Source organism: Collinsella aerofaciens (assembly GCF_964243765.1).
Taxonomy (GTDB): Bacteria; Actinomycetota; Coriobacteriia; order Coriobacteriales; family Coriobacteriaceae; genus Collinsella; species Collinsella aerofaciens_BU.
The window spans coordinates 1-57,671 of the sequence record NZ_CAXTGI010000005.1 but is presented as its reverse complement, the minus strand read 5'-3'; the positions used below and the strand labels follow the sequence as shown (position 1 = coordinate 57,671).

Here is a 57,671-nt window from a genome sequence, read left to right as displayed (position 1 = left end):
TACATCAACGATCAGATGGCGGTAGCGCTCGTGCTCGACCGCCGCCGGCAGCAGGTCAAAGCCCACGACCTCGTGGCCCTCGTCCAAAAAGCGCTGCACGCACGCGGCTCCGATACCGCCCGAAGCGCCCGTGATCAAAACCCGCATACTTGCTCCTTAGGCGGTTGCGTGGCGCTCGAGGTACTCGGAGCCCACATTCTCGCGCTCCCAGCCGCGCACGACCTTATAGCCCACGGGGCTCAGAAAGACCTCGCACAGCAGCTCGGCAACAGCGCCGGTCAGCGAGCACATAAGGACCTGCACCCAGGTCCAACCAAAGAACGTGTGGCTCACCACAATGGCAAAGACCAGGTTATCGACAAACTGACCGATGCCCGTAGACACATAGGAGCGGAAGGCAAAGCTCGCAAAGTTATTCTTTTTGAGCATGCGGCCGAGCGACTGGTTGAGCGTGGAGTTAACCACGGCAGAAACGAGCATTGCCAGCGAAGAGCCCAGCACCACGTACCAGGTGCCGCCGATGGTGGCGTTAAGGGCGGTGTTGACCTCGATCATACCCGTGTCGTAGTAGGCGCCCCACATGCCGGGCGTGAGCGAGCATGCCCAAAAGCACAGGCTCACGGTCAGGTTGACCAGCAGCGCGAGAATAGAGATTTTGATGGATGCCTTGGCGCCAAAGCGCTTACAGATCATGTCCTGGCACAAAAACGAAACCCAGCTCACCACAAAGCCGCAATCGAGTGCCAGATACGGCAGGCTGATGAGCTCTTTGTTGGCCAGCAGGTTCATCATGATGACGCTCACGAAAAACAGCGAAACCGTTGCCGCGGGAATGCTCCGCAACAGGACCTTGTAGTCCTCCATGACCTTCTTGATCATTATGTACTCCTTTGGTTTTAGGTTTAACGAGCAGGATATCGGACCCGAACTGCTCGGACGTCACGGTCTTGAGACGACGGTGGGTATAATAGCCGCTCACGCGGCATCAGGCAAGCAAACGACGCGGCAGCCCCACAGGGCCACCGCGCCGGTGCGCTAAAACGTTACGTTGCCAAACTCCGACAGGATAAGATCGGGGTTGTGATCGGTTGCCCAGTCCACGTTCCACGGGCTCGTGAACAGCAGCAGCTTGCCGCCGCGCATGTCCTCGACGCGCAGCGTGTCGCGCGTGAGCGAGAGGCCCGGGATGTCGATGGTATCGGGGTCGTTCTGGATCCAGCGGATGTCCGTATAGGGCAGCGGCTGGCGACGAACCTCAACACGGTACTCGGCCTTAAGGCGGCGCTCGAGCACCTCAAACTGCAGCACACCGACCACGCCCACGATGACGCTCTCCATGCCGGCACCCAGCTCGCGGAAGATCTGGATGGCACCCTCCTGGGCAAGCTCCTCCATGCCCTTCACGAACTGCTTGCGCTTGAGCGTGTCGACCTGCGTGATACGGGCGAACATCTCGGGCGCGAACGTCGGGATCTGCGGATACTGCACGTGGCGCTTGCCGGAGCACACGGTGTCGCCGATGCTAAAGATACCCGGGTCGAACAGGCCCACGATATCGCCCGCGTATGCCTCGTCCACGATGGCGCGGTCATCGGCCATCATCGACGTGCCCGTGGCAAGCTTAAGCTTGCGGTTGCCCTGCACGTGGAAGGCGTCCATGCCGCGCTCGAACTTGCCCGAGCAAATTCGCACAAAGGCGATGCGGTCACGGTGGTTCTTGTCCATATTGGCCTGGATCTTAAACACAAAGCCGCTAAAGTCGTCGCGGCAGGGATCGACCGGCTCGCTGGTGAGCGTATCGGTGTAGGCGCGCGGCGTCGGGGCCAGGCGCAGGAACTCCTTGAGGAAGGGCTCCACGCCAAAGTTGGTGAGCGCCGAGCCAAAGAACGCCGGGCTCAGCTTGCCGCAGGCCACGGCATCCAGGTCGAGCTCGTCGCCGGCGCCATCGAGCAGCTCGATGTCATCCATCAGGTTCTTATGGTTCTCCTCGCCGATAAGCTCATCCATGGCGGGGTCGCCCAACTCTGCCTCGACCTCGGCGACCTTCTTGGTGGCGTTGGCGTGACCGTCGCCCTCAAAGGCAATGACGCGACGGGTCTGACGGTCGAACACGCCGCGGAAGTTGCGGCCGCTGCCGATCGGCCAGTTCATGGGATACGTATTGATACCCAGGACGTTCTCGATCTCTTCCATGAGCTCAAACGGGTCGCGAGCCTCGTGGTCGAGCTTGTTCACAAAGGTGAAGATGGGAATGTGGCGCAGCGTACAGACCTTAAAGAGCTTTTTGGTCTGGGCCTCGACGCCCTTGGCGCCATCGATGACCATGACCGCAGCGTCGGCGGCCATAAGGGTACGGTAGGTATCCTCCGAGAAGTCCTGGTGGCCGGGGGTATCGAGGATATTGACGCAGGCGCCGTTGTAGGTGAACTGCAGCACCGAGGAGGTAACGGAGATACCGCGCTCCTTCTCGATGTCCATCCAGTCCGAGACGGCATGCTTGGCCGAGCTCTTGCCCTTGACCGAGCCGGCAGTCTGGATGCTGCCGGTATAGAGCAGCAGCTTCTCGGTAAGCGTGGTCTTACCGGCGTCCGGGTGGCTGATGATCGCGAATGTGCGGCGCGACGAGATTTCATCCGACAGGCTTGCCATGCGGATCCTTTCTTGCATTGAGTGCATTACGTCGTTGTAACCGCACTATTGTAGCCGCGAAATCCCGCTCTAGGGCGCCTATCAGGACAAATTCATCAGTTGGGGCCTGGGTAGCCGGCCCAATCCGAATTTGCCTCTTGCGTAACTGTACATAGTGTATATATACTGTGCTTACCGGTTATATACACGTGTAGCCCAACAGCTAAGGAGCCGCTGTGGACATCATCCTATCCAATTCGAGCGACAAGCCCATCTACGAGCAAATAGCCTCGCAAGTCAAAGCTCAGATCCTTTCGGGCGCGCTCGCTGCGGGAGCCAAACTCCCCAGCATCCGTGCACTCGCGAGCGATCTTGGCGTGAGTGTCATCACCACCAAGCGCGCCTACGCCGACCTGGAGCAACTCGGCTTTATCTGCACCGTGCAGGGCAAGGGCTGTTTTGTCGCCGAGGGCAACCAAGAACTCTTGCGCGAAAATCAGCTCTGCCATATCGAAGAGCTGCTTGCGAAAGCGGCGAGCCAAGCCGAAGCCTTGGGCGTCACGCGCGACAAGCTGCACGAGATGCTCGACCTCGTAGCCCCCGAAACCATGCAGTAGCCATCTGCAAGAAAGGCTATACCATGCAAAAGTTGCTAGAACTCAAAGGTGTATCGCGCCGCGTGAGCGACCGCTTTTCACTGCGCGACGTCACGCTTGCCGTGGAGCCCGGCCAGATCGTTGGCTTTGTGGGCGCAAATGGCGCCGGCAAGACGACGACCATTCGCGCCGCGCTTGGGCTTATAAAGCCCGATGCCGGCGAGGTGCATCTGCTTGGACAGCGCTGCGACGCCAACGTGCCCGACGAGACGCAGCGCCACCTGCGCTCCCGCATCGGGCTTGTCCTGGACACGTGTCCCTTCCCCTCCACGCTCAAGGTGGGCCAGGTCGAGAAGCTCGTAGGCCCGGCATACCCCACGTGGAGCTGCGAAACGTTCGCCGGATTCATCGACCGATTTGGCCTCGATCCCAAGACGAAGGTCAAGGACCTCTCCCGCGGCATGGGCATGAAGCTGCAGCTCGCCTGTGCGCTCAGCCACAATGCCAAGCTGCTCGTTTTGGACGAAGCCACCGCGGGCCTCGATCCCATGGCGCGCGAGGAACTGCTCGACGAGTTGCTTGCCTTTGTCGCCGACGGCCAGCACAGCGTGCTGCTCTCGAGCCACATTACATCCGACCTCGATCGCACTGCCGACCGCGTCATCTGCATCGATAACGGCTCGATTGTGTTTGACCTGCCGCGCGAGGACATTACCGACCGAGCCGGCATCGCCCACTGCACCCAAGCACAGGCCGCAGAGCTTATGGCTTGCGTCGAAGGTGCCCGTGCCGCCCACCACGCCTATAGCGTGGACGTGCTCGTACCCAACCGTCGCGAGGCGCTCGAGGCCTTCCCCGAGATTCCCTGCGACCGGGCAACCATTGATGACTATCTTCGCCTCATACTGAAAGGGGCTTCGAAATGAAACGCGCCTTTATGTCCGAGACCGCCATCATGCGCTCGTTTCTCCCGAGCATCGCGGGCGTCGGCCTGTTCATATTCGTCGTATTGACCCTTGCCAACGCGGCAGACGGCGATTCCGGCATGAGCGCCGGCGCCTGTGCGGTCAGCGCAATGTCGCCCATCATAATCATGAACTCGCTAGCTGGCTACGATAACCAAAACGGCTGGGAGCGTTATCGAGCAACGTTGCCCTTCTCGCGCAAAGACATTATTTGCGCACGCTACCTGTGCATCGTTATCTTCTCGGTCGTCATGGCATGCGCGGCTACGCTTCTGAACATCCTCGCCCTTCCGCTCTTCGACCCCATGGGCATCCCTTCGACATGGCAGACGATCTTTGAAATCGCAACCGCCTCGGCGGCATCGATGCTCATCTCCCTCATGATGGTATTCTTGACACAGCCGCTGTTCTTCCGATTTGGACACATGGAGGCGCTGCGCCTATCCCTTGGCCTGTTTGCCCCGTTTGGCTGCGGCACCATGGCAATGCTGAGTTCCTCCAACCCCATCAGCAACTGGCTCATGTCGATTGCCGGAGCGAATCCCGATCCCGCCGTTCTTGGCTGTCTGTGTGCAGGAATTGCCGTACTGGCGCTCGCGCTATGTGCAATCAGCTGCACCGTCAGCACCAAGGTTTATCGAGTACGCGATTTGTAGCCACACGAAACTTGACCCACGTAGGCCACAATCGGTCGCAATCGCCCATCCGCAAATCCATGGCAAACGGCATGTCCCCGGCGTGCGCCACCGTACTACTTGCGCAGCGGCTTGGGCAGCGGAATGCCGGCGGCGATGGCTGCAGCGATAATCATGCAAACGATACCCTTGAGTGGGAAGCACATGAGCAGCAGGCCCACAACCATAACAGGCTGGCGCATAACGGCGCCCATCGTCGATGCCGTGCAGACGGCGACGCAAAAGACCGGATCTGCGCCGGTGAGGATGGCAAGGCCGTAGCCCAGGCTCACGCCCGAGAAGATAACCGGGAAGAAGTGGCCGCCGCGCCAACCAAGGTTGATGAGGGCGGGGGTCAGCATGGCCTTAACAAGACCGGTCGCGATGAGCACACCGGCGGGGATGGTGAGGTAGGTCTCCATAAGTACGTCGGCCTGGGTCTCACCGGCAAACATGGTATAAGGCAGAACTGTGCCGCAGATGGCGAGCGCCAGGCCAGCCAGCATGGCCTTGACGACGGGGCGCTCCCCTATTGCATGGGACAGCGCCTCACTTGCATGCTCGGAGACAAAGTACAGCCAACCGCATACGGTGCCGACCAACGCCAGCGGAATGAGCCAGACAAGTTCCAGGTTGCCCACCTCGGCAGCCTCGAACCTCGGCATGCCCATGCCGCCACCCATAAGCTGGCCAAGCAGCAGGTAGGTGCCCAGACCGCCGGCAATCGCAATGCCGTAGACCACAGTCTTTTGCGCCTTGGGAAGCTTGATGGTGATCTCATCGGACGCGGACTCATCGTCATTAGCGCCCTGGCCGTCGGCGCTACCGGCGAGCGGCGCCACAAAGCCAAAGACGGGCGCGGTAAAGAGCGCCGTCAGCGCGGCCTGGGTGCCCAACAGCGTGAGCTCCCTAAACTCGGCGCCAAAGCGGCGCATGCGGTCGCCGACCCAGCTGCACAGACCCGCGATAACGCCGGTCAGGCCGGCCTCCGGTCCAATACTTCCGCCAAACAGCAGCGGCAGCAATGCCGCGAGCGAAAGCTTGCCCAGGTTGTCGTACGGGTAGCGCCCGTCTTGTTTGACCTTGGCCATCACCTGGTTGAGGTCGTCGGTCTTGGTGCCCGTAATCTTTTCGTACAGACCGATTAACAGGCCGCCCAGTAAGCAGACGAAAAACGGGTACGGCAGAAAGCCAAACGGGCCGCTGGCAAGCTCGGGCGAGGCGACGCCCAGCATATGCGGGACCTCGGTCCACAAATAATCAATGCCGTGCTCCATCACAAAAAAGAACAGCCAGACCGCGGCGCCTGCGAACGCACCGGTCACGGCAACGCTAACTAAAAACAGTGCTCGGTTTTTGGGCTTTGCAAGGCTATCCATCGGGTCCTCCCGTGGTCAAAGTCGGCATAGATACGTTTTATTGTAGAGCGAGCGTTGCCCGAACGAGCCAACCGTCTGCGCTGCAAAAGGCACCATTGGGAGTCATAGTGGGGCAGGCTCAAGACTTATCCATTAATAATCGAGGCAATCTCACGCAAATCGTCGGCAAAGTAGATGCCGTGCTGGCGCTGCGGGCTCGAAAGTCCTTTATCAATCATGTGTCCGAGCAGCGCCTTGAGATCGTTGTAGTAGCCCCCGAGGTTGTACAGGATGCACGGCGCACTCAAGTGCCCCAACGACACGGCGGACATGACCTCGGCAATCTCCTCGAGCGTGCCCGTACCGCCCGGGAAAGCGATGAACGCGTCGCCGAGCTCGATCATCTTGGCCTTACGCTCGGCCATGTCACTCGTCACGATGAGGTCGTCAATACCGTCGTGTTGAAACTCTGCCTCGATAAAAAAGCTCGGCTCAATACCCGTCACGTGTCCACCCGCCTCGAGCACGCTATCGGCAAGCGCGCCCATCAGGCCCGACTTGGAGCCGCCGTATACCAGCGCGTGGCCGTTGGAGCCAATCCACGTGCCGAGCTCTCGCACTGCAGGCAGAAACGCCGGGTCGTTGCCGACGCTCGCGCCCAGGTACACCGTGATGTTCATATGCAATCCCCCTCGTCGTGACGCGCGGCACCCGTTCTATCGTTGCCGGCGACGGTACTCGCGCACGCGGCGCGACAGGTCAGCGAGCTCGTCACGATCGAGCTCTTCCAAATGCTCAAGATCGTCCATAAAGCGCGCCATGGTGTCCTTTTGGCGCAGTTTAATGAGCGTATTGCAGTAGTTCACCGCCACACCCGTGAGCATGGCGATGTAGAAGATGCTGATGACGCTCAGGACGACGGTAATAGCGCGGGCGACCGGCGTTTCGGCCGGGATATCGCCAAAGCCGATGGTCGAGACCGTCTCAAAGCTAAACCAGAGACCATCGCCAAACGTAAGGGTCGTGGGCTCGGACAGCCAAACGGCCGTCGAGCACAGCAGATAGAAGATGAGAAACAGGCCCGTGATGCGCGCAAAGCCAGCCTGGCGCAAAACATCGGCAAGCGTCCTCAACTTGTTCATCGCGACCCCTTTTCCCAGACGCCCAATCACATTCGCTCGGTATTGTCCCACAACCGGCAGTTGGGGACGTTCCTTTTGTGCCGGACAGATTGGGACTGTCCCCAAGTGCCGGGCGGGACCGTTTAGCGGCTCAGCTGCCGACTAAGCATGCTGAGCTGGTATCCTTATGTGATACTGTCTCGACTCGATAGGATTTCATGTGAAACCTTCCACCGTCCTTCGTTTGACTCTATATCGCACCCTGGCCGTCGCGCTTGCCGCACTCGCCGTACTGAGCGCCGCCATGCCCGCCCCTGCCTTTGCCGCCAACTCCGACCAGCAGGTCAAGACGGTCCGCGTTGGCTGGCTCGTCAACAACAAAGGCTTCCAGGAAGGCACGCCGGGCGAGCGCCTCTCGGGATGGGGCTACGAGTACCTCCAGACCCTCTCGTATTACACAAAGGGCTGGCAATACGAATACGTTAGCGGCACCTTCTCCGAGCTTATGGACATGCTCGAGGCGGGCGAAATCGACCTCATGCCCAACATCTCGTATTCGGCAGAGCGCGAGCAGAAGCTGCTCTTTTCCTCGAACCCCGAGGGCACCGAGCGCTACTACATCTACGCCAGGCCCGATCGCGACGACCTTGCCAAAGGCGACCCCCAGGCGCTCCAAGGCCTTACCATCGGCTGCAACGCCGGCGTTATGCAAACTATCGTCGGCCAGCAGTGGCTCGCCGACGAAGGCGTTACCTGCACCTATAAAGAAATCGACACCGGCAGTGCCCTCTTTGAGGCGCTTGCAGACGGCGAGGTCGACGCCGTCATCATGAACGACACCATTTCGTCGCCCGATGCGTCACCCATGTTCTACGTAGGCTCGAGCGACTACTATTTTGCCGTTCCCAAAAGCCGCCCTGATCTGATGAACGACATCAACGCCGCCATGACGGCAATCGCCCGCGTCAACCCGCGCTATAACGACGAAGTCAAATCGAGCTACTCGGCCCAAAACAGCGGCTCGTCATCGCTCGCCGGCACCGAGACCTCCTGGCTCAAAGCAAACGGCAACACCATCACGATTGGCTATCTTAAAAACCAACTTCCCTATTGCACGCAAAATGACGACGGCGAGATGGAAGGGTCGCTCGCCTCGCTTGCAACGACGCTGCACGACAGGTTTGGCATTACGGTTAAAACGGTCGCGATCTCAAATAACCAGCAAATGCTCAAAGCCCTTTCCAACGGAACCATCGATGTCGCCCTGCCTCTGTTTCGCGACTACTGGCTTGCCGAACAGAAAGGGGTCATTCAGTCAAACCCGATGGGAACGGTTTCCCTAACCGCCATTCACAGCAGCAACAACCTGAACAGCGACCTTAAGAAAATCGCTTGTACACAGGACGCGATCGTCAACCATTCTGCGCTCGAGAGCCTCTTCCCCGACGCAACGATCACCGATTATCCGAATGGCAACGAGGCGCTCGAAGCCCTCAATAAGGGGGAGGCAAGTTGCATCATTGTCCCCAGCACGCGCCTGAAAACCATCCGCGACACCTACAACATCGAGGATTTCCAAACACAGGAGCTCACCGGCACGGCACAGCTATCGTGTTTGATTTCGCGCGGCAAGCCCGAGCTGTTGGGAATCATCAATAAGGGCATCGTCAATGCCGGCGAATCGCTCTCTGCAAGCAGTTATTCCCCCACATCGTACTCGGCGCAAGAATCGGATGCGTTCCGACTTCTCTACCGCAACCGCATCGTCATTGCGGCAGTCGTCATCTGCATTTTGCTCGCCGGCATCGTCATCCTTGTCTGGTCGCTTTACCGCGCACAGGAGGAACGGCAGAAAGCCGATGCCGCCAACGCCGCCAAAACCGCTTTCCTCACGCGCATGAGCCACGACATCCGCACGCCGCTCAACGGCATCCTGGGCCTTATCGAAATTGAGGAATTGAGAGAAGGCGACATGCAGGTCGCCCGCGAAAGCCGCGCCAAGGCGCGCGTTGCCGCCAATCACCTGCTGTCACTGATTAACGACATCCTCGAGATGGGCAGGATCGAAGAGCGCAAAGTGACGCTCGAGCACGAATCATTCAACCTTAAAGAGCTGTGCGACAATGCGCTCGTACTGTGCAAGCTCCGCGCATCGGACCGCGGCATAACCATGCTCGACACCAGCGAGCCCTACGCTGTCGACCAATATATGATCGGCAGCCCCACCCATATTCGGCAGATCCTTGTCAACCTGCTCGACAACAGCATCAAGTACAACAAGCACGGAGGCACCGTCACGTTCTCATCGACCATCAAACCGGTCGACGACGAGCACGCCGTGTTTTGCTTTAGCGTCTCGGATACCGGCATTGGTATGACATCCGAGTTTTTGGCACACATTTACGAGCCGTTTGCCCAGGAAGGCGACGATGCGCGCAGCAAGTTCCAAGGAACCGGCATTGGCATGTCAATCGTCAAATCGCTCCTCGACATGATGGGCGGCACGATTGAGATTTCGAGTGAAGTTGGCGCGGGAAGCACGTTCAACGTCCAGATTCCGCTCGACATCGACAAGAACCCTCAGGCAAGGGAATGTACGGAAGAGCAAACATACAGCCGCTCGCTTACCGGCATGAGCGTCCTTTTGGCAGAAGATAACGAGCTCAATGCCGAGATTGCCCAGGCCCTGCTCGAAAGCGAAGGCATCGTCGTAACGCGGGCCGCCGACGGCAACGAAGCAGTCAAGCTCTACGTTGGTCATCCCGCCGGCAGCTTCGATGCGATCCTGATGGATATCATGATGCCGGGCATGAACGGCTACGAGGCAACCCGCGCGATTCGCCTGAGCGAGAAGGCCGATGCAGCCGACATCCCCATCATCGCGCTCACCGCCAACGCCTTTGCCGAGGACGCTAAGGCGGCACACGATGCCGGCATGAACGCCCATCTGCCCAAACCGCTCGACTTTAACAAGCTCAAAAACATGCTCGCCTGCATCAAGGAAAACGGTGTTGTTTCGTTATAGTTTGTGCTCAACCACCCTGCACCGTTAGAAAGGAAGCCAACGATGTTTAGGCCTTTACGCCGAAAGAAACGTGCCATCACCGACGAGGAGGCGCGCGAGCTGCTGGCAACCTGCAAGCGCGGCGTCTTTGCCGTTAACGGCGATGATGGCTACCCATACGCCATTCCCGTCAACTACTTCTTTGACGCCGAGCACGACAAGATTTATTTCCATGGCGCCAAGGCTGGCCACAAGGTCGATTCGCTCAAGCGTGACGATAAAGTCTGCTTTACCGTGTACGGCAACGAGTGGTACAAGGACGATGACTGGGCTCCCTATGTTATGAGCACCGTGGTCTTTGGCCGTTGCCGCCTGGTAGATGAAACACCTTCGTTTATCGAGGACAAAGTCCGCCAGCTCGCGCTTAAGTACTACCCCTCTGCCGAAGAAGTCGAGGAGGAGATCGCCAAAGACATCAAGGGCGTCCAACTCTACGAGATTTCAATTGAGCATCTTTGCGGCAAGCAGATACATGAAAAGTAAGCCCCGCCTGCAGCACTCACTTACCGTGCATTAAAAGCGTAGCGGTCCAGGCGGTCGCACGCTTCCCTCACGCGCGAAAGCGGCAGCGCCAGATTCACGCGAATGTGGCAGGGCCCGTGGAACGGACGGCCATCCTGATACCCCACGCCCACGCGCGCCCCCTCGTCGAGCAGCCACTGAATACCGCGGCCATGCTCGCGGCACCACTCGGTGCAATCCAGGAACACCATATACGTGCCCTGCGGGCGCGAATAGGACACGCCCTTAAAATGCTCGTCCACGTAATTGCAGAAGTACTCGATATTGCCGGCAAGCACCTGGTTGAGCTCATCCACCCACTCGTAGCCTTGCGGCTGGTAGGCACCGATAAGCGCATGCATGGAGAGGACGTTCATCTCGTTGTAGTGAGTCTTGTTGGACACGGCGCACACGCGGTCGCGCAGCGTCTCGTTGTAGATGATGTGGTAGCTGCCGACCAGGCCCGCCAGGTTAAACGTCTTGCTGGGCGCGTAGAGGGCGACCGTGCGCATACGGGCATCCTCGCTCACCGACTGCGTCGGGATATGCTTGTGGCCGGGCAGAATGATATCGGACCAGATCTCATCCGAGATCACCACGCAATCGTGCTGGCGATAGATATCCATGGCGCGCTCGATCTCGTCGCGCTCCCATACGCGTCCGCAAGGGTTGTGCGGCGAGCAGAACACCGCAGCATGGATATGGTCTTGGGCGAGCTTGCGCTCCATGTCCTCAAAGTCCATGCGCCACACGCCCTGGTCGTCGAGCTTAAGCGCGCTGTGGACAATGCGATAGCCCGCAGCCTCGATGGACTTGGTAAAGCCGATGTAGGTGGGGCTGTGGACCAGCACCGCATCGCCCGGCTGGACATACGCGCGCAGGGTCGACACGACGCCGCCCAGCACGCCGTTCTCGTAGCCGATGTGCTCAGGCGCCAGGCCCTCGACGCCATTACGGCGACTCTGCCATTCGATGATGCGGTCGAAGTACTCGGGGCGCGGATCGAAATAGCCAAACATGGGGTGCTGGGCGCGCTGAATGATGTACTCCTGGACCGTGGGCACCGTGGCAAAGTTCATGTCCGCTACCCACATGGGGATGCGGTCGAAGCCCTCGTCGGGTGCGTTCGGAGCCATACCGGGAATCTCACCCCAGGAGTCAACGGCGATGGAGTCCATGCCGTGGCGGTCGATTAGCGAGCTAAAGTCGTATTTCATGCTGAGCTCCCGTGCAAAGTGATTGTTTTGGTAGGCGTTATTGTCCACCAGCACGGGCGATTTTGGCATGGGGTTTGGCGCTTAATTTGACGGGTGCGGGCGAATGGCTGGTTAGTCTTGCGCGTCGTTGACGGCGGTTATCTTCAACCTGGTTCCGTCGACCGTAAACGATATGTCGAGCCCAGCGTAAGCCAAATGGTAAATGCGGTTTGGCTCGTGTTTGCTGCCCGCGCGGCGCGGATCCTGGTGAAGAACCTCGACCAAACCGGGGAGCTTTTCAGGCGGGACCATATCCTGCAGCACTTGCGGAAACTCAACGTCGAGCTCTTGCCACGGCGCGTCTTCAATCCAGCCGCCCGTTGCATCCGGGTGGCAGTCCGCAAACGGAATGTAGGGCTTAATGTCGTAGATGGGCGTGCCGTCGCGCAGGTCGGCCCCCAGCACATGAATGATGGGACCATCGTCGGTAAGCTCAACACGATCGAGCTTGACACAGGTGAGCCCGATGGGATTAGGGCGAAACGGGCTGCGCGTGGCAAACACGCCCACGCGCTCGGCTCCACCCAGACGCGGCGGGCGCACGGTCTTCGACCACTTGGCATTAGTGCCGGACCTGTCCTGCGTCTTGGCATCGGCAGCTATGTCCTTAGCCGTGCCGCCGGGCGTGCCGTTTTCGAAGCGCCAGAGCAGCCATAGGTGAGAGAAGGAATCCAGACCCTCAACTGCTGCGTTGGAGGCAAATTCCGGCTCAAAGACGATGCGTCCCTGCAGATGGGGCGCCAAAAAGCTGTTGCGTGGGATGCCGAACTTCTGCGGCAGGTCGGTATGTATGTGAGCAATAGGTTCCATGCCGGTCATTGTACGGCATGGAGGTGTAGGGCGTTGCGCGCAATTCTTCGCCGCGGTCCCCCGTCGTGCAACCAACGGTTGCTTGGAAGGGTGCCGGCCGCCGCGTATGCTTAAGCCATCAACCAGCAGAAAGGAGCCGTTATGGCCTTTGCAGAAAAGCTCATCGCTGTCCGTCGCGCCCATCACCTTACCCAAGAGCAGCTCGCCGCCAAGCTCTTCGTCACACGCCAAGCCGTCAGCCGTTGGGAACGCAGCGAGGTCACACCGGGCATCGATATGATGAAGCTCATCGCCGCCGTGACCGGCGAGCCCCTGTCTCACCTGCTCGAAATGCCCGAGCACTATTGCCAGAGCTGCGGCATGATACTCACACCCGACGACTGCGGCACCGACGCCACGGGCGCCACGACCGACCATTACTGCAAGTGGTGCTACGACCACGGCAAGTACACCTACGACACCACAATGGAGGCGATGATCGAGGATTGTGCCCCGCGGCTGGCACAAAACACCGGTATGTCGCTCGACGAAGCCGTCTCGCTCATGGGCGCCGTGCTGCCGCAACTGGAGCGCTGGCGCACCGTGCAGGAAAACGAGGAGCGCTACGGTGCCGAGGCGCGGGCGCGCTATGGCGACGAGGCTATCGATGCAGCAAACGAAACGTTACTGGACATGGATCCTCAGACATGGAACGACATGAAAGAACTTGAACGCGCTATTCTGGGCCAGCTCTCGATTGCCATGGACGACGGCGAACCGGAAGGCAACGATGCCCGCAAACTTGTCGCAATGCACCGTCGATGGATTGGCCTTAACTGGGGGCACGAGCCCCAAGACGAAGCATACCTGGGCCTCGCCCACGGCTATCTTGCCGATCAGCGCTTTATTGACTACTACGACAAGCCCTGCGGCACCGGAGCCACGGCGTTTCTGGTCCAAGCCATCGACTCGTCGTCGGCTCACGCATAGACCGCGGCGGCTTTGGGTATTTCAATCGAAACCTCAACCGATTGGAGACCCATGGCTACTGATCACGAGCTCGTGCTCTACGTTATGACCGGCTGCCCGTATTGCATAAAGGTCAAGCGCTTTTTGGCCGATAACGGCGTGACCATTCCCGAACGCAATATCTCGACCGACCCCGATGCCGAGCAGACGCTCATCGCCGTCGGCGGCAAGCGCCAGGTTCCCTGCCTGTTCATTGACGGCACGCCACTCTACGAATCGAGCGACATCATCACGTGGGCGCAGGAGCACCTGCTCTAGCACGCACATTGCGGTCCACTCATTGGGGACGCACTTAAATGAGTGGTCGTTAAAGAACATCCCCAATAACTGTTCCCCCGCCGAACCCAAACATGTACGCCAGCATCCAAAGTCGACTTTTTTCGGCATCTTTGGATGCTGGCGTACAGCTTTTTGCGCGGGTCCCTCACAACCACTCATTGAGGACGTACTTAAATGAGTAGGTAGGAATTCAGTTTCTCACTTTTATAGAACATATGTTTGCATTTTATGCTATACTCGCTTTAAGGCATGAGGCTGGTCGAGAGCTCCCGCGGAGGTCCCCAATGACACGCTGGAGCGAGCTCGGTAAGTAAGATCGGTGGTTACCGCACTCGCCCATCTCAGACAGGCTGCGCTCCTGTTCGTCGTCGCCATTAAAGAACGGCACTCACAACCAAACGTTTCCGTTATCCGTGAGTCACACAGGAGTGCATCGTTATGGCAAAACATTTTTCAGCCCAAAATCTCATCGAGCCCGTGCAAGCAGACGAAGAATATATCTGCGCGTCTGTCGGAAATACCCTCGAGCATGCTCGTCCCCACGCTGAACGTGCCATCAACTCGACGATGGTCGAGGCGTATGAAGGCAATACACCCCTTCTATCAGGCGTTTCAAATTCGCAACACACTGTGTCATGAATTGAGTTGGTCTCACCATCGAAGACTGATGAAGACGAGCTCACCGACGCCCTAGAGCCACACGCAGGGTGGCAATGGAAAAGGCAGTTAGTCCCTTTATTTAGAGCAATACGAGAGGAATTAGACATGGGATACCAGGAATCACTGATTCGAGTAAACAGCTTGGCAGAAATCGCCGGTATAGAGAAGGCCATTGCCGAATCCGAAGAACTCCAAACCTTAGAATATCTCGTGTGTGTTTGCGGAGCCAAAGCCAAGGGCGACCTTTACTGCGACAACACCTTCATGGGATCTCGACCCCTTAGCGACATCAAACCCAACGAGGAACCGATCATAAGGGCTGGGGATCTATTTGCCGTCGTGGCAGGCGCAAGGCTGTACCAACCTTTTCTCTGGATCGACTGCATCGCAGGAATCTCCGATCCAGGATACGAAGAGCTCATGGAAGATTTCCCGCTCGATACCCCGCGGCAAGAGGCGATTCTCCATCCAGACGAAGCGAAAAAAGCAGAGATATTCATGAGAAGGAGCCTAAACCAAAGCTATAACCGTGTCATGCGGGGCGAACGTCCCATCCAGCTTCCGGAAGAATTCATCAACCCACCTGACCCCAATCTGAAATCCCCATTGGCTAGCTAGCCAAAACAGTCTGCTTAGCCCTATTAACTGCTTGCATTTTTGTCTACAAAACTGTATTCAAAAAGAATGCCCGTGAACCATCGCTCGATATTATGCCAATCGATAGGAGGCGCTATGGACGCTCAGCAGCTCGAAAAGATGATGGGGTTTGCTCCCGGAGAACTAGAAAAGGCCGCGGAGGCATACGAAAAAGATGAGTGGCCGAAGGGTCGCACCATCAGATTGGGACGGCCGCCGATTTCCGATGAGCCTAGCGTTGTTCTATCGGCACGTGTGGGTGAATCGGTTCTTGAAGCGTTTGACGCAAAGGCAAAACGCCATGGGCAAACACGCACGGAGCGACTCAGGGAGCTCATCACGCTCGATGCAATGATTGCCTAGTCCCCCGCCGAACCCAAACATGTACGTCAGCATCCAAAGTCGACATTTCTCGACATGTTTGGAGGGTGGCGTACAGCTTTTTGCATGGACACGGCACAGGTAGTCATTGGGCTTCAACGCACTCCATCGCTCTATTCCCGGCATCAGCCAAAAGGTGCTCTCGTCAAACCTAAAGGAAATGGATGCCGTGGGGCATACCGCTCCACGGTTACCTTTTTGTGCCTTCTTTTTTAAAAACGATTCAGGTTGCACACTACTGTCGAACACATCTGACTCAGTTGGACAGGAGGTCAGCCATGAATCAAGCCGAACGTCGCGTTTGGCTTATCAACGCATTACTCGATGAGCGACCGGACGGGCGTAACTTTGCTGTTCCAGCCGGAGCCAGCGAGCAACGTGATTTGCTCAGAGCCCTGATGAACGTGCGGTCGCCCGAAGCGCTCGCGGCAGAAACGCTCGACGTCCAGGATGCCTACCTGCAGCAGCGGCTTGTTGAGCGCGGCGGAGCAACCGATGCCAGTGCGCTCCCCTACCGCAATCGCATTGCCATCTGGCATGGCGACATCACGCTGCTTAAGGTCGACGCCATCGTCAACGCCGCCAATAGCCAAATGCTCGGCTGCTTTGTGCCGGGACACCACTGCATCGACAACGCCATCCACACCTACGCTGGCATGCAGCTCCGTCTGACGTGCGCCAGCCTCATGGGCAAACAGGGACATGAGGAACCTACTGCACGCGTTAAGGTCACGCCGGCGTTTAACCTGCCGAGCAGCCATGTCTTCCACACCGTCGGCCCCATCGTGCCCAGCCATAAGCCCGGCCCGCGCGAGGAATTGTTGCTGCGCCGTTGCTATACCAGATGTCTGGAAGAAGCAACGCGCCAAAAGCTCGACACGCTTGCATTCTGTTGCATCTCGACGGGCGTCTTTGGCTATCCCCAGCAAGCTGCCGCGCGCGTTGCCATCGATGCCGTTCGCCATCATCTAGACCATAACGACCCCAACCTTAAGGTGATCTTCAATGTTTTTCTCGCGTCTGACGAATCAATCTACCGCGACCTTCTCCAAACAGATCGCTAAGCTCCGAACCGCACTCGATACGTCCGACGCCGTGATAATCGGTGCTGGCTCGGGTCTTTCCACCGCGGCCGGCTACACCTATTCGGGCGAGCGCTTCGAGAGGCTCTTTGGCGACTTCGCCGCACGCTACGGCTTTACCGACATGTACTCCGGAGGCTTCTATCCTTATGACTCGCTCGAGGAATATTGGGCGTTTTGGAGCCGCTATATCGAGTGCAACCGATATGACCCCATACCCAAGCCGATCTATGAACAGCTCTTGGACCTGCTGCGCGACCGCGATTACTTTGTGCTGACCACAAACGTAGACCACTGCTTCCAACGCGCCGGCTTTGATAAACATCGGCTCTTCTACACGCAGGGCGACTATGGTCTATTCCAGTGCAGCAAGCCCTGCTGTCAGGAAACTTGGGACAACGAAGAACTTGTACACTACATGGTCAGCACCCAACAGGACCTGCGCATTCCATCTGCACTTGTGCCCCATTGCCCCCACTGCGGCTCGCCGCTCACGATGAACCTGCGCGCCGACGATACGTTTGTTCAGGATAAGGGATGGCATGTTGCAGCCGATCGCTACCAGGATTTCCTGCGCCGCCACAGCAACATGCGCGTTTTGCTCCTTGAGCTTGGCGTAGGCGGCAACACGCCCGTCATCATCAAGTACCCGTTTTGGCAGATGACCGCCAAAAATAAGCGCGCTACGTACGCGTGCGTCAATTATGGCGAGGCAGTCGCTCCGGCAGAAATCGCCGATCGAAGTATTCTGATCGACGCCGACGCAGGGCGTGTATTGGACGCACTTGCCGTCTAAACCGTCAGATGACCAAAGCGATGCCGCCTCAAAACATGTACGTCAGCATCCAAAATCGACATTTTTTGACATCTATGGATGCTGCCGTACAGCTTTTTGCACGGGCCAGGCCAGACACAGCCGCCTAGTCATTGGGGACGTTCTTAAATGACTAGTCGTTAAAGAACGTCCCCAACGACTAACTAGCCGTGAAAGCGGGCTATGGGCGCGAGCGGCTGCTCGCGAAAGACGCGCTCGACAGCGGCGCGGTATTCATCGACCTTTTTGGTCTTGCGAACGAGCTTGTGAACGGTCGCGGGATCGGCGAAGGCGCATTTGGCGTAGAACCACCACTCCTTCATGCGAAAGACCGCGTTGCCCCCAATCTCGTCTGCATAGGCAGCAAACAGCATGTCGTGGAAGCGCTGCAGCTCAGCAGCTGTGGCAGCAGGGCCGCCCTTAGCCATGCGAGCCAGCGCGGGGTTCGCAAGCAAGCCGCGCCCCAACATTACGTGACGCGTTCCGGGATAGGCCTCCACCAGCGCATCCATGTCCTCAAGATCAAAGATGTCGCCGTTATAGGCAACGGGGAACGGCGCCCGCTCCAGCGTCTCGCCGTAAAACTCTTTGCGCGGCGAGCCCGCATAACGGTCCTTTTGCACGCGCGGATGCACGATCAGCTCTGCCAGCGGCATGCGGCAATAGAGGTCGAGTACGCGCTCGTATTCGTCGTCGCTTTCCAACCCCAGCCTGGTCTTGACCGACACCGGCAGCGGCGAGTGCTCGCACACGTCGCTCAAGAACACCTCGAGCTCGTCGAGATTGCGCAAGAAACCCGAACCCTTGCCCTTGGCGACAACCGTTCCCGAAGGACAACCCAAGTTGAGATTGACCTCGCGATAACCCATGTCGGCGAGCACCTGTGCCGCCCACACAAACTCGTCCGCGTTCTTGGACATCAGCTGAGGCACTACGTTGAGCCCCTGGTTATTGACAGGGTCGACCTCCTTAAACGCCTTGCCGCCAAAGCGGTTTCCCACCCGTGGCGGCGGCAAGAACGGCGTGTAATAGCAATCGAGCGCACCGAAGCACTCCGCGTGCACGCGACGGAACACATGCCCGGTAATCCCCTCCATAGGGGCCAACGACAGAATCATCAACATCTACTCTCAGATCAATGCGGCAAAGGGACTGCCCCCTTGTCACATCCTATTCAAACGGTTCAGAAACTCTTCGCAGGCGCGGGAACGCAGGCGATATTTTTTCCATACCAGATACGACGCAATGGTAAGCGGCGGCTCAAATGGGACAAAACGCAGATCGCTGTCTTCATCTATCTGCAGCAAGCTTCCAATGCTAACCGCACACGCAGCGCCCGAACGCACCAGGTGCGACGCGAATGCCGTCCATATTTCGAGGTCTAATACTTTTCCCGAGAAGTGAACGGCTGTATTTGGACCCCCGAAGCATTGACATTTTTAGGCGTCAAAACCGCAGGATTTGACTAGCAAAACCGCGGGAAATTGCACGCCAAAAGTGTCGATGCTTCGGGGGTCCGTTTTCACTCGTTCACTTCTCGGGAAAAGTATTAGACCTCGATTTCCGCAGTCCCCAATGTGACAAAGGGACTGTCCCTTTGTCACATTCCAACGAGCGCCCAGGCGGAAAGCGATGAGAATTCAAACTCCCTGCAGCAGCTCATCGATGGCGGGATTCTCTATACTGGGTAACATATGACGGTATCGCGCCAAAGGAGAACGCCATGGCCACGTCACAGATATCCCTGCTTGCGCTCATCTTGGTTGGGGGCATCGGCATCCTGTTTATAGGAGCGAGCATGCTCATGAAGGCCGCCGCCCGCAAGAAAGCCAAGGCCTGTACCGCCGTGACCATGGGGACGGTCATCGACCATCGCTTGATGGGTGAAGGCAGAATGCATCCCGTTTTGGAATACACCGTCGACGGCACGCAATACCTCGCGACAAAACAATTCCGCGGCATAAAGACCAAAAGCTTGTCGGGACTCCCCATCCGCACACAAGCCGCCGCCTACGAAGACCCCAAGGGCTGGCTGCACGTACAGACGGGGCCCATCGCCCGCCTAGACACCCTTGCAGAGCAGCTTTGGCCCCTCGGCAGTCAAATGACCGTACACTACAACCCCAGCAACCCAGGCAAAAGCTATGTCGAACGCCCCATCGTGGGCAACTTTGCCACGCTGATGTTTAACATCGCAGGCTTCTTGCTCATCGCGATGAGCATCTTGCTCTATGTTCTTATCCAGCACTAGCTCAAACTGATGCGCCCCGCGCCCCATGCGCCGCAACGACCGTTACGACACCAAGGACCAGCTATGGCAACACTCTCCGAACAAGAACGTAAGCGCATCCAGCGATACTGCATTTGCCCAAAGGTTGCCGGCGCGGCGCTTGCCATGGCATTCGTGCTGCCCTTATCGATCATTCCTTTCGAAATGGTCGACGACATCGTCTTCCATCACGAAGGCTTCCAAGAGACAGGCATGATGACCGCCTTGGTGCTCACCGCCATCGAGCTCGTTATATTCTGCTACTGCGCTCTCGCCCCGCGCTTTGGCATGCGTGGCAAGCAGTGGAGGGAAATGCAGCGCCGGCTCGCCGTCGAGCAGAGCGAAAAAGACCGCTCGGCACAGATCGCAGGCGTTGTTGGCACGCAGGCCGCCGCGCGTCTGCTCAAGAACAGTGACGGCGAGACCGCGCGCAACCTGGGCGGCGCGGCACAAGTCGCCGCTGCCGTAGGCGCTGTCGCCACAGCGGCAGACGTTCTTGCCGAAAGCCTTGCCAACGCAAAGGCCATGGCAGAGGCCTGTGGCGTGCCTATCCCCCGTGCAAAAAAGTGGATCGTCGCGCTTGTGGCACTGCCCCTCGCAATCGTGTGCGGCGCCTATATCCCGCAGCTGGCGCAGGGAAACATCGAGATGCAGGAGAACGCCGCGGCCGCGGCCGAACAGATCGCCATCGCCCGCAAGGCATTAGAGCCCGCATGCGAGTACGTGTCCGCCGATGACCCCTACGAGCGATATCAAGATTACGGCTATCATGTCCGCGGCTATCTGCACGAAGGCGACTCCGACGCCCAGAAGACCTATACGTATCTGGACTTTGACAACAAGGGGACACTCAAGGAAGTGAGCTACGTGGCAGAGGTCGACCCCAGCGCGAGCCTTGAGGATAACCTTGCTCGCATCGAACGCGAGCTTGACGAGCTTTCCTCTGCCGTTCAAACCGTTGACGTCAAGACGGTGAGCCCCGAGCTCCTGGCACCGCAGAAACTCCCCGAAGAGTTTAGGCAGGCATTTTTGAACGGCTCACTCTACGAGAGAATCTCTATCAGGACGAGTGACGACCCCGTCAAAACGTATTATTCGTTTGACACGGAACCCGAGGACGAGTTTGACGAGTACACCCATCCAAGTATCCGCATCACGCTGATGGGCAAAACAAACTAAAAGGCGCGGGAAGGGCCACCCCCTTCCCGCGCCTTTTCTCGCATGTGACAAAGAGACTGTCCCTTTGTCGCATCATTCGGAGCGTAGGGCTTCCACGGGATCTTTCTTGGATGCGCTGCGGGCCGGCAGCAGGCCGGCAACGACCGTCAGCAACACCGAAATTGCAATGAGCATCAGCGCATCCCGCAGGGGCAGACTCATCAGATCGGGTACCTGCTTGGCGGCAAGTGCCCAGGCATTAACCGGAAAGCTCACGGTCACTACGACGACAATGGCAAAGACGCCGGCAATGAGGCCTTCGATAAAGGTCTCGGCGTTGAACACGTTGGCCACGTTGCGCTTGGACGCGCCGATCGCGCGCAGGATGCCAATCTCCTTTTTGCGCTCCAACACACTGATGTAGGTGATGATGCCGATCATGATGGAGCTCACCACCAGACTGATACTCACGAATGCGATGAGCACCAAGCTGATGGTGTTCACGATGTCGGTCACCGAGCCCATGATGATGCCCATGTAGTCGGTATACGAGATTGCCTGCTCATCGTGACCAGCGGCTTTGACCTGTTTGTTGTACGCATCGATGCGATCGAGAACGCGCTCCTTGGCCTCAAAGTCACGCGGGAAAATCTTGACCGAGATGGGGTCCGCCTCGTCCGCATAGCCCAACGTGGTCAGATTGTTGTCGTAGGTGAGCTTCGATGCCTTGGCATAGCTCATCATGAGCGAACTCAGGTCCTCGGCGTCCATGTTGAAGTGGATGGCACGAGCAAAGGCGCCCGCATCCACACGCATAGCGCTCGCCAGGTTGGCAAAACTCGAAGACATCTGCGTCGCCATCTGGCCCATGAGCCCCGCCGCGCCCGCCTTGAGCTGGGCCGATACCGTTGTCGCAATCTGCTCGCTGATTGCCTTTGTCACCTGGTCCATAGACTGCTGCAAATACGGAGCCAGCCGCTTTTGCACATAGTCGCCCATCGCCTGCTGCAGACGCTCGGCCAGGGCATCGCCGCCGAGCGCTTTGAGCTGGGCCAGGATTTGCTGGGCTGCCGTATCACTCTCAAGATACGTCGAGAACGCGACGGCAAGCTTTGATGCGTCCTTAAGATCATCGGGCGACAGCGCCTTAAACTGATCAGACCGCAAAAAGCCCTCAAACAGCTGGTTGGCAAGCGTTCCCACCTGCTGCATTTGCTCGGGCGTGAGCTCCAGACCGTCAAAGATGCCCGAGAAATCTGGGGTTGGCGCTTTGGCCATGATGTCGCTGAAGTCGATGTCCTTACCAACGCCCGAAAGGTCAATGTTCAGCCCGGACAAATCAATACCAGAAAGGTCGATACCGCCGGTCGCACCCGAGAGCGCAGATGTATCGAACGAGAACGCGCTCTTGAGCGCCGCCTCGTCCACGCTGAACATGCTGCCCAGATCCACACCTTGCTTGGCCTCGCCCTGCAGTTCATCGAAAGACTTGCCGGTAAACACGTCTGTCTCGGGGTGGGCAAGCTGCTCTTGCACAATCTGCGAATTGGCAGCGCGTTCCATAAGCTGGCGAGTCAGCGCATGCGTATAGGCAATGCCCGGGGACAACGCGCTCGCGTTGGCCGTCTCGTTGGGTCGCACCACGCCCACAATGCGCACGTCAATGCCGTCGGCAACCTTGGTCGCCATAAAGTCGGCATCGCTAGACATGTCAGTCCACATGCCGGTCTCTTCGTTTTTGCGATAGGCATCGGACGGCGACAGCACCTTAAACGTCGTGGACAGCGCATCGTCGTAGGTAAAGTCGGTGCCGGCCTTGGGCGTCTCGACCTTGCCGTCGGCCGTCATGGCACTGTTAACCAGGTCGTTGAGCTCATCGATATCCAGCGCACCGATGCTATAGAGCGTGTAGTCACCCACCGTGCCGCGGCTCGAAAGCACCATCACGGCCTCGTTGGCAGACGTAGGCCAATGGCCGGCAACGACATCGTACTGGCTGTCGAGCAGGCTCTGGTCGTCAATCATCTCGTTAAAGACCGAGGTCCCCATGGAATCCATGCTCACCGTTGCCGCCGAACTTGCGCCGCCGCTCATGGCCTCGGTCATAGCGTTGGGGACAAGCCGGACAGGCTTCTCGTCGCCCTTGCTCGAACGATAGACAACCGGCGTCACGCCGTAGCCGTACTGGATAGCGTTGACCTCTTTGTCGATACCGTCGCCGCCGTCGTCAAGCCATGCCTTAAAGCTCGTCATATCGTTAGATTTAACGCTTGCGAACATGTCCTTTACGGCCGTGACCACGGGGATCTTATCGGTTCCCTTAGCCTTGCCACCGGTAGCGTCCTCAGACAAGTCCTCGCCCTTGGACGCCTCCCCATCCGTAGTCCCATCTCCGCCCATCATGGACGACAGGTCATAATCTTGTTTGGAAATCGTGAGCGGGTAGCTCGAAAGCGTGTCCTCCTCGACCTTTTTGATGTAGCCGTTTACGCCGTTGGACAGCGCCAGGATCGCCGCGATGCCGATAATGCCAATCGAACCTGCAAAGGCCGTCATGGCCGTGCGGCCCTTCTTGGTCATGAGGTTTCGGGCAGAAAGCCCCAGCGCCGTCACAAAGCTCATCGAGGTTTTACGTGTGGGCTTTGCCTCGCGACGCGCAGCCGTGGCAGCATCAAAGGGATCAGAATCATCGATGATCTTACCGTCGGCTAGGCTGACGATGCGCGTGGCGTACTTGTACGCCAGCTCGGGATTGTGCGTGACCATAATGACCAGGCGCTCCCGCGCAACGTCCTTGAGCAAATCCATGACCTGCACGGAAGTCGTTGAGTCCAAGGCGCCGGTCGGCTCGTCAGCCAGCACAATCTCAGGGTCGTTAATCAGGGCGCGGGCGATGGCAACGCGCTGCATCTGTCCACCCGAAAGCTGGCTCGGGCGCTTGTCAACGTGCTCGCCCAGGCCAACTGCCTCGAGCGCCTTGCGCGCACGCTGGCGGCGCTCGGCACGCCCCGCGCCCGTGAGCGTAAGCGCCAGCTCCACGTTTTCCAAAATGGTCTGATGCGGAATGAGGTTATAGCTCTGGAACACAAAGCCGATGCGGTTGTTGCGATAGGCATCCCAATCGCGATCGTGAAAGTCCTTGGTCGAAATACCGTCGATCAGCAGATCGCCCGAGTCAAAGTGGTCGAGTCCGCCGATAACGTTGAGCATCGTAGTTTTACCCGAGCCCGAGGGGCCCAAAATGGCCACGAACTCGTTATCGCGAAAAGACAGGTTTACGTTGTCGAGCGCCACTTGCGTAAACGACTGCGTAACGTACCTTTTGCAAATATCTTTGAGATCCAGCATGGACGGCAACCTCTCCCCCGCGGGTGCACTCACCCGCTCTCCCCCGCCGTTCACATTCGACGCGTTTGCCCTACTCTATCCCCATTTTTGGCCTGCTCCAGTGAGAAATGTAACGTACTGCCCCAAAAACGAACGGGACGGCACGCCACGTGGCGCACCGTCCCGCACTTATCATCGATGATGTGACAAAGGGACTGTCCCTTTGTCACATTCGCACCTACTGCTCGCTCTTCGCGAGTGCCTGATCGATCAGTTTGTTGAGCGCCTCGCGCTGCTCAGCGGAGTTGATGCCGCCCATGATCGGCTCTCCCACAATGTTGCCGTTCTGGTCGATCACGTAGGTGGTCGGGAACGAGTACAGGTTGGAGGTGAACTTTCCGGCCTCGCTGTCCGACTTAAACCAGATGTTCTTATACGTCACGCCCTTCTTGGAAAGCACGTCCTTAGCATCGGCCACCTCGTCTTTGTTGCCATCGAGCGTAAAGGAATTAACGCCCACGACCTGGCCGCCCTTCTCGGCAAGCTCCTTGTTGAGCTTCTCCAGATCGCCCAGCTCTCCCACGCACGGCTTGCAGGTGGTAAACCAGAAGTTCATGACGGTGACCGTGTTCTTGGAGAACAGCTCGTCGCTGTTTACATCGTTGCCGTCCAAGTCCTTGCCCTTAAAGCTGGGGAACTTCGTCTCCCCGCTCTCGCCGTTGGTCATGCCTGCGGTCGAGGCATCGACGCTCTCACCCTCGCCGGGCGTGCTGCCGCATCCGGGAAACTCCTTCTCCAGCGCCATGAGCTTATCCTCGATCTCCTTGACCTGCTGCGCGCCGGCCTTAAGCGTCTTGAGCTCGTCAGCCGTAAACTGATCCTTGGCGCCGTCGATAGTCTTGAGCAGGAAATCGCCGTAATTGCTACCGTCCTCAATCATTGCCGAGTCTTTATTTGCCGCATTGAATACCTTTTCCCATAGGGCGTTATCGCTCGCAAAGATCTCGTTTTCCTTTTGCAGCAGCTGCTGGTACAGGTCGGCCGCCTCCTCGGCGCTCGACGGCTTTTGCGCTATAAGCTCGGCAATCTGCGCATCGCCGCTCGTGGCATCCTTCGCGTCGCCCTTGGGGGCAGAGCACGCCGCGAGAGTCAGCGCCAGCACGGGCAGCATCAACAAGGCCGCAATTTTTGATAGTTTCATGGTTCCTCCGTTTATATCGAAACTTATATAGGTACCTATTTGTTTTCGCAGGCTTGCGCGGGCTGCGCGGGTTTGTCGCCCGTCACACCCAGCCCATAGCGAAAGCTAATAGCATCGACGGGGCACGCGCCCACGCATTTGCCGCAACGAATGCACTCGGCATGGTTGGGCGTACGCGTAACGTCCACGTCCATTTGACACACCTTGGCGCACTTGCCGCACGAAACGCATTTGCACTGGTCAACCTGGATCCCCAGCAAAGACACCTTGTTCATGAGTGCATAAAACGCACCGAGGGGGCAAACCCATTTGCAGAAGGGGCGGTAGAACAGCACGCTCAGCACCGCAACCACAATGAGGATCGCGAGCTTCCAGGTAAAGAGCTTTCCCAGCGCGGAGCGGATTCCCGTATTCATGATGGACAGCGGAATCGCGCCCTCGAGCACACCCTGCGGGCAGATGTACTTGCAAAAGAACGGGTCGCCCATACCCACATCGTTAACCACCAAGACGGGCAGCAGCACCACGGCAAACAGCAGCACGGCATACTTGATGTACGTGAGCGGCTTGAGCTTTTTCGTGGAGAGCTTTTTGCTGGGAATCTTATGCAGAAGCTCTTGCAGCCATCCAAACGGGCACAAAAAGCCGCATACAAAACGCCCCAGTAGCACGCCGATTAGAATGAGCGTTCCGGTCACGTAATACGAGAAGCTAAACTTAGACGATCCCACCACCGACTGAAACGACCCGATGGGGCACGCACCCGAGGCCGCCGGACACGAGTAGCAGTTGAGCCCCGGCACGCAGACGGCTTTGCCCGCCCCCTGGTAGATGCCCCCCTTGGCAAAGTTAGGCAGGTGAATATTGGTCGCAAGCGTCGCCGCCGCCTGAATCAATCCGCGGAATCTCGCCAAAAGATGCGATGCAGTGTTTTTTCTTTTATCCAATTCCGATACACTCCAAGCACAGCCTGATTGCCTTGGCCAGCACGGCATCTGCCTCGCCGCGCATAACGCCAAAGCACACCATGGCAATTCCGACGATCAACAAAGCGACCTGTACCACGGGTTTTACCGCTTTGAACAATCCGACCACTCCTTTCGTTACGCGACCATTGGACCATATCGACTATAAAATCCGTGTTAAGCGCGATTTGGAATGTGCAAGGAGACTGTTATGCGTATTTTGATCGTCGAAGACGAGCGAGCACTGTGCGACACGATCGCACGCAGTTTGCGAAACTTGGCGTACAGCGTCGACTGCTGTCACGACGGACAGGAGGCGCTCGACCTACTGAACGTTGAGGCCTTCGACCTCGTGGTACTCGACCTCAACCTTCCCCGTATCGACGGCACGGCCGTACTCAGGGAACTTAGGAAAACTGACTGCGAAACTAAGGTACTGATTCTGTCCGCACGTGGCGAAGTATCCGACAAAGTCGCCGGACTTGATGCCGGCGCCAACGATTACCTCACCAAGCCGTTTCATCTGGACGAGCTTGCGGCAAGGATTCGCAGCCTTACCCTCAGACGCTTTACACAAAGCGACATAGTTTTAACCTGCGGAAAGCTCAGCTTTGACACCAAGGCGCGCATCGCTTCCGTGGACAGCGAGGCTCTATCTCTTACGCGCAAGGAAACGGGAATCTTGGAATACCTGATGCTTAATCAGGGGCGGCCGGTAAGTCAAGAGGAGCTTATCGAGCACGTTTGGGATAGCAGCGTGAACAGCTTTAGCAACGCAACCCGCGTTCACATCTCGTCACTCCGCAAAAAGCTACGCATCGTTTTGGGATACGACCCGATTCGCAATCGGATTGGAGAGGGCTATGTTATGGAGGATAGCGAATGAAAAGGCTTTCGCTGCAATGGCGCATAACGATTATGACGGCGCTGCTCACGTGCGCAGCGTGCGTGCTGACGAACTGCCTGGTCGGCTATACGGGTATGCGCTACATGGATGCCATCGGCAGCGACATCTCGGCCTTTAACGCAACCGGCGAAGATTCGCTCCAGGCGTTCGACCCAACGAAAGCAGCCCTCGATGACAAGGTCACGATCGTCGTAAACGACGCACAGGAGTCTTTTGGCACGACAGCCTGGTGCATCACGGCTGGAGTCACACTCCTTGGCGGCGCGCTGGCATACTTTGTGAGCGGCCGTGCACTCAAACCGCTACGGGCTTTTGCAGCTCAGGTTGAGCGTGTGCAACCTGACAACCTAAGCGAAATCAAACTCAATGAAGATGTGCCCACCGAGCTACAACGATGCAGCGCCTCTTTCAACGACATGATCGCTCGTCTTGGCGAAGGGTTCTCTGCACAGCGTCAGTTTACCGGCAACGCCGCACACGAGCTGCGCACCCCGCTCGCCCTTATGCAAGCACAGATTGAACTATTCATCTCCGAACACTCCGGTTTACAACCCGAAACAGCCGAGCTGCTCGACCTGTTACAAGAACAAACCGAGCGAATGTCGCAGATGACCAAGGTATTGCTCGAGATGAGTGAGCTCCGCAGCATTCCTTGCGAGGACGATGTTGAACTTGGTCCCTTGTCCGAAGAGGTCCTCACCGACCTTGCGCCACTTGCCGAAAATAAGGGCATAGCCCTCAATTGTGCTGGAGACGCTTTAGTAATCGGGAGCGACACGCTCCTCTATCGGCTGGTGTTTAACCTGGTCGAAAATGCCATCCGTTACAGCCGCCCCGGCTCGACTGTCAACGTGTCCATCTGCGGCAGCGACAGCCACGTGTTCCTGCGAGTCGAGGACCAGGGCCCGGGAATACCCAAGCAGTACCGTGAGAGCATCTTCCAGCCGTTCTTTCGTCTCGACAAATCCCGCAGCAGGGCATACGGCGGCGCAGGACTCGGACTAGCGCTTGTTTGGGAGATTGCAGCGCTTCACGGTGGCGCCGTAGAGGTCGAAGCAAGTTCCGAGAACGGGACCACCATGCTCGTAAGCCTTCCAAAACGATCTGCAGCGTCAACCGAACAGTAAAACAAAAGGGGGCCCGCACACGTTTGCGCGGGCCCCCTCTCCGTCAATGCAGTTCACCCAAAAGAGTAGAAGCTTACTCCCACTCGACCGTGCCGACGGGCTTCGGCGTGAGGTCGTAGCACACGCGGCAGATACCGGGGGCCTCCCTTTATACGTTCGGCACAATCGTAGGCGATACCCACAAATTCCAGTCCCGAGCAACAGGAGTACAATTGCTGCTATTGTTGCCACCTGATGGGAGATGGAAGATGGACTGCGATGGCTACCCATGCGTTCCCATGCCGTTGATGTGCACTGCCTTTGTGCCGGGGCAGATCGACGCTGCGGTTGCAGGCATTTCCGACCCCGATTCGCGCGCCATCGCCACGGCAGAAGCGCTGTACTTTCGCGGTCAGGCCACCCTCGCCGCCAAGACGGCGCGCCCCTATCTTGACGCCAGCGATCCCGCGCTGCGCTATTCCGCATGCTTTATCTGCGGATACGCCAGTCTGTCGCTCAACCGTATCGCCGACGCCCGCCGGTGCCTTGCTGGCATCCTCGATACGCCGGCCGACGAGGAATCGCCCGCCGTCCACGCCACGCATATCCTGTTCGCCTCGGCCGCGAGCGTCCTGCTGCACTTGCCTTCCCCGTATTCCGCCGAAGAGTTTTATCCGCTTGCAGCGCATCTGCCCGAAGGCCTGCGCCTGTTCGCCAGCTACGTGATGGCGCATGCCCTGTACCTGCGCGGCGAATATGGCCGCAGTCTGGGCATGGCGGAAAACGCCCTGATCATGAAACAGGGAAACTTTCCGATCTCGGAACTGTTCCTGCACCTGGCAGCTTCCATGGCCTGCATGAGTCTCAAGAACATCGACGCCGCAAAAACGCACTTCGGAGCTGCTTGGAACATTGCGCGCCCCGACGGCCTCATCGAGCTCATCGGTGAGCACCACGGCCTTTTGCAGGGGCTTATCGAGGCATGCCTAAAATCGCAATACCCTGACGATTTCGCACGCATCATCGAGATCACGTATCGATTCAGCTACGGCTGGCGGCGCATCCACAACCCTGATTCGGGCGAGGACGTTGCCGACGATTTAACGACCACAGAGTTCACCATGGCCATGCTCGCCTGCCGCGGATGGACCAACGCCGAAATCGCACGCCATATGGGAGTATCGCCGGGCACCGTCAAAAACCGCCTATCCGGCGTATACGCAAAGCTTGGCATCGGCACACGCGCCGAGCTGGTCGCGCACATGTTGCGTTAGCGACCGGGCTGCCAAGCGCATCGAACGCGTTCCGGAACCCGGCGCTTCGCTCGATCAATTTGGACATTTTGACCCTTGAACGGCACTACCGCCACGAAGCGGCTTCTCACAAAATTGGATTATTTCCACCGATACCTGCGGGATGGGAGCCCAAGATGCTTGATCGCCGTTCGTTGCTTGTTGCTGGAGCGTCCTCGCTAGCGAGCATTATGTTGCCGCGCGTGCCGGGAAGCGCAAACGCCTTCATATTGCCGTTTGCGCCCACCGAAGCCTATGCCGACGAAAAAGACCCCTTCAGGGTGCTCGTTCTCTCGCGCACCATGTTTGGTGTGGTCGTGGTCGACGTCGCCAACAAGAATACGCCCATCGCAGGTGCCCAGGTCACGCTCACATCGCGCTATGCCGCAGGCAAGCAGCTCACCGCCACGACCGATGACGAAGGCACGGCCATCTTTGAGGTCGCCCCTCTTTCGGAAGACTACGTGGACGAGGCAACGCTTCTCGACGCGTACGACTTTAACGGCGGCATCTCCATTAGCATGGCGGGCTACCGCGATGTCGAGATTCCCCTTGCGCGTATCCAGGGCGGCACCGCCATAACCGCGCCCACGCGTCCGCTGTCCGACGGCGAGCCGTACTTCCGCCAGCTCACATTCGACGAATGGGACATCCAGTACGCTGATGCCACGTTCATGGCATTGCCGAAGGACGACGCGGCAAACGACCAACCCGACACGCATGCCTTTATTGTACAGGCACATCTGCCACAGGGTGGACAGGCAACGCTGCACATCAACAAGGTAATGCCCGCCACGGGTAGCTCGCCCGAAACCGTCACGCAGATCGGCCAGATCAAGGCCAGCGCATCGGGCGCGGATAATCTGGCGACATTCACGCTGGAAGACAAGTTCCTCGATGCGGCATCGGGCCTTCTGGAGGAGGGGTGCAAGCTGTGCTTTGTCCTCGACTATCAGGGCAAAACCTACACGCTTTCATCCCCTATGGCCGTTGTCACCGCGCCGGCCGCAAAGGCAGAATCGGGCTCGACCACCATCATTCCCACCACCATGGACCAAGAGATCACTCCGTTTGATTTCCCAGCGGCGTTTCCCGGCATCGGCGGCAATAAGTTCACGTGCTGGATACCCACATTTCCGATCCTCTTCGATTTCTCGTTTGCCGGGTACGTACTGTTTGGCGGAGGATACAAACCAGCCAGCTATATGAACGATTCGGGCAATCCGGATCCGAAGTACTGGAAGAAGTCACCGCGTGAGTCGGGCGCCAAGCAGGCAAACCGCTACCTCGACGAGATGGAGGGGAAGTGGAATCAGTACAAGAGCATGAGTGCCGGTTCGGGCACCGATCCAAGGAACACCAAGCTCCTTCGCCACCATTGCACGCTGCTGTTCACGATGGATATCGCCACACAGCTGTACGGCTCGCTTGCCTACGATTGGGTGGGCAAAACCTGGGGTGACAACAACGACCCCGCATACGGCAATATTAAGGCCCTCTTCCAGGTAAGAACCGACCTCAACTGGACCGAACAGTTTACCTTGGGACCGGTGCCGTTTTTCCTAAACGTCAACCCCTGGGTGCTAGCGAAGCTGGCGTTCGCCGTAGGTGCCCATACGCACGGCAGCGGCGCAGCGTTTTTCAAAAACATATCGCTCGACTATTCCAACACGTCGGGCTCGTTCACTATCCAGATCGGGCTTGCCGTCACCTTTGGAGCCGGCGTTGCGGGCGTCGCCTCGTCTGCCGTGCGCGGCGCCGCATCCCTCACGCTGTTCATTGGGTACGAGAAGGCAGATGGACACCAGCTTCCGCGACTGCGCGTAGGTGCAGACGTCGATGTCGATGTGATACTCCAGTTCATAATGTTCAAGTGGACCACCAAGGCTTGGTCGGGGTCGTGGCCCACACTCATCGATTCGTGGAATATGTCGGTGAACAATTGCGACCAGTATGTGCTCCAGCGCTCTGAGCTCGCATTGGGTGGAGATACGCCTTACACGCTGGATGCCCACTTCGGCACGCCCGGCAACGCCGAGGCAGGTGGTATGCCGCAGTTTATCGCGTCGGCCACCATCGTCACCAATTCCGAGCTGCTCGCACGCGCCGAGGTTGCAGCCGCCGCGATAAACATCGCGCCTGTCGTGCGCGATTGGAATCAAGCGGTCACGCGCATTGAGCTCGAGGCGGATGCAGAAAGCGACGACACGGGACAGATCGAGCATTTCGTCCATGCACTGATAGAGGACGACGAAAACGCCGCGCCGATGTATGAGTACACCCACATCGGCCAGGCAACGAACGCCGTTGCGGACCCCAACGCCAATTCTGCCGGCGTATCGGAGGACGAGCGTGGCGGCATCAAGCCCTCGAGCGACAACGTGCTGTTTGCTGGCGTGCTCAGCGAAGCTCACATGAAGCTGGCAATGATTGCCGGCGTAGAATGCCTGTTCCGTATCGCCTCGGTGCGCTACGGCGACAATGGCCGCTCGCGCCTGGTGGTGCACACAAAGGCAAACGGCACGTGGTCCGCTCCCACGCCCGTGGACTATCCCCTTGGGTTTGGCGAGGGCGACGTGGAGCGCGACGGCATATTCGATTACGACTTCGACGTGGTGGAATATACAGACGGGAGGGGAAACCAGAACGCCTACGTGCTGCTGGTCTCGGGCGAGCGCCCCGCCGGCGACAACACCCTTTTCGATACGGCGAGCACATCCGGCATACTGTCCGTTGTGCGCCTGCGCATAAGCAACGACGGAGTTCGCGTGATATCGCACACGTCGTGGCGCAGCATCTCGCGCGGCCGTCTGCAAGAGGATGGCTACCATTGCCTGCAGTGCCCGCGTATCACGGTGGGTAAGACGCTGGTCGACGGACGCCTGTCGGGTGCCTACCTCCACCGCCGCGGAGCCACCGCAGAAAAGGCGCTCGGCAGCGAGGCTGAGGTTGCGCTTGAATGCTTTACCCTGTGGTCGGATGATTTGGGCGACAGCCTGACGTTCCGCCAAGTTCTTCGCTTTCCGCAGGCACCGTCGAGTATCGAGCTGGGCGAGCCCGAGAATATCAACGGCAAAATGGTGGTGCCCGTTGCGTACGAAACCGCAGACGGTTGCGGCTGCGCATCGTACGCCGTGATTGGCCAGTCCATTGCGGGCTGGGGCGTTATGCCACCAGACGCCACGGTACCCCATGCGGTGCCGTGGCCACAACATTCGGGCTTTTTGGCCACCGTCAACGAGCAGCTGCAGCATATTACTTGGACGCGAGGCGCATCGGCATTTGCAACGCAGCCCGTGGGTGCCGCAGGCTGTGGCCCGGCATCGTTTAGCGTAAGCAACAACGGCAGGTGCGTGCTCTATGTAGAGAACACCGATGGCAAGGTGGGACAAACCTACGACGAAGAAGGCAACCCGGTAGCAGTGATGGGCAAGCACTTCCGCATCTTCGCCAGCACCTTGACAGGCGATCTGTTCACGGAACCGTTCGTGATGTGCGAGCTGGACCATCCCGTCGATCAGATAACGACATTTTTGACGTCGGGAGGCATGCTCTCCGCGCTCGCCACGCACATTGTGAGCGCGGAGCAGAGCGAGGCAGAGCTGCACGGCATCGAAGTGCCCTTGGTGGCGTGTGCCACTCCGACGGGCGCGGTCGCCACCTCGGGCGCGGTGGTGCCCGGAGCAGCAGGCGAGTCCTTCATGGTCACGGTGCGAAACGACGGCAACACTTTGCTGACCGCCGGCACGATCGATCTGTACCGAGAGGGCTCCAGCCAGCCGTTCTCCAGCGTATCCATCGGATTCGGAGCGAACGCACGCATGGCTTCGATCCACGATCCGGAGCTTGCCGAAGACGCTTCGGCCAACGACATGGCACACGTGAAGTACGCGCTCGAGACGCTGGGCGCATGTTTTGCAACGCACCCGCTGGTAGCCGACAACGGCAACGCCGTGCTGGCACCGGGTTGCACGGCACAGTTCCGCATGAGCTTCGCTATCCCCGAGAGTTGGAGCGACGAAGTGGGCAAACGCGTGACGCTGTATGCGAAGGCGCGTGACCTGGTGGCGCTCGATCCCGTAACGCTCGAGGAAATTCGACCGGGTGCAAACTCGGCGCTGGGTGCCGTATTGCACGAGCTTCATGTGCCCGACGCGGCATGCGAGCGCTCAGAAGTGGAGGTCGGCGTATGCGACAGCGCGGATACGACAGGACTTCACGACGCCCCGATGACAGCAGACGGCGACGGTGGCTCGAGTGGCGGCGGTGCTGACGAGGGCGGCGGCTCCGGCGGAAGCAGCTCCGGCAGCGGCAAGGACCACGGCAATAACAAGTGCTCCGGAAAAGCGGGCGCACTTGCGGGCACGGGCGATGTCAACGCTCCCCTTACGGCAGCCGCTGCAGCACTCGCCGCGGCAGGCGCCGGCCTCGTCGCCTACAGCGCCCGCCGCACGGCGCTCGAAAAAGACACCGCCAATGAGGTCAATTCGGATAGGCCTCGCTAGCTCCTACTTACTTTTGTGAGAGGCGCCGACTCGGCTAATCGAACATCAAAATGGGCTGGTTCTGGATACCCAGAGCCGGCCCATTGCGCATTAGATGTCGTCTGAGGAGTCGAGTTCTGCCTCGAGCTTGGCACGGCGTCTTTTCGCCGTGAAAAACGTTGCACACAGGACAGCAAACGTGGCTGCGAAAATCGTCGCACCGCAGAACACGCCCGTGGCCAGGTTCGCCAACCAAAAGACGCTTTCGAGCGGTACGATCTGCGCCTCAGCGACACAGCGCATTGCGGCAATAACAAGCGCGAACGCGGCGCTTATGGAAACCATGTTCGCCATCGCCATGTGGACATAACAATTTCGATTCGCTATTCAAACTTACTCGGACAGAACCGACTCGGTTTTGTCCGAGTAAACTCGAGCATAAACTTGTTCATGCGATACAATTAACTCGGACAAAACCGAGTCGGAAGGAACCGAGTAAGTGGAATTCATTGGCAGGGAGCTTGAACTCGCCCGTATTAAGAAAACACTCAATGCGCCCGAGCAGCGCAATGTTCTCATTTACGGAAGGCGTCGCGTCGGCAAAAGTGAGCTCATCAAGCAGGCGCTAACCGATTTATCGGACGTCGCAACGATCTATTACGAGTGCCGCCAAACCTCCGAGGCAGACAACCTCGAGAGTCTGTCCGCCCTTGCTGCTGAAGCGCTAAGCTTTCCTCCGCTCGCCTTCACGGGCATCCGCGAGCTCATCGAATTTCTGTTTGCCCAAGCCAAAGACAAGAACATTACCCTCGTTCTCGACGAATACCCCTACTTGAGAGATGCGGTTAAAGGCTTAGACAGCATTCTCCAGACCTCAATCGACGCTCACAGGGAAGACTCACGTTTAAACATTGTCCTGTGCGGCTCCTATGTTGAGATTATGAAATCTCTCATCGAGCATGAAAGCCCCCTCTACGGGCGAATTGATCTCGCGCTTGAGCTTAAGCCCATGGATTACTTTGACGCTGCAAAGTTCTATCCCGCGTTCTCACCCGAGGACAAGGTGCGGCTCTATAGCGTTTTTGGCGGCATCCCCTTTTACAATCGCCTCATCGATCAGTCCCAAAGCGTACGCGACAATATCATCGAGCTCGTCACAGAACCTGGCGCCCGCTTAGAAAGCGAAGTACCGTCCTATCTCAACGCCGAGATCTCGAAGATGACCAACGCCAACGAAGTTTTCGGGGCTCTCGCACAAGGTTACTCCCGTTGGGGGGACGTGCTGGCACAGTCGCACGTCTCGAGCGGTCCGGCCATGGCAGACGTACTCGACAAGCTCATGTCACTCGAAATCGTCCAAAAGCGTGCACCCATCAACGACCCTACGAATAAGCGCAAGTCTGGCTACTTTGTGGTGGACCCACTTTCGCTCTTTTACTATCGCTACGTCTTCCGCAATGCTTCTGCGCGTCAGCTGCTCGACCCGGAAGTCTTCTATGATCGTCACGTCTCCCAAGACTTCGAGGAAAACTACACTCCACATATGTTCGAGGAGATCTGCCGTCAATACCTCGTACGGCAAAACAGGACTGGCAAGATCGAACCGGCTTTCGATGCCATAGGCAAGTACTGGTACGACGATCCCGCAAACAAAACGAGCGGCGAATTCGATGTGGTAACGCAAGACCCCGAGGGCTACGCATTCTACGAAGCAAAGTTCCGCAAATCCCCCGTCACGCAAAAAATGGTCGACGAGGAAATCACCCAAGTCGAGGCAACGGGGCTCAAATGCCATCGCTACGGATTCTTCTCCCGTTCGGGCTTCGAAGCTGACGAAAGCGATCGAACCGTCTTCATCGACCTGCCGCAGATGTTTGAATAGGACAGACCCCACCCGCATCCCAAGCATCCATTATCTGATCGAACTATTGTTCGATGGAATTCGTGTTGGTTGGAATCGCCCACGGCCTGGGCTATGCTACCTTGACTATCTATATGACTTAAACGCAGCAAAAGGAGCACCGAGAGAGCGAGTATGGCAAAAAACACCGCAAACTATGGTAACGACAGTATCCGCCAGCTCAAGGACGAGGAGCGCGTACGCCTGCGCCCCGCCGTCATCTTTGGCTCGGACGGACTCGATGGTTGCGCGCATGCCGCCTTCGAGATCCTGTCCAACGCCGTTGACGAAGCACGCCAGGGCTACGGCAAGCTCATCACCCTCACCGCCTTTCGCGATGGCTCTATCCAGGTAGAGGACAACGGCCGCGGCTGCCCGCTCGACTGGAACCCTTCCGAGAAGCGCTTTAACTGGGAACTCGTCTTTTGCGAGCTCTACGCCGGCGGCAAATACAACAACAACCAGGGCGGCGACTACGACTTCTCGCTCGGCACCAACGGCCTGGGCTCCTGCGCGACCCAGTACGCTTCTGAGTACATGGACGTCACGGTTTGGCGTGACGGTAACAAATACTCTCTGCACTTTAAGAAGGGTAAGGTCGTCGGCGCCAAAAAGAAGGCGCTCGAGATTGAGCCCAGCGACGAGAACCGCACCGGCACCACCATCAAGTGGCGCCCCGATCTTGAGGTCTTCACCTCCATCAGCATCCCCCACGATTGGTATCGCGAGACCATGCGCCGCCAGGCCGTGGTCAACGCCAACGTTACCTTCCGCCTGCGCATCGAGGGCGACGATGGCGAGTTTTCCGAAGAGGACTTTTGCTACCCCAAGGGCATCGAGGACTATGTGCTCGAGAAGGTCGGTGCCGACTACCTCACCGAGCCCTTCTTTATCGAGGCCGACCGCCGCGGTCGCGACCGCGAGGACCTGCCCGACTACAACGTCAAGATCACCGCGTGCATGTGCTTCTCGCGCACCTTCATGATGCAGGAGTACTACCACAACTCGTCATGGCTCGAGAACGGCGGTTCGCCCGAAAAGGCCGCCCGTAGTGCTCTGACCAGCGCCATCGATGCCTACATCAAGCAACAGGGCAAGTACAACAAAAACGAGAGCGGCATTAAGTGGCAGGACGTCCAGGACTGTCTGGTGCTGGTGACCAACTGCTTCTCCACCCAGACGTCCTACGAAAACCAGACTAAGAAGGCCATCAATAACCGCTTTATCCAGCAGGCGATGACGGCATTCTTTAAGGAGCGCCTCTCGACCTATCTGATCGAGAACAAAGACGCCGCCAACAAGATCATGGAGCAGGTGCTCATCAACAAGCGCTCGCGCGAGAACGCCGAGAAGACGCGCCAGAGCATCAAGACCAATCTGCAACAGAAGACCGACATGGCCAACCGCGTGCAGAAGTTCATCGACTGCCGCTCCAAAGACAAGGACCGTCGCGAGATCTACATCGTAGAGGGCGACTCGGCAGCAGGCGCCATCCGCACCTCGCGCGATGCCGAGTTCCAGGGCGTTATGCCCGTTCGCGGTAAGATCCTCAACTGCCTGAAGGAGGACTACCCGCGCATCTTTAAGTCCGACATCATCATGGACCTCATGCGCGTGCTGGGCTGCGGCGTAGAGATCAAGGACAAGCGCATCAAGAACCTCGGTGCTTTTGACCTGGATAATCTCAACTGGAACAAGGTCATTATCTGTACGGACGCCGACGTCGACGGTTATCACATCCGCACGCTTGTGCTCACCATGCTCTATCGCCTGGTGCCCACGCTTATCGACGAGGGCTACGTGTATATCGCCGAGTCGCCGCTCTACGAGATCAACTGCAAAGAGAAGACCTACTTTGCCTACACCGAGCTCGAGAAGAACGGCATCCTCAAGGAGATTGGCGACCAGAAGTGCTCGATCAACCGCTCCAAGGGTCTTGGTGAGAACGATCCGGACATGATGTGGCTCACCACCATGAACCCCGAGACGCGCCGCCTGATCAAGGTAGAACCCGAGGACGTCACCAAGATGGAGACCATGTTCAACCTGTTGCTGGGCAACGACGAGACGGGCCGCAAGCGTCACATCTCCGAGCACGGCAAGGAATACCTGGACCAGCTGGACCTGCAGTAGCAGCAAATCGATAACGACGGCCCATAAGAAGTTCAAGAGGAAATCGTGGCAAAGAAGAAGACGAAGAACCAGCCCAAGAAAAAGCAGGTCAACGCCGAGAACGTCATCGGCCTGCACTCCGAGGTCACCGATCAGCCGATCACGCAGACGCTCGAGGTCAACTACATGCCCTACGCTATGAGCGTCAACGTCTCGCGTGCGTTCCCCGAGATTGACGGCTTTAAGCCCTCGCACCGCAAGCTGCTCTACACCATGTACAAGATGGGTCTGCTCAAGGGCGAGCGCCAGAAGAGCGCCAACATCGTGGGCCAGACCATGAAGCTCAACCCGCACGGCGACGCCGCGATCTACGAGACGATGGTGCGCCTGGCCACCGGCAACGAGGCGTTGCTCGCCCCCTTCGTTGAGTCGAAGGGCAACTTTGGCAAGTACTATTCGGGCGACCTGAGCTACGCCGCCTCGCGCTATACCGAGGCCAAGCTCTCCCCCATTAGCGCCGAGATCTTCAAGGACATCGACAAGGACCCGGTCGACTTCGTCGACAGCTACGACGGCGCCATGAAGGAGCCACGCCTGCTGCCCACCACGTTCCCCAACATCCTCGTCTCGGCCAACAAGGGCATCGGCGTCGCCATGGCATCCGATATCTGCGGTTTCAACCTCAACGAGGTCTGTACCGCCACAATGCATTACCTGCAGGATCCCGACTGCGACCTGCTCGAATACATGCCCATGCCCGACTTCTCGACCGGCGGCGAAATTATCTACCGCCGCGAGGAGATGGAAAAGATAATCGAGACCGGCCTTGGCAGCTTCCAGATCCGCTCCCGCTGGCGCTGGATTCCCGAAGAGCGCATCATCGAGGTCTACGAGATCCCCTACACCACCAAAACCGATGTCATCATCGAGCGCATCGTCAAGCTCTCCAAAGAGGGCAAGGTCAAGGAGATTGCCGACATCCGCGACGAGACCGACCTCTCGGGTCTGCGCATCGCCATCGACCTTAAGCGCGGTGTCGACCCCGACAAGCTCATGGCGAAGCTCTATCGCTCGACCACGCTGCAGGATTCGTTCTCGTGCAACTTTAACGTGCTGGTCGACGGCTATCCCCGCGTTATGGGCGTGCGCCAGATCCTGCACGAGTGGGTCAAGTGGCGTATTGAGTCCACGCGTCGCCGCATTAACTTTGACCTGGGCAAAAAGTCCGAGCGTCTGCACCTGCTGCACGGCCTCGAGGCAATTCTGCTCGACATCGACAAGGCCATCGCCATCATCCGCGGCACTAAGCTCGAGGCCGAGGTCGTGCCCAACCTTATGAAGGGTTTCGACATCGACGAGACCCAGGCCGAGTTTGTTGCCGAGCTCAAGCTCCGCAACATCAACGAAGAGTACATTCTCAACCGCACCAAGGACATCGCCAAGCTCGAGGGCGAGATTGCCGAGCTTGAGGAGATCCTCTCCAGCGAAGAGAACATCAAGAAGGTCATCAGCGACGAGCTGGCAGCGGTCAACAAGAAGTACGTGATGCCGCGCCGCACGGGCAGGATTGAACCCCATGAGGTCATCGAGGTAAGCTTGGAGCCCGAGGTCGAGGAGTACCCGGTCACCATCATGCTCTCGCGCGACGGCTACCTTAAGAAGATGACGGACCGCGTGCTCAAGAAGGCGACCACGCTCAAGTACAAGGACGGCGACAAACCCTTTATCGAGTTCCCGTCCTCCAACACCCACGAGCTGCTGGTCTTTACCAATAAGAGCCAGGTGTACAAGTGCAAGGTTTCGGCGTTTGAGGACACCAAGTCGGCCCAACTGGGCTCGTACCTGCCGACCGATCTTGAGATGGAACCCGACGAGAGTGTCATCTGGGTCATCGACCCCGAGGATTACAAGGCCGATGTGCTGTTCGTCTTTGAGAACGGCCGCGTGGTGCGCGTCGCGCTTTCTGGATACGTCACCAAGACCAACCGCAAGCGCCTCAAGAACGCCATCTACGGCGGCAGCAAGCTGCTGTATGCGCAGGTGCTCAAGGAAGACCGCGACCTCGCGCTGGTCTCGAGCGACTACCGCCTGATGAACTTCAACACGTCGCTGCTCAAGACCAAGACGACCACCAACACGCAGGGCGTCCAGGCTTTCACGGCCAAGAAGGGCCGCTCGGTCACCACTGTCGGCACGACCGAGGAGATTCTTGGCGCCGGCGTCTCGGCCGAGAAGTTCACCGCGCAGAGCCTGCCCTCTGCCGGTGCCCTCATGAAGGAAAACGACATGCCGAGTTTGTTTGACTAGGACGACGGCGACCAAACCGTCATGGTTTAACTAAGCAGCGGGGCCCGGAGCGCAGTAAACGCTGCGCCCTGGGCCCCATGCATTACACCAGCATCATCCCTATAGACAAAATGCCGCATAAAGTGGAACAGACATAAGCCCATCATTCATTCCAAAGGGCTTAGTCGATAGCCTGATAAGGCGTACGCCCGGATGGGTCTTTTTAAGTGAGGACAGGCTTCGAGATCTTGTGTTCTCTCCCGCCTTGACTTCAATCGCAGACAAGCATCCCTGCTTCTCTACTACAAAGTCGATTTCCGCACGATTATCTCGCGCCCAATAATGCAGCGGATAGCCCATGGCTGAAAGCTGTTGGGCGACGTAGTTTTCGGTAAGTGCACCCATGAATGTGCCGCCGATGCCGGCAAGAATATCGGCGCGTTGAGCACCGGCCTTGGAGACGAGCAGCCCTGTATCCGCCTGATAGATTTTGAAAGCAGAAGGGTTAACGAAGGCCTCTAAAGGGCTTTCGATCTGCCCGACTAGGCTGCAGCGCGCCACCGTACCCGACAATACAAGCCAGTCGAGAGCATCTCCAAAGAGAGACGCATTGCCCCCCGCTCGCACTACCTTGTATTGAAATTTGCGATTCTCTTTGGCAAGCTGCTGTGGAATGGAATCGAAGCACGCACGCGTCTTTGCGCTCAAGCGTTCATCAGCATATTTATTGGTGTCGGCGGAATATCCGTCGAGAATAATCCGATGCTTTTCGGCCACATCAATGATTGACTGATCATCGATATACGTTTGGACCGCCTCGGGCATTCCGCCAACAACAAGATACTGTCGATAGAGCCTAAGCGCCTTTTCATGAAGGCTTGGCGCAAGAGGACCCATTAACTCGAATGACGAGCGTATCTCATCGACCAGCTGATCGTGCCCCATTGCCCAGAGAAACTCCTCGAAATCGAGTGGAGTCATCTCGATCAAGTCGGTCTTTCCGACGGGGAACGAATACGACTGATGGTTAATGGCAACCCCAAGAAGCGACCCGGCAGCCGCAACGTAATACTCGGGAGCATCTTCGCAAAAGTATTTAAGGGAAGTGAGCGCTTCCTCGCATGCCTGGATCTCGTCAATGAACAGTAAGGTTTTGCCAGGCACGATACGCTGTCCCGTACGAGCCTCGATCGCGCGCACAATCGAATGAGGGTCAAGACCGCCCGAAAAATCCGCTCGCGCCGACCGGTCGTTCTCAAGATTAACGTAGACAACCGATTCGAAAAGATCCTGGGCGTACGTTCTGAGCAAATAGGTCTTGCCACACTGGCGCACGCCTTTGACCAGCAAAGGTTTTCTATCAGCTCTGTCTCGCCATTCCCTAAGTAGCTCGTCTGCCTTGCGACGCATACGCAACCTTCCCTCATTAACTTCTGTTTGACAATATTTTAACGCGGATTAATTTGTTTTCAGTTATTTTTCTGCGTTTAAAAATTGTTCTATACGGCGCTTGAGGGAATGCGCCCCTATCTCTCGGTAAGGACAGCAAGCATTTCCACCAACACCGATTGCCATGCGCTCTTCTTGCCCTTAGGCGAGCTTGCGAGCGAGCTCTCGCACCTCTTCCAGCTTGGGCGAGGAGGCCATGCTGTCGCGCTCGGTCATACCGCTGATGGTGACAATGCCCTGGTCCTCCCACTTGCAGTATGCGCACGTGGACTTGTACATGGCGATCGCCGCATCATAGACGCCCTCGCTGTGGCTATCGAGCAAAAGGGCCGTCTTGGTGAACGGGAAGCCCGTAGCACCGAAGGCGTACAGGCGGTCGATGACAGCCTTCTCCTGTGCGGTGATATCAAACCAGTAGATAGGCGAGGCAAAGACGACCATATCTGCGTCTTTCAGCGACTCGATCACGTTGACCATGTCATCCTTCTGCACGCAGACGCCCTCATGAGCGAAGCAGTACTGGCATCCCAAGCAGCCGGCGATCTTCTTGCTGGCAACGCGGACGACCTCGACCGTATTGCCGCCCTCACGCGCGGTCTCGGCAAACGCCTCGACCATGGTATCTGTATTGGCGCCCTTACGCGGGCTGCCGCTCAATACAACGATATTCACAAGAATCTCCCTTCTTCATGCCGCAGGCGCGCAGCATTTTTTCTTGTAACCAAAACAAATGGGGTTAATCAATCGCCAGCAGGCCATATCTCTTGCTCAAGTTCCCTAAAGAAGCTCAAGGCGATTGCGATTGCCTTATACAACATCGAAAACCAAAGAGGGGCCATAGCAACGTCGCCTGCCTGAAATGGCACGCTGTCAAGATCAACTACGGGGATCGTGGCGAGCCGATACCGCCCGCATGCCTCCTTCGGAATAGGCACTGAGCAGCTCCTGGGCGTGAGCGAACTCGGGTCCCCGCCTCCAACCAAGTAGGCGGTTGACCGCGAGATTTCCCTGGACGTTGTGGACGAAGAGCAGATAGGCGTCCTCGCGCGAAAGCCCAGTCTCCTCCATGATCGAGGGAACCATCTGCTCGGCGCCGCGCTCGACGACGCGCTGTGCCACCCGGGCGTACGCGTCGTCATCCGAGTAGAGCAGATAATAGTCATCGTTTGCCGGCGGACGCTGGCAGAGGGCACCCGCCTCCGTTCCCTCGAGCGGCGGCACCGCCGCCAAGGCCTCGTCGATAAGCGCGTCGAGCAGGGCGAACTTGTCCTCGTAGTGCAGATAGAACGTGCCACGGTTGATATCGGCGCGGCGGCAGATATCCGCTACCGTCATCTTCGCGAAGCCGACCTCGGCCAGCAGCGCGAAGAACGCCTCCCGTATGACCGAGAGCGTATAGCGCCGGCGACGGTCGATTTTCCCTGTATCCATGGCTCCTCCGTTCGATCTGCCCAACAATACCCAGCAGCTGCTCGTTTATCGACAGCATCTCGGAGCTGTTCATTGCTCTTGCGTAAATCGACATCGATACTGCTTATAGACACCTGTTCATTATAGCTGAAAGAGGGTATCGAATGACTCCGTACGAGCAGCTCGTCATCAATCTCACCAACCGATCGTTTTCCCATCAAGCAGCCTATCGAAACGGCGGCACGCCCTATGAGCTGAGTGACCGCGAGCCCGAGCCCTACGACCAGCAAATCGAGGACTTCGCCCGCATGATCGAGGAAGCCGATTGCGTGCTGGTGGGCGGGGCCTCTGGGCTCTCCGCGGCGGGCGGCGGCGACTTCTATTACGAGGACAACGCAACCTATCGCAGGCATTTCAGCAAATTCGCCGAGCGCTACGGTTTCAAGGGCGCTTTCGAGGGGTCGTTCTACCGCTGGCCCACCGCCGAGGCGCGCTGGGGATACCTCGCCACCTTCCTCGACACCACGCTCAACGCCTCGCTGCGCAAGCCCTACAGGGACCTCGACGCCATTCTCGCCGAGAAGGATTTCTTCGTGCTCACCACCAACCAGGACACGCAGTTTGTGAAGCTCTATCCCTGGGAGAAAGTGGCAGAGATCCAAGGCGACCACCGCTTCTTTCAGTGCTCCCGCTGTTGCACCGACGCGGTGTGGGATACGGTCGAGCCGGTCTCCAACATGGTAGAGGCCATGGGAGACGGCCTTGAGGTTCCGACAGAGCTCGTGCCGCGCTGCCCGCACTGCGGGGCAGAGGCGTTCCCCTGGGTTCGCGGCTACGGCAACTTCCTGCAGGGCGAACTCTACGAGGAGCAGTACCGCAAGGTGTCCGAATGGCTCGACGCGCACGCACGGCAGAGGATCCTCTTCCTCGAGCTGGGTGTGGGCCGCATGACGCCCGCGTTTATCCAGGAGCCGTTCTGGGCCCTCACGGCGCAGTTACCGCAGGCCAGCTACATCGCCGTAAACAACAAGACGCAGTTTCTCCCCCGCGCGATCGAGGATCGGGGGCTCGCCGTTCGCGCCGACATCGCCGACGTGCTCGCCGACGTGCGCAAGACGCTGGGGAGGTAGCGCATGGAGACGGCGAAAGCAGTTCGCATAGGCAGGGCGCTAGCCGAAGCGGATCTTGTCATCATCGGCGCTAGCAACGGACTCGACATGGCGGAGGGGCTCAACCTTTTCTGCGCCGATGCTCATTTCCAAGAGGCGTACGGGGACCTCGCCCAGGCAGACGGCATCGGCTGCATGCTGCAGGGGCTCGCTTCCCCGGATGCCAGCGTGCGACGCCGATGGGTCGAGCGGTTCCATCAAAAGGAGTATGTCGAGTATGAGCCCAGCCCGCTCATGAACGGGCTGCGGCGTCTTACGGAGCACGCCGACACCTTCGTGGTCACATGCAACATCGACGGGCACTTCGCGCGCGCCGGGTTCGACGACGTGCGCGTGCTCGAGACTGAGGGGAGCACGCGCACGTCGGTTGACGAGCGGCGCCTCGCCCATCCAGACGCCCTCGCCATGACCCAGCTCGACGAGCTCGCGCGTCTTGTGCAAGCCCATCGCAACGGCAGGGTCGCCATCCTCGAACTTGGCGTGGGACTGCACAACGGCGTCATAAAGCGCATGCTCGCCCAGATCGCGAACGCCTGCGAGCACGCCACCTACATCGTGTTCAACTACGGCCAGGCCATGGCGCCCGACGCTTCGTGCGAGACGATTCTCGTTGACGGCGATATGGCCCCGGCTTTCGAGGAGATTGCCCAATGCCGTCTCTAGAGAGGGAAGCGTATAGGCTTCGAAGCCTTATCGACGATGCCGACGCCATCATCGTCGGCATCGGCTCGGGCATGTCAAGCGCCGCCGGGTTCAACCATTACAACCGCGCAGGCATGGTGCGCGCCGGAATGACGGACTGGCAGCAAGCCTTTGGCTTCAAGAGTCTTTTTGACGGCTTCTACCACCTCTACCCCAGCCTCGAGCAGCAATGGGCCTACTACGCGCGATATATCGATTTCATGCTGCGCGAGCCGACCTCGCAGCCCTATCTCGACCTACGGTCCCTCATCGGCCATAAGGATTACTTCATCCTGAGCACCAATGTAGACACCCAAGTCGAGAAGACGTTTCCCACCGAGAGGATCTGCAACTATCAGGGAAGCTTCGCGCACCTTCAATGCAAGCAGCCATGCTGCGACGAGCTCTTCGATGCGAGCCCCTACGTCGAGCGCATGCTCGCGGGCATGGCGGGGTTCGAGGTCCTCAGCGAGGATATCCCCCGATGCCCGCATTGCGGCTGGCAGCTTGTGCCGTGGGTGCGCGACGACACGTTTCTGCAGGGTGCGGCCTGGCGCGAGAGCCTCGGACGATACGAGCGCTTCGTGCGCGAGCGCAGCGATCGCCGCGTGCTGTTGCTGGAGCTCGGCGTGGGCGAGATGACCCCCGGCATCATCACGCTCCCGTTCTGGAGCATGACCGCGAAGCTGCCGGATGCGCACCTGCTGAGCGTAAACATCTCGGGCGACTCGGCTCCGCTGCAGCTCGGAAGTAAGGCGGAGGCGATCCAGGCCGATTTGGACGCCCTGCTCTCGGTGGCGCGGGCAGGTGGCGAGTAACGCGGAGCGGTAGACGCGCAATGAGGTTTTAGCCGCAGCCTCCGAACGAGAGGGCTCGGAGGCTGGTATTCCTGAATCGCAGGTCACGATGGGTTATCGGAATCGCGAAGAGCGGATACCGCCAGTAAGCCCCCCTTCGGAATAGGCGTTGAGCAGCTCCTGGGCATGGGTGAACTCGGGGCCTCGTCTCCAGCCGAGCAGGCGGTTGACGGCCAGATTGCCCTGGACGTTGTGGACGAAGAGCAGGAAGGCGTCTTCGCGTGAAAGCCCTGTTTTCTCCATGACCCAGGGACCATCTGCTCCGCTCCGCGTTCTATGACGCGCTGGGCTACGCGAGCGTATGAGTCGCTGTCCGAATAAAGCAGGCGATAATCGTCGTCTGCCGGCGGACGCTGGCAAAGCGTTGCCGATTCAACCCCCTCAAGCGGGGGAGCCGCTGCCAATGCCTCGTCGATAAGCGCATCGAGCAGCGCGTACTTATCCTCGTAATGCAGATAGAACGTTCCCCGGTTGATCTCGGCGCGGCGGCAGATGTCCGCCACCGTCATCTTCGCGAAGCCGACCTCGGCCAGCAGCGCGAAGAACGCCTCCTGTATGACCGAGAGGGTGTAGCGCCGCCGGCGGTCGATCTTGGTTTCTCCCATCGCCTCTCCAATCTGAGTCGTTTGACAATGTCCAGTAGCTGTTCGTTTATCGACAGGTGCACGCGTTTGTTCATTGCCCCTGCGAAAATCAACAAGGATACTGTTTATAGACACCTGTTTTTTATAGCTGAAAGGGAGCACGGATGACCCTGTGCGAGAAGCTCGGCATCGGGCTTGTCAGCCGATCGTTTTCCCATCGGGCCGTCTATCGAAACGGCGGCACGTCATACGATTTGAGCGATTGCGAGCCTGCTGCTTGCAAGCAAGATATCGAGGCTTTTGCCCGCAAGGTGGGGAAGGCTGATTGCGTGTTTACGGGAGAGGCAGGTAGGCAGGCGTTATGAGCATCTGCATCAAAAATCAGATTCAGAATATGAATATCGTCATCGGCTGCACGGTGGGGTGTCCATATTGCTATGCCCGTAACAATGTGAAACGTTGGCATATGATTGACGACTTCGCTGATCCTGCGTTCTTCCCGAGCAAGCTCAAGATGATGGAAAAGAAACGCCCGCAGAACTTTCTCCTTACCGGCATGAGCGATCTCTCCGGGTGGAAGCTGGAATGGCGAGACGAGGTATTTGCAAAGATCCATGAGAATCCACAGCATCAGTTCCTGTTCCTGACCAAGAGACCCGATTTGCTGGATTTAGATACCGACCTGGAAAACGCATGGTTCGGCGTTACGGTGACGAGGAAAGCGGAGCTGTGGCGTATCGACGCCCTTCGGAAAAACGTCAAAGCAAATCACTTCTTCGTTACTTTTGAGCCGCTATTCGACGATCCCGGTACGGTCGACCTTTCCGGAATCAACTGGATCGTCGTCGGTACCATGACCGGGGCGCAGAGCAGGAAGGTTCATACGGAACCGGAGTGGGCATGGTCTTTGACGGACCAGGCGCACGCGCTTGGCATTCCAATGTTTATGAAGGAAGACCTCGTCTCTGTCATAGGGGACGAAAACATGATTCAGGAATTGCCGGAAGAATTCGAAAGAGTGCTGGAGGTGCAGAGAACATGGCGGAAGTGATCGATGGAATCCTCATCAATGAGGTGGAAGCAAAGAACATCATGACCAAGTCCAGCCTGCCGGTAGGCGGCTACTCGGTCAATCCCTATGTAGGCTGCACGCATGCCTGCAAGTATTGCTATGCCTCCTTTATGAAGCGCTTTACCGGACACAAGGAGGAATGGGGCACCTTTCTTGATGTGAAGCATTGGCCGGAAATCAAGAATCCGAAGAAATACGCTGGACAGCGGGTGGTTATCGGTTCTGTGACGGATGGCTACAATCCACAGGAGGAGCGATTCGGGAATACCAGGAAACTCCTGGAGCAGCTGATTGGCAGCGATGCAGATATTCTGATCTGCACAAAGTCCGATCTTGTGGTACGGGATATCGATCTGCTGAAGAGGCTTGGACGAGTGACCGTTTCATGGTCGATCAACACGCTGGATGAGAACTTCAAGAACGATATGGACTCCGCGTCGAGCATCGAGCGTCGTATCGCTGCTATGAAGCAGGTGTATGACGAAGGTATCCGTACGGTCTGCTTCGTGTCCCCGGTATTTCCCGGCATCACGGATTTTGAGATGATTTTTGAGCGAGTAAAGGATCGGTGCGATTTGTTTTGGCTCGAAAATCTCAATCTTCGGGGTGGTTTCAAAAAAACGATCCTGGATTATATCGCCGAGAAACATCCCAATCTCGTACCGCTTTACGATGAGATCTATAACAAGCGCAACCGTAGCTATTTTGAAGCGCTTGAAGTAAAAGCCGAGGAAATGGCCAAGAAGTACGATTGCCCCTTTGTGGACAACGAAATGCCTTATGGCAGAGTCCCCCAGGGGCATCCGGTGATCGTGGACTACTTCTATCACGAGGAAGTCCGAGGGTCAGATAATAGCGGAAAAAGAAATCGTTAAACGGAAACCGACGACGATTCGCTCGAGCGATTAGCGTCCACGCGTGGCTTCTGCCGATTGGCGCAACGGGCGACGGATTAAGGGATCGCTCGGGCGGATGATCCCGCTGCAGTACAGGCGGTCGCTCAATTTAGCGGCATGAGCGTTTTCGCACGGAAAACCAGTATCCCCTGTGCCGAGTTTAATCGTAGCGAATACAATGGGCACTGAGCATCAATCGAAAGTAGTCAAGAGCCTTTTCGACGGCTTCTACCACCTCTACCCCAGCCTCGAGCAGCAGTGGGCATACTATGCGCGATACATCGACTTCATGCTGCGCGAGCTGGCCTCGCAGCCCTATCTCGACCTACGGTCCCTCATCGGCCATAAGGACTACTTCATCCTGAGCACCAATGTGGACACCCAGGCCGAGAAGACGTTTCCCGACGAGAGAACCTGTAACTATCAGGGAAGCTTCGCGCACCTTCAGTGCAAGCAGCCATGCTGTGACGAGCTCTTCGACGCGAGCCCCTACGTCGAACGCATGCTCGCGGGCATGGCGGGGTTCGAGGTCCTCAGCGAGGATATCCCCCGATGCCCGCATTGCGGCTGGCAGCTTGTGCCGTGGGTGCGCGACGACACGTTTCTGCAAGGCGGAGCATGGCGCGAGAGCCTCGAACGATACGAACGCTTTGTGCGCGAGCGCAGCAGTGGCCGCGTGCTGTTGCTGGAGCTCGGCGTGGGCGAAATGACTCCTGGTATCATCACACTCCCGTTCTGGAGCATGACCGCAAAGCTGCCGGATGCGCACCTTTTGAGCGTAAACATCTCGGGCGACTCGGCTCCGTTGCAGCTTGGAAGCAAGGCAGAGGCGATCCAGGCCGATTTGGGCGCCCTGCTCTCGGCGGCGCGGACGGGCGACGAGCAGCGCAGTTCATCGCGCCGTGTTTCATGCGTGGACGCTTAAATCAAAACCACCCCTAGAAGGGGTGGTTTGCTCTTAGGGTGTAACCCTTGGATTTCCGGCACGCGTCTAAAGGCGCCGGCCCTCACGGGGTTCGGGCCGCACTGCAGATTGACCCGTGACGGGCCGGTCAAACCGGCGCTATTTACGCCCCGGCCCCCTATCGAAGGGGTCCTCGTACTCCTTGGCGCTCAGCCGGTCGAGCGCGATGTCGGCCTTCTCCTGCTCCCGGATGTACTTCGCGATCGTGGCCTCGTTCAGGCCGACGGTGGACACGCAGTGGCCCTCGGCCCAGAACTTCCTGTTGCCGAACTTGTACTTCATGTTCGCGTGCCTGTCGAATACCATCAGCGAGCTCTTCCCCTTCAGGTAGCCCATCACGCTGGACACGCTGTACTTCGGCGGTATCGCCAGCAGCATGTGGACGTGGTCGGGCATCAGGTGCCCCTCGATGACCTCTATCCCCTTGTACTGGCAGAGCTTCCTGAAGATCTCCCCAAGGTCGGACCTTATTTGGTTGTAGATGACTTTGCGCCTATACTTCGGCGTGAACACGACATGGTACTTGCACGTCCACTTCGTGTGCGACAGGCCGTAGGCCTTCTGGGCCATACGCCACCACCGCCCTCTCGACTCGGATTCCTTGCGGCCTGAACAATCGCAAGTGTCCGGCGAGGGGGCGGCTTTGTAAAGCCGTTTGGCCCCACCCGCATAGCGGGTGGTTTCTGATGCGGCGCGCTGCGCGCCCCGCACAGGCTAAAGCCTGTAAATAAAAATACCCCCGATTCCAAGTGGAAATCGGGGGTATCTCATCGGGTGGCTTTCAAGCAGTTTGCAAAACTGCAGGTCGCAGACCTTCATTGCTAGTAGGAGAAATGAGTAGTCTCGGGTGGCTTGCCCATGAGTTGACGAATAAGTTGGAGCTTCGCCATTGGCTCAATCGCTTCGCGCGCTCGATAAACTTGTTTAGTAAAAGGCGGATCGGTCACCGATGGACGCACGACGAGAAACACGTACCTCCAGTGGTTCAAGCACGGCGCGCGTGAGGATCTCTGCAAGCAACCGCCTGGTACGCTACTGTTGCCAGCGTGGCTTAGCGGACTGGCGAATCCCGCCCCGTGCGCGTCATCATCCAATCAAATGCCCTGGCAAGCAGCAGCACCGCCAATCACACTACGTTCTTACGGCGCCCTCTGCGATAAAATTAGCGAATTGTGTTTTCACCTCGCAGCTACGGAGACATTAGATGATTACTCTGGACAATCTTCGCGACGCACTTAGGGCTCTGTGCTACGAGCCCTCGGGCGACGGCACCGTTTATCAGAAATCCTGGGAAGAGACCAGCGCGCAAATCACGGTCGATTTTTCCAAGAAACGCATCGGCTACCCGAAAGACCTGGGGTTCAAAGTCAACAAAGACACAACTTGTAACTTTTCCGATAACGAGAACTTCGTCGTACTCGCCTGCGTAACCATGCTCCTCGACAAAGGATATCGCCCCGAATCACTTGAGCTGGAGCGCGAATGGGCCCTTGGGCACGAACAAAAGAGCGGCCGCGCTGATATCTGCATTAATGACGAGAGGGGCGACACACTCGCAATCGTCGAATGCAAGACCCCTGGAACCGAGTTCAAAAACGAATTCAAGAACATGCAGTCAGACGGAGGGCAACTCCTCTCCTATTGGCAACAAGAGCGCGCGACTCGCTGGTTGGTACTCTTTGCATGCGATTTCATCAACAACGAAATCGTGCCAGACCAGGTTTCAATTAACTGCAGCGATGACGAGAACTTCATCGCGCTCGCCAAACGCGATGACACCATTGCGCTCTACCGCGACGCCCATACAGTGGAACAGCTCCATCAAGTTTGGACGGAAACGTACAACCAACAAGTCGAGGGAAACATCCTCTTTGGCGATAGGTCGACGGCATACCACCCGATGGTTCCTCCCCTTCTCAAGAAGGACCTTGTCGACTTCAGGGCCGAAGACAGCATCGTCAACCGCTTCGAGGAAATCCTCCGCCACAACAACGTCTCCGATAAAGAGAACGCCTTCAATCGCCTTATCGCGCTCTTTATCGCGAAGCTCCAAGACGAGCTCTCGAAAATGCCAACCCAGGAGATTGAGTTCCAATACCGCCAAGGACGCGACACCTACGAAACGCTCCAGGACAGGCTCCAGAGACTCCACTCAGACGGCATGAGAAAGCTCATGCGGGAAGAGGTCCTGTACGTTCCCAACGACTACGCCGAAAACCTCATAAGCAACTATACGGGCCAGCACCGCAAGAAGCTCATCGAGGAGCTGAACGGCACGCTGCGCAAGCTCAAGTTCTATACCAACAATGACTTTGCGTTCAAAGACGTCCACAACGAGGAACTCTTTCTTCAGAACGGCAAGGTACTCGTAGAGACGGTGCAACTTCTACAGCCGTATCGCATCGTAGGAACTCAAGACATTCAATTCTTGGGCGACCTCTTCGAACAGCTCCTTAATCAGGGCTTTAAGCAAAACGAGGGCCAATTCTTCACACCTGTGCCCATCACCCGTTTTATTTGGAAGTCACTCCCACTCGACAGCATCGTGCAGGACGAGGCTGGTGCCGTGCACTATCCACGCGTTATCGATTACGCCTGTGGCGCGGGGCACTTTCTCACAGAAGGATTCGAAGAAATCTCCGACGCCGCATGCCAATATGATCCGACCATAGAGGATGACCTCGGAGACGCCGACTGGGTCAGAGACAATCTCGTCGGCATCGAGAAGGACTATCGACTCGCTCGCGTTTCCAAGGTCTCGTTCTACATGCATGGCGCAGGGCAGAGCAACGTGGTCTTCGGCGACGGACTTGAAAATTATCCCGACAAGGGAATCGACAGCCGAACCGACAGGGGACGCTTCGACATTCTTGTCGCCAATCCCCCGTACTCTGTCGCGGCCTTCAAACCGCATCTCAAGCTTCACAACAACGAACTCAAAGTGCTGGAAACCATCAGCGATAGCGGCTCGGAAATCGAGACCCTCTTTGTCGAGCGTGCGGCACAGCTTGTTCGGCCCGGAGGCTACGCCGCCATTGTCCTCCCCACCTCGATCCTCGACAAGAGCACGAGCTCGAGTTTCATGGCCGCACGCGATGTGCTTTTGAGCTCCTTCGAGATCGTCTCCATCGCCAGGTTTGGATCAGGCACATTCGCGGCCACAGGAACAAACGTCGCAATTATGTTCCTACGTCGCTTTGACGAGATCCCGCCCCGCAATGCGAACGCACTTGATTTCGTTGACGCTGTTTTTGAGCGCAGGAAGCTCACTGGTTGGAAAGACGAAAGCGCTTTCAACGCTTATCTCGACACAATTAATGTAGACGGAGATACTTACCGGGCTTTTCTCGCAGGAGAGGCTGGCTGGAACGAATGGGCAAACACTCGCCACTTCAACGTTTATTGCCATCTTTTCGAATCATCGAAGGAGCTCAAGACCCTTCGAAAGAGCAAGACTTGGAAGGCGGCCGACAAGAACTCACAGCTCAAAGCAGAGAACGAGCTGTTCTATCGCTATGCGCACAAGGAAGAGCGCAAACGCCTGCGCGTTTGGGGTCTCGTCTGCGGCGAACAGACGCTCATCATCAACTCACCTAACACGACCAAGGAAATCGCCTCTTTCCTTGGCTACAAATGGAGCAATCGCAAAGGCAACGAGGGGATACAGCCCATCGATGGTGAGGGCGTGCTCTATTCGGACGACGAATCGGACGACACGAACTCGCTAAGCGGCATCATCAGAGCATGGTTCTCCGGCGAGCAGGTTGAGCCCGGCGACCTTGCCCAGTACTACTACTATGCCAAGACCACCGATTTCATCGACTTTGATGCCGAGAAGTTCGACGAGACTCTTACGATTCCCCGCTCTTTCTACAAGCCCCGCTCGTTCGCCCAGGGCACCGTAGTCAAGACGCTTAGAGACATCACATCCTACGTTACCAACAGCGTGGCCCAGAGTTCCATCACCACCGACACTTACGTAACAACGGAGAACATGGTCAAGGATCGTGGCGGCATAACCGCCTATAGTGGAGAGCTTCCGGCAAGTGCTGGCACCGCATACAAGAAGGGAGACACGCTCGTCTCCAATATTCGCCCCTATCTGCAGAAGATTTGGCTCGCAGACCGCGATGGGGCGTGCTCCAAGGACGTTTTGGTATTCCGAAGCATAAATACCGACAGCCTATTGCCCGAGTTCCTCCATCTGCTCCTGTGGCAGAAGGACTTCTTCGACTACGATATGTCCACCTTCACGGGAACCGGCAGGCCTCGCGGAGACAAGAATGAGCTGCTCAAATACCCCATCCCAGTCCCGACGCTCTCCGAGCAGAGAGCCCTCATCGACGGTTTCAATCGCTTAACAGATGAAATCAATAGCAAAAGACAGCAAATCGCCGCTCTCAAGGAAAGCGTCAAATCACGGTTTGTCGAGATGTTTAGAACCAAGACGCACGCATCATGGCCAATCGAAACAATTGGCAACTACAGCATAGAAATGCACTACGGCACTTCAGTAAAAGCCGGCGCCGATGGCGATTATGTCTACATCCGAATGAACAATATCACCGACGACGGCATCCTTGACCTAACCGATACAAAGCGAATCACCCTAAAGGGCCAAGCTCTCGAAAATGCTACCGTCCGCTATGGCGATATGCTTTTTAATCGAACCAACAGCATTGACAAGGTTGGGAAAACTTGCGTTTTTCATCAGTCAGAGACCATGGTTATTGCTGGGTACATCGTGTGCGTAAGGTTCGCTGACCACAGCTCTGCCGAATATGTATCTGGTTACCTGAATTCAAAGGAAGGAAAGCGAGTCCTTCGTAATATAGCGAAGGGAAGTGTCCATCAGGCAAATATCAGCGCAGCAGACTTGGCCGCTATTCCCATTGCAATTCCCCCGTTGTCCCTCCAACAGGAGTTCGCCGACTTCGCTGCCGAGGCGGACAAATCGCAATTTGCACTTGAGCAAGAGGTCGACGCCCTTTCCGCAGAGCGCGACGCCCTTCTAAACCGATTCCTCGCGTGATACGTTCCTCCCATCCATATCGGGATGGGAGGAACTGATGCACACGACGGTCGAAATAGCAAACGCGGTTCTCACAAAAATGCAGGCACTCGTTAGCGGCGAAGTGCTTTCGTATCTCGAGAGCGTCCTTATGAGCGAACTCAGGGGCATCGAACTTGAAGTGAACGCGCTCAGCAATGTCGAAGACGAGGCCTCAAAGTACATGGAGCGATTCCTCGCAGCCAAAACCATCGAGGGATGCTCGCCTAAGACCATCAGGTACTACAAGGCCACACTTACAAGGGCGCTCGAAGCAATCAAAAAACCAATTATCCGGATTAGTTCAGATGACTTACGAACATACCTGAGCGAATATCCCATAGGTAATAACGCGGGGAGCATCACCGTCGACAACGTCAGGCGCATCCTGTCGTCATTCTTCTCTTGGCTTGAAGACGAGAACCATATACTCAAAAGCCCTGCACGACGCATTAAAAAGATTCGCTCAAAGAGAACGGTCAAGTCCGTATATTCTGATGAAGAACTTATAGCCCTCACAGACGCCTGTTCTTGCAAGAGGGATCTGGCAATCATCAACCTTCTTAGTTCAACAGGGATGAGAATAGGCGAACTCGTCTCGCTCAATCGAGAAGACGTTGATCTAAATCGGCGAGAGTGCATTGTACTCGGAAAGGGCAACAAAGAGAGAGTCGTCTATTTTGATGCAACTACAAAGCTGCACCTAAACAACTACCTGCAAGAACGCAGCGATAACGTCGCCGCGCTATTCTGTAGTCTCACAAAGCCGAGTTCCAGGCTGCAAGTAAGCGGAGTCGAGCTCCGCCTTCGCTCCTTGGGAACAAAAGCAGGCGTCAAACACGTCCACCCACATAAGTTCAGGAGAACGCTGGCCACCAAAGCAATTGGAAAAGGAATGCCCATCGAGCAGGTGCAGAAGCTGCTTGGCCATCAAAAGATTGACACAACGTTGATGTACGCAATGGTCGATCAGGACAACGTAAGGGACTCTCATAGAAGGTATATCTGTTAAGTCAAATCACGGTTTGTAGAGGTATTTGGCGATCCGGTCGATGGTAAAAAATGGCCTTTCGTTAGGCTTGAAGACCTCTGTACCAAGTTGGGTTCCGGAGCAACACCACGAGGCGGCAAAACGGCATACAAGGCCGAAGGTGTTCCGCTGGTCAGAAGTATGAATGTTCACAACGGTCGTTTCGTGTGGAAGGACCTTGCTTGTATTGATGATGAACAAGCCGCAAAACTAGAAGGCGTCACGCTGATGAAGGGTGACGTGCTTCTGAATATTACTGGCGCTTCGGTTGCTCGTTCATGTCTTTTGCCGGATGAATTGGCTGGTGGACGTGTTAATCAGCATGTCTCAATTGTCAGAGTCGACCAAAAACGGATGCTACCGGTGCTATTGAACACGGTGCTGATCAGTGATTCGTATCAGAGACTCCTGCTAAACGGCTCAAGAGCGGCTGGAGCAACAAGGGAGGCAATTACCAAAGAAGATCTAAAGAGAATGACGGTTCCCTTGCCTCCCCTTGAGCTTCAGCAAGAGTTCGCCGACTTCGTCGCCCAGGTCGACAAATCGCAATTTATCATCCACCAAGATCTTCACGGCTTTTGAAAAGACAGATAGTTACATGTCCAACGCTACAGAAGCCCGAGGACCGTCGCCTTTGATAGCATCTCGTAGGCTCGCGGATATGTCTCTTTGTCGCGCTCGGCCATAAATGCCCAGTTCGCCGTCACGTCAGCCGCTCTCACCATAGCCACCTTGGAGGAGTCGACATAGGAGACTGGAATCTTGGGCAGCCAGTCGCTAAATACAGGAGGGTAGGAGGTCTGCCACGTTGGATTGAACATGCCGCAGCTCAGCTCCTCATCAATCGATTCTGCCAGGTTGTACTTTCCGTCGATCGAAGTCGAATGCTCGTCAACCACAACAGAAACCGCGTCAACCTCACTCGCGGCAATTCCCTGAAGCCTCAGCGCGTCAACGATGCCGGACTTCACGCCACGCTTTAGAGCGTAGTCAAGATACCTTTGCTTGCGCCTTTTCGAGCTTGAATTCTCAGAGCAAGTGCAACACCTCTGAGTAGTGGACCTCGTAGGGCGTCCTGAACCCCAGGCGTTTGTGGGGCCTGCGGTTGATGGCATCGTACACCCGCTCGACCTCCTCGTCCGAGACCGCAGAGAAGCCGGTCCCCTTCGGGAAGTGCTCGCGCAACAGACCGTCTGTGTTTAGTCAAGCCTGATTTTCGGTTTGGGGCTGCGGTGGAAATCCTGGTCCTCTTTTGATCCAGGATTTCCACCGCAGCCCCAACCCGTAAATTGAACGCTATCAAACACAGATGCCGTCGCGAAGTCGATGTCGCGCGTGACGCGGCCGTCGGGGATGCGCGCGAGCAGCCCGCTTCCGCCCTTGAGGATGAACCGGCCGTCGGGGTTGCTGAACACCCTGCACAGGAACCGGTCGCGCAAAGCCCGACGACAGCCGTCCCCAGGGTCACCGCCCCTGTCGCGAACGACCCTCTTCAGGGCCCTGTCGAGCTGACCGCCGTTCTCGTACGTCATTCTTCCCGCCTCCTAGCTAACGAATCGTACAGGCTGGCCCCCGCCGGCATCCCGGCTTTTGCCCATTACAGTCTGAAGTGGGCCACCGATAAATTTCGATGGCGAGCATTCGGCGCATTGCCTACGATACGGGCAAG

Annotated in this window: 50 protein-coding genes and 3 pseudogenes (1 of these 53 running past the window's edge); 30 read left to right on the top strand and 23 right to left on the bottom strand. The window is 57.5% G+C overall.

Annotation, left to right across the window (positions count from 1 at the left end; translation table 11 throughout):
- From ACESSC_RS04930 to ACESSC_RS04920, 3 genes are all read right to left on the bottom strand, one after another.
- Positions 1–147, bottom strand: the beginning of a protein-coding gene (locus ACESSC_RS04930) for an SDR family NAD(P)-dependent oxidoreductase (protein WP_373161575.1). Its footprint begins 534 nt before the window's first position; 147 of the gene's 681 nt are visible here — the first part of the coding sequence; the start codon lies at positions 145–147; the stop codon falls past the left edge of the window.
- A 9-nt stretch (positions 148–156) separates the two neighbouring features.
- Positions 157–879 carry a VUT family protein gene (locus ACESSC_RS04925; protein WP_373161573.1) on the bottom strand — a complete coding sequence of 241 codons (723 nt, stop codon included), beginning with the start codon at positions 877–879 and terminating at the stop codon, positions 157–159.
- A gap of 156 nt (positions 880–1,035) precedes the next feature.
- On the bottom strand, positions 1,036–2,649 hold the full coding sequence (locus ACESSC_RS04920; RefSeq protein WP_117645820.1) for a peptide chain release factor 3: 1,614 nt from the start codon (positions 2,647–2,649) through the stop codon (positions 1,036–1,038).
- A 215-nt stretch (positions 2,650–2,864) separates the two neighbouring features.
- On the opposite strand from ACESSC_RS04920, the gene ACESSC_RS04915 reads away from it, so the two are divergent.
- From ACESSC_RS04915 to ACESSC_RS04905, 3 genes are read left to right on the top strand one after another with little or no spacing between them, the layout of a single operon-like run.
- Complete coding sequence (locus tag ACESSC_RS04915) at positions 2,865–3,245, top strand: GntR family transcriptional regulator (RefSeq protein WP_117640582.1); 381 nt, start codon at positions 2,865–2,867, stop codon at positions 3,243–3,245.
- A gap of 23 nt (positions 3,246–3,268) precedes the next feature.
- Entirely contained in the window at positions 3,269–4,150 is an 882-nt protein-coding gene (locus tag ACESSC_RS04910) for an ABC transporter ATP-binding protein (RefSeq protein WP_373161572.1), read from the top strand.
- Positions 4,147–4,845 carry an ABC-2 transporter permease gene (locus ACESSC_RS04905; RefSeq protein WP_373161570.1) on the top strand — a complete coding sequence of 233 codons (699 nt, stop codon included), beginning with the start codon at positions 4,147–4,149 and terminating at the stop codon, positions 4,843–4,845. Before ACESSC_RS04910 ends, ACESSC_RS04905 begins: the two co-directional genes overlap by 4 nt.
- A gap of 95 nt (positions 4,846–4,940) precedes the next feature.
- Here the strand turns inward: ACESSC_RS04905 and ACESSC_RS04900 are convergent, their stop codons facing one another.
- The 3 genes from ACESSC_RS04900 to ACESSC_RS04890 form a co-directional block, all read right to left on the bottom strand.
- The gene (locus tag ACESSC_RS04900; protein ID WP_373161569.1) at positions 4,941–6,242 is read right to left on the bottom strand and encodes a chloride channel protein; all 1,302 of its coding nucleotides are present in this window, start codon (positions 6,240–6,242) and stop codon (positions 4,941–4,943) included.
- Between the two features lie 125 nt (positions 6,243–6,367).
- The gene (locus ACESSC_RS04895) at positions 6,368–6,901 is read right to left on the bottom strand and encodes an LOG family protein (RefSeq protein WP_373161567.1); all 534 of its coding nucleotides are present in this window, start codon (positions 6,899–6,901) and stop codon (positions 6,368–6,370) included.
- Between the two features lie 36 nt (positions 6,902–6,937).
- Positions 6,938–7,363 (bottom strand): potassium channel family protein, encoded by a 426-nt coding sequence (locus tag ACESSC_RS04890; protein ID WP_158550201.1) that lies wholly within the window; start codon positions 7,361–7,363, stop codon positions 6,938–6,940.
- A gap of 199 nt (positions 7,364–7,562) precedes the next feature.
- Here ACESSC_RS04890 and ACESSC_RS04885 point away from each other — a divergent pair, with 199 nt between their 5' ends.
- Positions 7,563–10,367, top strand: coding sequence for a response regulator (locus ACESSC_RS04885; protein ID WP_373161564.1), 2,805 nt, complete (start codon positions 7,563–7,565; stop codon positions 10,365–10,367).
- A gap of 42 nt (positions 10,368–10,409) precedes the next feature.
- The gene (locus ACESSC_RS04880; protein WP_373161562.1) at positions 10,410–10,889 is read left to right on the top strand and encodes a pyridoxamine 5'-phosphate oxidase family protein; all 480 of its coding nucleotides are present in this window, start codon (positions 10,410–10,412) and stop codon (positions 10,887–10,889) included.
- Positions 10,890–10,909: 20 nt separating this feature from the next.
- On the opposite strand, the gene ACESSC_RS04875 is transcribed toward ACESSC_RS04880, so the two are convergent.
- A complete protein-coding gene (locus ACESSC_RS04875; protein WP_373161559.1) occupies positions 10,910–12,124 on the bottom strand; it encodes a MalY/PatB family protein in 1,215 nt (404 codons plus the stop codon).
- A 111-nt stretch (positions 12,125–12,235) separates the two neighbouring features.
- Positions 12,236–12,973: a tRNA (N6-threonylcarbamoyladenosine(37)-N6)-methyltransferase TrmO gene (locus ACESSC_RS04870; protein ID WP_373161556.1), complete on the bottom strand. Its 738-nt coding sequence runs from the start codon at positions 12,971–12,973 to the stop codon at positions 12,236–12,238.
- 141 nt (positions 12,974–13,114) lie between these two features.
- Here ACESSC_RS04870 and ACESSC_RS04865 point away from each other — a divergent pair, with 141 nt between their 5' ends.
- From ACESSC_RS04865 to ACESSC_RS04840, 6 genes are all read left to right on the top strand, one after another.
- Positions 13,115–13,942, top strand: a complete 828-nt coding sequence (locus ACESSC_RS04865) for a TipAS antibiotic-recognition domain-containing protein (protein ID WP_373161554.1) — start codon at positions 13,115–13,117, stop codon at positions 13,940–13,942.
- 51 nt (positions 13,943–13,993) lie between these two features.
- Positions 13,994–14,239 (top strand): glutaredoxin family protein, encoded by a 246-nt coding sequence (locus ACESSC_RS04860; protein ID WP_373161551.1) that lies wholly within the window; start codon positions 13,994–13,996, stop codon positions 14,237–14,239.
- 786 nt (positions 14,240–15,025) lie between these two features.
- Positions 15,026–15,538, top strand: a complete 513-nt coding sequence (locus ACESSC_RS04855; protein WP_373161548.1) for a hypothetical protein — start codon at positions 15,026–15,028, stop codon at positions 15,536–15,538.
- 114 nt (positions 15,539–15,652) lie between these two features.
- Positions 15,653–15,919 carry a ribbon-helix-helix protein, CopG family gene (locus ACESSC_RS04850; RefSeq protein ID WP_373161546.1) on the top strand — a complete coding sequence of 89 codons (267 nt, stop codon included), beginning with the start codon at positions 15,653–15,655 and terminating at the stop codon, positions 15,917–15,919.
- 296 nt (positions 15,920–16,215) lie between these two features.
- Positions 16,216–17,001, top strand: coding sequence for a protein-ADP-ribose hydrolase (locus ACESSC_RS04845; RefSeq protein WP_373161544.1), 786 nt, complete (start codon positions 16,216–16,218; stop codon positions 16,999–17,001).
- Entirely contained in the window at positions 16,943–17,815 is an 873-nt protein-coding gene (locus tag ACESSC_RS04840; RefSeq protein WP_373161542.1) for an SIR2 family NAD-dependent protein deacylase, read from the top strand. The genes ACESSC_RS04845 and ACESSC_RS04840 overlap by 59 nt, the downstream gene beginning before the upstream one ends.
- A gap of 182 nt (positions 17,816–17,997) precedes the next feature.
- On the opposite strand, the gene ACESSC_RS04835 is transcribed toward ACESSC_RS04840, so the two are convergent.
- On the bottom strand, positions 17,998–18,951 hold the full coding sequence (locus ACESSC_RS04835; RefSeq protein WP_373161540.1) for a tRNA dihydrouridine synthase: 954 nt from the start codon (positions 18,949–18,951) through the stop codon (positions 17,998–18,000).
- A gap of 605 nt (positions 18,952–19,556) precedes the next feature.
- Between ACESSC_RS04835 and ACESSC_RS04830 the strand changes: the two genes are divergently transcribed.
- Positions 19,557–20,084 carry a DUF3592 domain-containing protein gene (locus ACESSC_RS04830; RefSeq protein ID WP_373161538.1) on the top strand — a complete coding sequence of 176 codons (528 nt, stop codon included), beginning with the start codon at positions 19,557–19,559 and terminating at the stop codon, positions 20,082–20,084.
- Positions 20,085–20,147: 63 nt separating this feature from the next.
- Positions 20,148–21,281: a hypothetical protein gene (locus tag ACESSC_RS04825; RefSeq protein ID WP_373161535.1), complete on the top strand. Its 1,134-nt coding sequence runs from the start codon at positions 20,148–20,150 to the stop codon at positions 21,279–21,281.
- Between the two features lie 72 nt (positions 21,282–21,353).
- Here ACESSC_RS04825 and ACESSC_RS04820 read toward each other — a convergent pair whose 3' ends face one another.
- The 4 genes from ACESSC_RS04820 to ACESSC_RS09785 all read right to left on the bottom strand — a co-directional run bounded on the left by ACESSC_RS04820 (position 21,354) and on the right by ACESSC_RS09785 (position 26,799).
- The gene (locus ACESSC_RS04820; RefSeq protein ID WP_373161533.1) at positions 21,354–24,608 is read right to left on the bottom strand and encodes an ABC transporter ATP-binding protein/permease; all 3,255 of its coding nucleotides are present in this window, start codon (positions 24,606–24,608) and stop codon (positions 21,354–21,356) included.
- A gap of 217 nt (positions 24,609–24,825) precedes the next feature.
- Positions 24,826–25,788, bottom strand: coding sequence for a redoxin domain-containing protein (locus ACESSC_RS04815; protein ID WP_373161532.1), 963 nt, complete (start codon positions 25,786–25,788; stop codon positions 24,826–24,828).
- A gap of 35 nt (positions 25,789–25,823) precedes the next feature.
- On the bottom strand, positions 25,824–26,684 hold the full coding sequence (locus ACESSC_RS04810; RefSeq protein ID WP_443985204.1) for a 4Fe-4S binding protein: 861 nt from the start codon (positions 26,682–26,684) through the stop codon (positions 25,824–25,826).
- 43 nt (positions 26,685–26,727) lie between these two features.
- Positions 26,728–26,799 carry a CD1871A family CXXC motif-containing protein gene (locus tag ACESSC_RS09785; protein WP_254179316.1) on the bottom strand — a complete coding sequence of 24 codons (72 nt, stop codon included), beginning with the start codon at positions 26,797–26,799 and terminating at the stop codon, positions 26,728–26,730.
- 147 nt (positions 26,800–26,946) lie between these two features.
- Between ACESSC_RS09785 and ACESSC_RS04800 the strand changes: the two genes are divergently transcribed.
- Together ACESSC_RS04800 and ACESSC_RS04795 are read left to right on the top strand one after the other, a co-directional pair.
- Positions 26,947–27,639, top strand: coding sequence for a response regulator transcription factor (locus tag ACESSC_RS04800; RefSeq protein ID WP_217107620.1), 693 nt, complete (start codon positions 26,947–26,949; stop codon positions 27,637–27,639).
- On the top strand, positions 27,636–28,787 hold the full coding sequence (locus tag ACESSC_RS04795) for a HAMP domain-containing sensor histidine kinase (protein ID WP_373161527.1): 1,152 nt from the start codon (positions 27,636–27,638) through the stop codon (positions 28,785–28,787). Before ACESSC_RS04800 ends, ACESSC_RS04795 begins: the two co-directional genes overlap by 4 nt.
- 73 nt (positions 28,788–28,860) lie before the next feature.
- On the opposite strand, the pseudogene ACESSC_RS04790 reads toward ACESSC_RS04795, so the two are convergent.
- A pseudogene (locus tag ACESSC_RS04790) lies at positions 28,861–28,926 on the bottom strand (hypothetical protein); the annotation flags it as partial.
- Between the two features lie 109 nt (positions 28,927–29,035).
- Between ACESSC_RS04790 and ACESSC_RS04785 the strand changes: the two are divergent.
- Positions 29,036–30,040, top strand: a complete 1,005-nt coding sequence (locus ACESSC_RS04785) for a helix-turn-helix domain-containing protein (protein WP_373161525.1) — start codon at positions 29,036–29,038, stop codon at positions 30,038–30,040.
- Between the two features lie 155 nt (positions 30,041–30,195).
- Positions 30,196–34,563, top strand: coding sequence for a hypothetical protein (locus ACESSC_RS04780; protein WP_373161523.1), 4,368 nt, complete (start codon positions 30,196–30,198; stop codon positions 34,561–34,563).
- A gap of 90 nt (positions 34,564–34,653) precedes the next feature.
- Here the strand turns inward: ACESSC_RS04780 and ACESSC_RS04775 are convergent, their stop codons facing one another.
- Positions 34,654–34,887, bottom strand: coding sequence for a hypothetical protein (locus tag ACESSC_RS04775; RefSeq protein ID WP_117798071.1), 234 nt, complete (start codon positions 34,885–34,887; stop codon positions 34,654–34,656).
- A gap of 154 nt (positions 34,888–35,041) precedes the next feature.
- Between ACESSC_RS04775 and ACESSC_RS04770 the strand changes: the two genes are divergently transcribed.
- From ACESSC_RS04770 to ACESSC_RS04760, 3 genes are all read left to right on the top strand, one after another.
- Positions 35,042–36,424: an ATP-binding protein gene (locus ACESSC_RS04770; RefSeq protein WP_117655545.1), complete on the top strand. Its 1,383-nt coding sequence runs from the start codon at positions 35,042–35,044 to the stop codon at positions 36,422–36,424.
- A 153-nt stretch (positions 36,425–36,577) separates the two neighbouring features.
- Positions 36,578–38,575: a DNA gyrase/topoisomerase IV subunit B gene (locus tag ACESSC_RS04765; protein ID WP_373161521.1), complete on the top strand. Its 1,998-nt coding sequence runs from the start codon at positions 36,578–36,580 to the stop codon at positions 38,573–38,575.
- A 45-nt stretch (positions 38,576–38,620) separates the two neighbouring features.
- Positions 38,621–40,861, top strand: coding sequence for a DNA gyrase subunit A (locus tag ACESSC_RS04760; RefSeq protein WP_373161518.1), 2,241 nt, complete (start codon positions 38,621–38,623; stop codon positions 40,859–40,861).
- A 99-nt stretch (positions 40,862–40,960) separates the two neighbouring features.
- Here the strand turns inward: ACESSC_RS04760 and ACESSC_RS04755 are convergent, their stop codons facing one another.
- The 3 genes from ACESSC_RS04755 to ACESSC_RS04745 form a co-directional block, all read right to left on the bottom strand.
- On the bottom strand, positions 40,961–42,250 hold the full coding sequence (locus tag ACESSC_RS04755) for an ATP-binding protein (RefSeq protein WP_117583295.1): 1,290 nt from the start codon (positions 42,248–42,250) through the stop codon (positions 40,961–40,963).
- 180 nt (positions 42,251–42,430) lie between these two features.
- Positions 42,431–42,961, bottom strand: a complete 531-nt coding sequence (locus tag ACESSC_RS04750) for a flavodoxin family protein (RefSeq protein WP_117583296.1) — start codon at positions 42,959–42,961, stop codon at positions 42,431–42,433.
- Positions 42,962–43,165: 204 nt separating this feature from the next.
- On the bottom strand, positions 43,166–43,720 hold the full coding sequence (locus ACESSC_RS04745; RefSeq protein ID WP_373161516.1) for a TetR/AcrR family transcriptional regulator: 555 nt from the start codon (positions 43,718–43,720) through the stop codon (positions 43,166–43,168).
- Positions 43,721–43,863: 143 nt separating this feature from the next.
- Between ACESSC_RS04745 and ACESSC_RS04740 the strand changes: the two genes are divergently transcribed.
- From ACESSC_RS04740 to ACESSC_RS04730, 3 genes are read left to right on the top strand one after another with little or no spacing between them, the layout of a single operon-like run.
- A complete protein-coding gene (locus ACESSC_RS04740; RefSeq protein WP_373161515.1) occupies positions 43,864–44,829 on the top strand; it encodes an SIR2 family NAD-dependent protein deacylase in 966 nt (321 codons plus the stop codon).
- A 3-nt stretch (positions 44,830–44,832) separates the two neighbouring features.
- Positions 44,833–45,531: an SIR2 family protein gene (locus ACESSC_RS04735; protein ID WP_373161513.1), complete on the top strand. Its 699-nt coding sequence runs from the start codon at positions 44,833–44,835 to the stop codon at positions 45,529–45,531.
- Positions 45,519–46,367, top strand: coding sequence for an SIR2 family NAD-dependent protein deacylase (locus ACESSC_RS04730; RefSeq protein WP_373161511.1), 849 nt, complete (start codon positions 45,519–45,521; stop codon positions 46,365–46,367). Before ACESSC_RS04735 ends, ACESSC_RS04730 begins: the two co-directional genes overlap by 13 nt.
- 83 nt (positions 46,368–46,450) lie before the next feature.
- Here the strand turns inward: ACESSC_RS04730 and ACESSC_RS04725 are convergent, their stop codons facing one another.
- A complete protein-coding gene (locus tag ACESSC_RS04725; protein ID WP_373161508.1) occupies positions 46,451–47,011 on the bottom strand; it encodes a TetR/AcrR family transcriptional regulator in 561 nt (186 codons plus the stop codon).
- A 143-nt stretch (positions 47,012–47,154) separates the two neighbouring features.
- On the opposite strand from ACESSC_RS04725, the gene ACESSC_RS04720 reads away from it, so the two are divergent.
- The 4 genes from ACESSC_RS04720 to ACESSC_RS04705 all read left to right on the top strand — a co-directional run bounded on the left by ACESSC_RS04720 (position 47,155) and on the right by ACESSC_RS04705 (position 49,883).
- Positions 47,155–47,355, top strand: coding sequence for a hypothetical protein (locus tag ACESSC_RS04720; protein WP_055252679.1), 201 nt, complete (start codon positions 47,155–47,157; stop codon positions 47,353–47,355).
- The gene (locus tag ACESSC_RS04715) at positions 47,352–48,041 is read left to right on the top strand and encodes a radical SAM mobile pair protein A (RefSeq protein WP_055252677.1); all 690 of its coding nucleotides are present in this window, start codon (positions 47,352–47,354) and stop codon (positions 48,039–48,041) included. The genes ACESSC_RS04720 and ACESSC_RS04715 overlap by 4 nt, the downstream gene beginning before the upstream one ends.
- On the top strand, positions 48,029–48,937 hold the full coding sequence (locus tag ACESSC_RS04710) for a radical SAM mobile pair protein B (RefSeq protein WP_118289347.1): 909 nt from the start codon (positions 48,029–48,031) through the stop codon (positions 48,935–48,937). The genes ACESSC_RS04715 and ACESSC_RS04710 overlap by 13 nt, the downstream gene beginning before the upstream one ends.
- A 199-nt stretch (positions 48,938–49,136) precedes the next feature.
- Positions 49,137–49,883, top strand: a complete 747-nt coding sequence (locus ACESSC_RS04705; RefSeq protein WP_117583302.1) for an SIR2 family NAD-dependent protein deacylase — start codon at positions 49,137–49,139, stop codon at positions 49,881–49,883.
- Between the two features lie 138 nt (positions 49,884–50,021).
- Here the strand turns inward: ACESSC_RS04705 and tnpA are convergent, their stop codons facing one another.
- On the bottom strand, positions 50,022–50,492 hold the full coding sequence (gene tnpA / locus ACESSC_RS04700; RefSeq protein WP_117583303.1) for an IS200/IS605 family transposase: 471 nt from the start codon (positions 50,490–50,492) through the stop codon (positions 50,022–50,024).
- A 634-nt stretch (positions 50,493–51,126) separates the two neighbouring features.
- Here tnpA and ACESSC_RS04695 point away from each other — a divergent pair.
- The 3 genes and pseudogenes from ACESSC_RS04695 to ACESSC_RS04685 form a co-directional block, all read left to right on the top strand.
- Positions 51,127–54,954, top strand: coding sequence for an N-6 DNA methylase (locus tag ACESSC_RS04695; RefSeq protein WP_373161505.1), 3,828 nt, complete (start codon positions 51,127–51,129; stop codon positions 54,952–54,954).
- Positions 54,955–54,991: 37 nt separating this feature from the next.
- Positions 54,992–55,984 (top strand): site-specific tyrosine recombinase/integron integrase, encoded by a 993-nt coding sequence (gene xerA, locus ACESSC_RS04690; RefSeq protein WP_117818001.1) that lies wholly within the window; start codon positions 54,992–54,994, stop codon positions 55,982–55,984.
- A 57-nt stretch (positions 55,985–56,041) separates the two neighbouring features.
- Positions 56,042–56,584, top strand: a pseudogene (locus ACESSC_RS04685) (restriction endonuclease subunit S); the annotation flags it as partial.
- A 26-nt stretch (positions 56,585–56,610) separates the two neighbouring features.
- Here the strand turns inward: ACESSC_RS04685 and ACESSC_RS04680 are convergent.
- From ACESSC_RS04680 to ACESSC_RS04670, 3 genes and pseudogenes are all read right to left on the bottom strand, one after another.
- Positions 56,611–56,973, bottom strand: coding sequence for a hypothetical protein (locus tag ACESSC_RS04680; protein WP_373161501.1), 363 nt, complete (start codon positions 56,971–56,973; stop codon positions 56,611–56,613).
- A gap of 58 nt (positions 56,974–57,031) precedes the next feature.
- Positions 57,032–57,202: pseudogene (locus tag ACESSC_RS04675) on the bottom strand (IS30 family transposase); the annotation flags it as partial.
- Positions 57,202–57,534 (bottom strand): nucleotidyl transferase AbiEii/AbiGii toxin family protein, encoded by a 333-nt coding sequence (locus tag ACESSC_RS04670; protein ID WP_118095097.1) that lies wholly within the window; start codon positions 57,532–57,534, stop codon positions 57,202–57,204. The gene ACESSC_RS04670 and the pseudogene ACESSC_RS04675, both read right to left, overlap by 1 nt.
- Positions 57,535–57,671: the final 137 nt, after the last annotated feature.

Bases quoted from the DNA above. Each gene is read 5' to 3' on its own strand.
- ACESSC_RS04925 (WP_373161573.1), bottom strand. From the start codon at position 879: ATGATCAAGAAGGTCATGGAGGACTACAAGGTCCTGTTGCGGAGCATT.
- ACESSC_RS04920 (WP_117645820.1), bottom strand. From the start codon at position 2,649: ATGGCAAGCCTGTCGGATGAAATCTCGTCGCGCCGCACATTCGCGATC.
- ACESSC_RS04910 (WP_373161572.1), top strand. From the start codon at position 3,269: ATGCAAAAGTTGCTAGAACTCAAAGGTGTATCGCGCCGCGTGAGCGAC.
- ACESSC_RS04905 (WP_373161570.1), top strand. From the start codon at position 4,147: ATGAAACGCGCCTTTATGTCCGAGACCGCCATCATGCGCTCGTTTCTC.
- ACESSC_RS04900 (WP_373161569.1), bottom strand. From the start codon at position 6,242: ATGGATAGCCTTGCAAAGCCCAAAAACCGAGCACTGTTTTTAGTTAGC.
- ACESSC_RS04895 (WP_373161567.1), bottom strand. From the start codon at position 6,901: ATGAACATCACGGTGTACCTGGGCGCGAGCGTCGGCAACGACCCGGCG.
- ACESSC_RS04890 (WP_158550201.1), bottom strand. From the start codon at position 7,363: ATGAACAAGTTGAGGACGCTTGCCGATGTTTTGCGCCAGGCTGGCTTT.
- ACESSC_RS04880 (WP_373161562.1), top strand. From the start codon at position 10,410: ATGTTTAGGCCTTTACGCCGAAAGAAACGTGCCATCACCGACGAGGAG.
- ACESSC_RS04875 (WP_373161559.1), bottom strand. From the start codon at position 12,124: ATGAAATACGACTTTAGCTCGCTAATCGACCGCCACGGCATGGACTCC.
- ACESSC_RS04870 (WP_373161556.1), bottom strand. From the start codon at position 12,973: ATGGAACCTATTGCTCACATACATACCGACCTGCCGCAGAAGTTCGGC.
- ACESSC_RS04865 (WP_373161554.1), top strand. From the start codon at position 13,115: ATGGCCTTTGCAGAAAAGCTCATCGCTGTCCGTCGCGCCCATCACCTT.
- ACESSC_RS04860 (WP_373161551.1), top strand. From the start codon at position 13,994: ATGGCTACTGATCACGAGCTCGTGCTCTACGTTATGACCGGCTGCCCG.
- ACESSC_RS04855 (WP_373161548.1), top strand. From the start codon at position 15,026: ATGGGATACCAGGAATCACTGATTCGAGTAAACAGCTTGGCAGAAATC.
- ACESSC_RS04850 (WP_373161546.1), top strand. From the start codon at position 15,653: ATGGACGCTCAGCAGCTCGAAAAGATGATGGGGTTTGCTCCCGGAGAA.
- ACESSC_RS04845 (WP_373161544.1), top strand. From the start codon at position 16,216: ATGAATCAAGCCGAACGTCGCGTTTGGCTTATCAACGCATTACTCGAT.
- ACESSC_RS04840 (WP_373161542.1), top strand. From the start codon at position 16,943: ATGTTTTTCTCGCGTCTGACGAATCAATCTACCGCGACCTTCTCCAAA.
- ACESSC_RS04835 (WP_373161540.1), bottom strand. From the start codon at position 18,951: ATGATTCTGTCGTTGGCCCCTATGGAGGGGATTACCGGGCATGTGTTC.
- ACESSC_RS04830 (WP_373161538.1), top strand. From the start codon at position 19,557: ATGGCCACGTCACAGATATCCCTGCTTGCGCTCATCTTGGTTGGGGGC.
- ACESSC_RS04825 (WP_373161535.1), top strand. From the start codon at position 20,148: ATGGCAACACTCTCCGAACAAGAACGTAAGCGCATCCAGCGATACTGC.
- ACESSC_RS04820 (WP_373161533.1), bottom strand. From the start codon at position 24,608: ATGCTGGATCTCAAAGATATTTGCAAAAGGTACGTTACGCAGTCGTTT.
- ACESSC_RS04815 (WP_373161532.1), bottom strand. From the start codon at position 25,788: ATGAAACTATCAAAAATTGCGGCCTTGTTGATGCTGCCCGTGCTGGCG.
- ACESSC_RS04800 (WP_217107620.1), top strand. From the start codon at position 26,947: ATGTGCAAGGAGACTGTTATGCGTATTTTGATCGTCGAAGACGAGCGA.
- ACESSC_RS04795 (WP_373161527.1), top strand. From the start codon at position 27,636: ATGAAAAGGCTTTCGCTGCAATGGCGCATAACGATTATGACGGCGCTG.
- ACESSC_RS04785 (WP_373161525.1), top strand. From the start codon at position 29,036: ATGGACTGCGATGGCTACCCATGCGTTCCCATGCCGTTGATGTGCACT.
- ACESSC_RS04780 (WP_373161523.1), top strand. From the start codon at position 30,196: ATGCTTGATCGCCGTTCGTTGCTTGTTGCTGGAGCGTCCTCGCTAGCG.
- ACESSC_RS04775 (WP_117798071.1), bottom strand. From the start codon at position 34,887: ATGGTTTCCATAAGCGCCGCGTTCGCGCTTGTTATTGCCGCAATGCGC.
- ACESSC_RS04765 (WP_373161521.1), top strand. From the start codon at position 36,578: ATGGCAAAAAACACCGCAAACTATGGTAACGACAGTATCCGCCAGCTC.
- ACESSC_RS04755 (WP_117583295.1), bottom strand. From the start codon at position 42,250: ATGCGTCGCAAGGCAGACGAGCTACTTAGGGAATGGCGAGACAGAGCT.
- ACESSC_RS04745 (WP_373161516.1), bottom strand. From the start codon at position 43,720: ATGGATACAGGGAAAATCGACCGTCGCCGGCGCTATACGCTCTCGGTC.
- ACESSC_RS04740 (WP_373161515.1), top strand. From the start codon at position 43,864: ATGACTCCGTACGAGCAGCTCGTCATCAATCTCACCAACCGATCGTTT.
- ACESSC_RS04735 (WP_373161513.1), top strand. From the start codon at position 44,833: ATGGAGACGGCGAAAGCAGTTCGCATAGGCAGGGCGCTAGCCGAAGCG.
- ACESSC_RS04730 (WP_373161511.1), top strand. From the start codon at position 45,519: ATGCCGTCTCTAGAGAGGGAAGCGTATAGGCTTCGAAGCCTTATCGAC.
- ACESSC_RS04725 (WP_373161508.1), bottom strand. From the start codon at position 47,011: ATGGGAGAAACCAAGATCGACCGCCGGCGGCGCTACACCCTCTCGGTC.
- ACESSC_RS04720 (WP_055252679.1), top strand. From the start codon at position 47,155: ATGACCCTGTGCGAGAAGCTCGGCATCGGGCTTGTCAGCCGATCGTTT.
- ACESSC_RS04715 (WP_055252677.1), top strand. From the start codon at position 47,352: ATGAGCATCTGCATCAAAAATCAGATTCAGAATATGAATATCGTCATC.
- ACESSC_RS04710 (WP_118289347.1), top strand. From the start codon at position 48,029: ATGGCGGAAGTGATCGATGGAATCCTCATCAATGAGGTGGAAGCAAAG.
- ACESSC_RS04705 (WP_117583302.1), top strand. From the start codon at position 49,137: ATGGGCACTGAGCATCAATCGAAAGTAGTCAAGAGCCTTTTCGACGGC.
- tnpA (WP_117583303.1), bottom strand. From the start codon at position 50,492: ATGGCCCAGAAGGCCTACGGCCTGTCGCACACGAAGTGGACGTGCAAG.
- ACESSC_RS04695 (WP_373161505.1), top strand. From the start codon at position 51,127: ATGATTACTCTGGACAATCTTCGCGACGCACTTAGGGCTCTGTGCTAC.
- xerA (WP_117818001.1), top strand. From the start codon at position 54,992: ATGCACACGACGGTCGAAATAGCAAACGCGGTTCTCACAAAAATGCAG.
- ACESSC_RS04670 (WP_118095097.1), bottom strand. From the start codon at position 57,534: ATGACGTACGAGAACGGCGGTCAGCTCGACAGGGCCCTGAAGAGGGTC.